At 66.8% G+C, this 54,377-nt stretch carries 54 protein-coding genes and 2 pseudogenes (1 of these 56 running past the window's edge); 25 read left to right on the top strand and 31 right to left on the bottom strand.

Translation table 11 applies throughout. The features are described from left to right. On the bottom strand, positions 1 to 353 hold the start of the coding sequence (locus tag ACFQ4E_RS11615) for a glycosyltransferase family 2 protein (RefSeq protein ID WP_386803685.1). Its footprint begins 871 nt before the window's first position; only the first 353 of its 1,224 coding nucleotides appear in the window; it begins with the start codon at positions 351 to 353; its stop codon lies beyond the left edge, outside the window. 93 nt (positions 354 to 446) lie between these two features. After that, positions 447 to 2,174 carry a hypothetical protein gene (locus ACFQ4E_RS11610; protein WP_386803683.1) on the bottom strand — a complete coding sequence of 576 codons (1,728 nt, stop codon included), beginning with the start codon at positions 2,172 to 2,174 and terminating at the stop codon, positions 447 to 449. A 170-nt stretch (positions 2,175 to 2,344) separates the two neighbouring features. On the opposite strand from ACFQ4E_RS11610, the gene ACFQ4E_RS11605 reads away from it, so the two are divergent. After that, positions 2,345 to 5,482: a putative Ig domain-containing protein gene (locus tag ACFQ4E_RS11605; RefSeq protein ID WP_386803681.1), complete on the top strand. Its 3,138-nt coding sequence runs from the start codon at positions 2,345 to 2,347 to the stop codon at positions 5,480 to 5,482. A gap of 9 nt (positions 5,483 to 5,491) precedes the next feature. On the opposite strand, the gene ACFQ4E_RS11600 is transcribed toward ACFQ4E_RS11605, so the two are convergent. Then, positions 5,492 to 6,553 (bottom strand): glycosyltransferase family 4 protein, encoded by a 1,062-nt coding sequence (locus tag ACFQ4E_RS11600; protein ID WP_386803679.1) that lies wholly within the window; start codon positions 6,551 to 6,553, stop codon positions 5,492 to 5,494. Positions 6,554 to 6,674: 121 nt separating this feature from the next. On the opposite strand from ACFQ4E_RS11600, the gene ACFQ4E_RS11595 reads away from it, so the two are divergent. Genes ACFQ4E_RS11595 through ACFQ4E_RS11585 form a run of 3 tightly spaced genes read left to right on the top strand, consistent with a single transcriptional unit; the run spans position 6,675 to position 9,867 of the window. Then, on the top strand, positions 6,675 to 7,787 hold the full coding sequence (locus tag ACFQ4E_RS11595) for an acyltransferase family protein (protein ID WP_386803677.1): 1,113 nt from the start codon (positions 6,675 to 6,677) through the stop codon (positions 7,785 to 7,787). After that, positions 7,784 to 8,758: an acyltransferase family protein gene (locus tag ACFQ4E_RS11590; RefSeq protein WP_386803675.1), complete on the top strand. Its 975-nt coding sequence runs from the start codon at positions 7,784 to 7,786 to the stop codon at positions 8,756 to 8,758. Before ACFQ4E_RS11595 ends, ACFQ4E_RS11590 begins: the two co-directional genes overlap by 4 nt. Beyond that, positions 8,755 to 9,867, top strand: coding sequence for a glycosyltransferase family 4 protein (locus tag ACFQ4E_RS11585; protein ID WP_386803673.1), 1,113 nt, complete (start codon positions 8,755 to 8,757; stop codon positions 9,865 to 9,867). The genes ACFQ4E_RS11590 and ACFQ4E_RS11585 overlap by 4 nt, the downstream gene beginning before the upstream one ends. Here the strand turns inward: ACFQ4E_RS11585 and ACFQ4E_RS11580 are convergent. Further along, on the bottom strand, positions 9,814 to 11,268 hold the full coding sequence (locus ACFQ4E_RS11580) for an oligosaccharide flippase family protein (RefSeq protein WP_386803671.1): 1,455 nt from the start codon (positions 11,266 to 11,268) through the stop codon (positions 9,814 to 9,816). The two genes, ACFQ4E_RS11585 and ACFQ4E_RS11580, sit on opposite strands and share 54 nt — an antisense overlap. 212 nt (positions 11,269 to 11,480) lie before the next feature. Between ACFQ4E_RS11580 and ACFQ4E_RS11575 the strand changes: the two genes are divergently transcribed. From ACFQ4E_RS11575 to ACFQ4E_RS11565, 3 genes are all read left to right on the top strand, one after another. Then, positions 11,481 to 13,532 (top strand): GumC family protein, encoded by a 2,052-nt coding sequence (locus ACFQ4E_RS11575; RefSeq protein ID WP_386803669.1) that lies wholly within the window; start codon positions 11,481 to 11,483, stop codon positions 13,530 to 13,532. Positions 13,533 to 13,654: 122 nt separating this feature from the next. Continuing rightward, positions 13,655 to 14,332, top strand: a complete 678-nt coding sequence (locus ACFQ4E_RS11570; protein WP_386803668.1) for a sugar transferase — start codon at positions 13,655 to 13,657, stop codon at positions 14,330 to 14,332. A 3-nt stretch (positions 14,333 to 14,335) separates the two neighbouring features. Continuing rightward, positions 14,336 to 15,208, top strand: a complete 873-nt coding sequence (locus ACFQ4E_RS11565; protein ID WP_386803666.1) for a glycosyltransferase family 2 protein — start codon at positions 14,336 to 14,338, stop codon at positions 15,206 to 15,208. Between the two features lie 5 nt (positions 15,209 to 15,213). Here the strand turns inward: ACFQ4E_RS11565 and ACFQ4E_RS11560 are convergent, their stop codons facing one another. Next, positions 15,214 to 16,014: a sulfotransferase family protein gene (locus tag ACFQ4E_RS11560; RefSeq protein ID WP_386803664.1), complete on the bottom strand. Its 801-nt coding sequence runs from the start codon at positions 16,012 to 16,014 to the stop codon at positions 15,214 to 15,216. Positions 16,015 to 16,130: 116 nt separating this feature from the next. Here ACFQ4E_RS11560 and ACFQ4E_RS11555 point away from each other — a divergent pair, with 116 nt between their 5' ends. The 10 genes and pseudogenes from ACFQ4E_RS11555 to ACFQ4E_RS11510 all read left to right on the top strand — a co-directional run bounded on the left by ACFQ4E_RS11555 (position 16,131) and on the right by ACFQ4E_RS11510 (position 25,288). Further along, positions 16,131 to 17,468: a hypothetical protein gene (locus ACFQ4E_RS11555; protein ID WP_386803662.1), complete on the top strand. Its 1,338-nt coding sequence runs from the start codon at positions 16,131 to 16,133 to the stop codon at positions 17,466 to 17,468. A 216-nt stretch (positions 17,469 to 17,684) separates the two neighbouring features. Further along, positions 17,685 to 17,807, top strand: a pseudogene (locus tag ACFQ4E_RS11550) (IS3 family transposase); the annotation flags it as partial. A 251-nt stretch (positions 17,808 to 18,058) separates the two neighbouring features. Further along, positions 18,059 to 19,048 carry a carbon-nitrogen hydrolase family protein gene (locus tag ACFQ4E_RS11545; protein WP_386803660.1) on the top strand — a complete coding sequence of 330 codons (990 nt, stop codon included), beginning with the start codon at positions 18,059 to 18,061 and terminating at the stop codon, positions 19,046 to 19,048. A gap of 3 nt (positions 19,049 to 19,051) precedes the next feature. After that, the gene (locus ACFQ4E_RS11540; RefSeq protein WP_386803658.1) at positions 19,052 to 19,438 is read left to right on the top strand and encodes a hypothetical protein; all 387 of its coding nucleotides are present in this window, start codon (positions 19,052 to 19,054) and stop codon (positions 19,436 to 19,438) included. A gap of 268 nt (positions 19,439 to 19,706) precedes the next feature. Beyond that, the gene (speB, locus tag ACFQ4E_RS11535) at positions 19,707 to 20,651 is read left to right on the top strand and encodes an agmatinase (RefSeq protein ID WP_386803655.1); all 945 of its coding nucleotides are present in this window, start codon (positions 19,707 to 19,709) and stop codon (positions 20,649 to 20,651) included. Positions 20,652 to 20,676: 25 nt separating this feature from the next. Beyond that, a complete protein-coding gene (locus tag ACFQ4E_RS11530) occupies positions 20,677 to 21,762 on the top strand; it encodes an ABC transporter substrate-binding protein (RefSeq protein ID WP_386803653.1) in 1,086 nt (361 codons plus the stop codon). 70 nt (positions 21,763 to 21,832) lie between these two features. Continuing rightward, positions 21,833 to 22,882 carry an ABC transporter ATP-binding protein gene (locus tag ACFQ4E_RS11525; RefSeq protein ID WP_386803652.1) on the top strand — a complete coding sequence of 350 codons (1,050 nt, stop codon included), beginning with the start codon at positions 21,833 to 21,835 and terminating at the stop codon, positions 22,880 to 22,882. A gap of 77 nt (positions 22,883 to 22,959) precedes the next feature. Then, positions 22,960 to 23,718: an ABC transporter permease gene (locus ACFQ4E_RS11520; protein WP_386803650.1), complete on the top strand. Its 759-nt coding sequence runs from the start codon at positions 22,960 to 22,962 to the stop codon at positions 23,716 to 23,718. After that, complete coding sequence (locus tag ACFQ4E_RS11515) at positions 23,715 to 24,512, top strand: ABC transporter permease (RefSeq protein WP_386803649.1); 798 nt, start codon at positions 23,715 to 23,717, stop codon at positions 24,510 to 24,512. The genes ACFQ4E_RS11520 and ACFQ4E_RS11515 overlap by 4 nt, the downstream gene beginning before the upstream one ends. Next, complete coding sequence (locus tag ACFQ4E_RS11510; protein WP_386803647.1) at positions 24,509 to 25,288, top strand: carbon-nitrogen hydrolase family protein; 780 nt, start codon at positions 24,509 to 24,511, stop codon at positions 25,286 to 25,288. The genes ACFQ4E_RS11515 and ACFQ4E_RS11510 overlap by 4 nt, the downstream gene beginning before the upstream one ends. Here the strand turns inward: ACFQ4E_RS11510 and ACFQ4E_RS11505 are convergent. The 8 genes from ACFQ4E_RS11505 to ACFQ4E_RS11470 form a co-directional block, all read right to left on the bottom strand. Then, a complete protein-coding gene (locus tag ACFQ4E_RS11505; protein WP_386803645.1) occupies positions 25,283 to 26,179 on the bottom strand; it encodes a LysR family transcriptional regulator in 897 nt (298 codons plus the stop codon). The genes ACFQ4E_RS11510 and ACFQ4E_RS11505 overlap by 6 nt on opposite strands. A gap of 275 nt (positions 26,180 to 26,454) precedes the next feature. Next, entirely contained in the window at positions 26,455 to 27,489 is a 1,035-nt protein-coding gene (locus ACFQ4E_RS11500; RefSeq protein WP_386803643.1) for an alcohol dehydrogenase catalytic domain-containing protein, read from the bottom strand. Positions 27,490 to 27,628: 139 nt separating this feature from the next. After that, a complete protein-coding gene (locus ACFQ4E_RS11495) occupies positions 27,629 to 29,050 on the bottom strand; it encodes an aldehyde dehydrogenase family protein (protein ID WP_386803641.1) in 1,422 nt (473 codons plus the stop codon). Beyond that, a complete protein-coding gene (locus ACFQ4E_RS11490; protein WP_386803640.1) occupies positions 29,050 to 29,775 on the bottom strand; it encodes an MBL fold metallo-hydrolase in 726 nt (241 codons plus the stop codon). The genes ACFQ4E_RS11495 and ACFQ4E_RS11490 overlap by 1 nt, the downstream gene beginning before the upstream one ends. Further along, the gene (locus tag ACFQ4E_RS11485; protein ID WP_386803638.1) at positions 29,775 to 30,800 is read right to left on the bottom strand and encodes an ABC transporter ATP-binding protein; all 1,026 of its coding nucleotides are present in this window, start codon (positions 30,798 to 30,800) and stop codon (positions 29,775 to 29,777) included. The genes ACFQ4E_RS11490 and ACFQ4E_RS11485 overlap by 1 nt, the downstream gene beginning before the upstream one ends. Next, complete coding sequence (locus ACFQ4E_RS11480; protein ID WP_386803637.1) at positions 30,797 to 31,567, bottom strand: ABC transporter permease; 771 nt, start codon at positions 31,565 to 31,567, stop codon at positions 30,797 to 30,799. The genes ACFQ4E_RS11485 and ACFQ4E_RS11480 overlap by 4 nt, the downstream gene beginning before the upstream one ends. After that, positions 31,567 to 32,421, bottom strand: coding sequence for an ABC transporter permease (locus ACFQ4E_RS11475; protein ID WP_386803636.1), 855 nt, complete (start codon positions 32,419 to 32,421; stop codon positions 31,567 to 31,569). Before ACFQ4E_RS11475 ends, ACFQ4E_RS11480 begins: the two co-directional genes overlap by 1 nt. Before the next feature lie 35 nt (positions 32,422 to 32,456). Further along, positions 32,457 to 33,503, bottom strand: a complete 1,047-nt coding sequence (locus tag ACFQ4E_RS11470) for a polyamine ABC transporter substrate-binding protein (protein WP_386803635.1) — start codon at positions 33,501 to 33,503, stop codon at positions 32,457 to 32,459. A 114-nt stretch (positions 33,504 to 33,617) separates the two neighbouring features. Between ACFQ4E_RS11470 and ACFQ4E_RS11465 the strand changes: the two genes are divergently transcribed. Continuing rightward, positions 33,618 to 34,217, top strand: coding sequence for a TetR/AcrR family transcriptional regulator (locus ACFQ4E_RS11465; RefSeq protein WP_386803633.1), 600 nt, complete (start codon positions 33,618 to 33,620; stop codon positions 34,215 to 34,217). A 197-nt stretch (positions 34,218 to 34,414) separates the two neighbouring features. Here the strand turns inward: ACFQ4E_RS11465 and ACFQ4E_RS11460 are convergent, their stop codons facing one another. The 3 genes from ACFQ4E_RS11460 to ACFQ4E_RS11450 form a co-directional block, all read right to left on the bottom strand. Continuing rightward, positions 34,415 to 35,572, bottom strand: a complete 1,158-nt coding sequence (locus tag ACFQ4E_RS11460; RefSeq protein ID WP_386803631.1) for a glycosyltransferase — start codon at positions 35,570 to 35,572, stop codon at positions 34,415 to 34,417. Then, entirely contained in the window at positions 35,565 to 36,740 is a 1,176-nt protein-coding gene (locus tag ACFQ4E_RS11455; RefSeq protein ID WP_386803733.1) for a polysaccharide biosynthesis/export family protein, read from the bottom strand. The genes ACFQ4E_RS11460 and ACFQ4E_RS11455 overlap by 8 nt, the downstream gene beginning before the upstream one ends. Positions 36,741 to 36,833: 93 nt before the next feature. Continuing rightward, positions 36,834 to 37,661, bottom strand: a complete 828-nt coding sequence (locus ACFQ4E_RS11450) for a sulfite exporter TauE/SafE family protein (RefSeq protein ID WP_386803629.1) — start codon at positions 37,659 to 37,661, stop codon at positions 36,834 to 36,836. 114 nt (positions 37,662 to 37,775) lie between these two features. Between ACFQ4E_RS11450 and ACFQ4E_RS11445 the strand changes: the two genes are divergently transcribed. The 3 genes from ACFQ4E_RS11445 (at position 37,776) to ACFQ4E_RS11435 (ending at position 39,889) form a co-directional block, all read left to right on the top strand. Then, positions 37,776 to 38,129 carry a CidA/LrgA family protein gene (locus tag ACFQ4E_RS11445; RefSeq protein ID WP_386803627.1) on the top strand — a complete coding sequence of 118 codons (354 nt, stop codon included), beginning with the start codon at positions 37,776 to 37,778 and terminating at the stop codon, positions 38,127 to 38,129. Next, positions 38,122 to 38,838 carry an LrgB family protein gene (locus tag ACFQ4E_RS11440; protein ID WP_386803625.1) on the top strand — a complete coding sequence of 239 codons (717 nt, stop codon included), beginning with the start codon at positions 38,122 to 38,124 and terminating at the stop codon, positions 38,836 to 38,838. Before ACFQ4E_RS11445 ends, ACFQ4E_RS11440 begins: the two co-directional genes overlap by 8 nt. A gap of 70 nt (positions 38,839 to 38,908) precedes the next feature. Further along, positions 38,909 to 39,889, top strand: a complete 981-nt coding sequence (locus tag ACFQ4E_RS11435) for a lysylphosphatidylglycerol synthase domain-containing protein (RefSeq protein WP_386803623.1) — start codon at positions 38,909 to 38,911, stop codon at positions 39,887 to 39,889. Here the strand turns inward: ACFQ4E_RS11435 and ACFQ4E_RS11430 are convergent. The 7 genes from ACFQ4E_RS11430 to ACFQ4E_RS11400 form a co-directional block, all read right to left on the bottom strand. Next, complete coding sequence (locus tag ACFQ4E_RS11430; RefSeq protein ID WP_386803621.1) at positions 39,876 to 40,307, bottom strand: hypothetical protein; 432 nt, start codon at positions 40,305 to 40,307, stop codon at positions 39,876 to 39,878. The two genes, ACFQ4E_RS11435 and ACFQ4E_RS11430, sit on opposite strands and share 14 nt — an antisense overlap. After that, positions 40,304 to 40,924, bottom strand: coding sequence for an ABC transporter ATP-binding protein (locus tag ACFQ4E_RS11425; protein WP_386803619.1), 621 nt, complete (start codon positions 40,922 to 40,924; stop codon positions 40,304 to 40,306). Before ACFQ4E_RS11425 ends, ACFQ4E_RS11430 begins: the two co-directional genes overlap by 4 nt. Further along, positions 40,921 to 41,670 (bottom strand): ABC transporter permease, encoded by a 750-nt coding sequence (locus ACFQ4E_RS11420; protein WP_386803617.1) that lies wholly within the window; start codon positions 41,668 to 41,670, stop codon positions 40,921 to 40,923. The genes ACFQ4E_RS11425 and ACFQ4E_RS11420 overlap by 4 nt, the downstream gene beginning before the upstream one ends. A gap of 19 nt (positions 41,671 to 41,689) precedes the next feature. After that, on the bottom strand, positions 41,690 to 42,667 hold the full coding sequence (locus ACFQ4E_RS11415; protein WP_386803731.1) for an ABC transporter substrate-binding protein: 978 nt from the start codon (positions 42,665 to 42,667) through the stop codon (positions 41,690 to 41,692). Positions 42,668 to 42,730: 63 nt separating this feature from the next. Beyond that, positions 42,731 to 42,991, bottom strand: coding sequence for a PepSY domain-containing protein (locus ACFQ4E_RS11410; RefSeq protein WP_386803615.1), 261 nt, complete (start codon positions 42,989 to 42,991; stop codon positions 42,731 to 42,733). A 31-nt stretch (positions 42,992 to 43,022) separates the two neighbouring features. Continuing rightward, the gene (locus ACFQ4E_RS11405; RefSeq protein WP_386803613.1) at positions 43,023 to 43,997 is read right to left on the bottom strand and encodes a YVTN family beta-propeller repeat protein; all 975 of its coding nucleotides are present in this window, start codon (positions 43,995 to 43,997) and stop codon (positions 43,023 to 43,025) included. 8 nt (positions 43,998 to 44,005) lie between these two features. Further along, positions 44,006 to 45,175 (bottom strand): ABC transporter substrate-binding protein, encoded by a 1,170-nt coding sequence (locus tag ACFQ4E_RS11400; protein ID WP_386803729.1) that lies wholly within the window; start codon positions 45,173 to 45,175, stop codon positions 44,006 to 44,008. Positions 45,176 to 45,313: 138 nt separating this feature from the next. On the opposite strand from ACFQ4E_RS11400, the gene ACFQ4E_RS11395 reads away from it, so the two are divergent. Genes ACFQ4E_RS11395 through ACFQ4E_RS11380 form a run of 4 tightly spaced genes read left to right on the top strand, consistent with a single transcriptional unit; the run spans position 45,314 to position 48,110 of the window. Further along, complete coding sequence (locus ACFQ4E_RS11395) at positions 45,314 to 45,823, top strand: DUF3280 domain-containing protein (protein WP_386803611.1); 510 nt, start codon at positions 45,314 to 45,316, stop codon at positions 45,821 to 45,823. A 7-nt stretch (positions 45,824 to 45,830) separates the two neighbouring features. Next, on the top strand, positions 45,831 to 46,376 hold the full coding sequence (locus ACFQ4E_RS11390; protein ID WP_386803609.1) for an SRPBCC family protein: 546 nt from the start codon (positions 45,831 to 45,833) through the stop codon (positions 46,374 to 46,376). 10 nt (positions 46,377 to 46,386) lie between these two features. Further along, positions 46,387 to 47,304 (top strand): YVTN family beta-propeller repeat protein, encoded by a 918-nt coding sequence (locus ACFQ4E_RS11385; protein WP_386803607.1) that lies wholly within the window; start codon positions 46,387 to 46,389, stop codon positions 47,302 to 47,304. Next, positions 47,301 to 48,110, top strand: coding sequence for a quinoprotein dehydrogenase-associated SoxYZ-like carrier (locus ACFQ4E_RS11380; protein ID WP_386803605.1), 810 nt, complete (start codon positions 47,301 to 47,303; stop codon positions 48,108 to 48,110). Before ACFQ4E_RS11385 ends, ACFQ4E_RS11380 begins: the two co-directional genes overlap by 4 nt. 26 nt (positions 48,111 to 48,136) lie before the next feature. On the opposite strand, the gene ACFQ4E_RS11375 is transcribed toward ACFQ4E_RS11380, so the two are convergent. The 8 genes and pseudogenes from ACFQ4E_RS11375 to ACFQ4E_RS11340 form a co-directional block, all read right to left on the bottom strand. Further along, positions 48,137 to 48,829, bottom strand: coding sequence for a hypothetical protein (locus ACFQ4E_RS11375; protein WP_386803603.1), 693 nt, complete (start codon positions 48,827 to 48,829; stop codon positions 48,137 to 48,139). Positions 48,830 to 49,037: 208 nt separating this feature from the next. Next, the gene (locus tag ACFQ4E_RS11370; RefSeq protein ID WP_386803601.1) at positions 49,038 to 49,574 is read right to left on the bottom strand and encodes a PQQ-dependent catabolism-associated CXXCW motif protein; all 537 of its coding nucleotides are present in this window, start codon (positions 49,572 to 49,574) and stop codon (positions 49,038 to 49,040) included. Continuing rightward, positions 49,571 to 50,425 carry a substrate-binding domain-containing protein gene (locus ACFQ4E_RS11365; protein ID WP_386803599.1) on the bottom strand — a complete coding sequence of 285 codons (855 nt, stop codon included), beginning with the start codon at positions 50,423 to 50,425 and terminating at the stop codon, positions 49,571 to 49,573. Before ACFQ4E_RS11365 ends, ACFQ4E_RS11370 begins: the two co-directional genes overlap by 4 nt. Continuing rightward, on the bottom strand, positions 50,409 to 50,948 hold the full coding sequence (locus tag ACFQ4E_RS11360) for a c-type cytochrome, methanol metabolism-related (protein WP_386803597.1): 540 nt from the start codon (positions 50,946 to 50,948) through the stop codon (positions 50,409 to 50,411). Before ACFQ4E_RS11360 ends, ACFQ4E_RS11365 begins: the two co-directional genes overlap by 17 nt. A gap of 81 nt (positions 50,949 to 51,029) precedes the next feature. Beyond that, entirely contained in the window at positions 51,030 to 52,832 is a 1,803-nt protein-coding gene (locus ACFQ4E_RS11355; protein ID WP_386803595.1) for a methanol/ethanol family PQQ-dependent dehydrogenase, read from the bottom strand. A 149-nt stretch (positions 52,833 to 52,981) separates the two neighbouring features. Further along, positions 52,982 to 53,404 (bottom strand): c-type cytochrome, encoded by a 423-nt coding sequence (locus tag ACFQ4E_RS11350; RefSeq protein ID WP_386803593.1) that lies wholly within the window; start codon positions 53,402 to 53,404, stop codon positions 52,982 to 52,984. Positions 53,405 to 53,425: 21 nt separating this feature from the next. After that, positions 53,426 to 54,250 (bottom strand): S-formylglutathione hydrolase, encoded by an 825-nt coding sequence (gene fghA, locus ACFQ4E_RS11345; RefSeq protein WP_386803591.1) that lies wholly within the window; start codon positions 54,248 to 54,250, stop codon positions 53,426 to 53,428. 7 nt (positions 54,251 to 54,257) lie between these two features. Continuing rightward, positions 54,258 to 54,377: pseudogene (locus ACFQ4E_RS11340) on the bottom strand (S-(hydroxymethyl)glutathione dehydrogenase); the annotation flags it as partial.

Raw genomic sequence — 54,377 nt, 5'->3', positions numbered from 1 at the left:
TCGACCGATTCGAGGAAATCGTAGGAACAGTCGCTGTCGCCCATCACCAGATAGGTGGCGCCCGCCTCGGCGGCGGCAGCGAAACCGCCATGAAGCGCCGCGCCATAGCCGCGCTCGGCGACGGGAACGACCCGCGCGCCCGCGGCGGCGGCCAGGTCGCGGCTGCCATCGGTCGAGCCATTGTCGGCGACGATGACCTCACCGGGCAGGCCGTGTCGGCGATCGAGCTCGTCCAGCGCCTTGTGCGCGCGCCTGACGCACCACTCGATGGTCCGCGCCTCGTTGAGGCAGGGCAGCACGATGGCGACGCGTTCACTCACGCCGGTCGAGGCGATGTCTTGCATGGCGTTCATTCTGATCCTGCCCCCGGGTCATTCGTGCCTGCGCATCATCGCTGGAATTGTGACAGTAAGGGGGCGGTTGCGGGGAATGTTTTCGATCAGTGATCAATCGGTGGTCAAGCAGCCGGATGTCCGCAACGCGTCGAAAATCGGAAGCGCGGTGTCGGCGGCCTTCGGATAGGTCTCGAGATATGTCTCCAGGGAATGGGTCGAAAGACCCTGCGCCTCGGCATCCTCCGTCGTGAAGAACCGGGTATCGGAGCGCTCGCACAGCGCCTCGATCTGAGCGGGCTCCAGAGAATGCAGCATCAGGGCAATCGGCTCGGTCGGGGCGACGGCGGAGTTGCGTGCGATGTCGGAGCCGAACCAGATCCGGTAAGTGTCGACGATGACGACACGCGCGTCCATGTCCTTCACCGCCTCCGCTGCCGACCGGAACGGTGCGACGAAACCGTTGATCTGCCATGCTTTCAGCGGCCAGATCAGGAGCGGCGTGGCGATCAGCAGGACGACGACGAAGCGGGACATTCGGACAGGGTTCTTCGAGGCCTGCAACCGGTCCCAGCCGAGCGCCGCCAGAAGCGCGACCGATCCGATCTGCCCGTGCAAGTAGCGATAGCCCCAGCCATGCCCCTGGTCGGGCATGAGAAACGGATGCGGCGCCAGGGTCAGCAGGATCGAGGCGACTAGCAGTGTCGCGTTGCGGGGGAGGGGCCGTGCCGCACGCGCGCAGATCAGGAGCGGGAACACCGCGAGGCTCTGCCAGGCGAGGAAGCGGACGATATTGACCCAGACCGAGGCCCAATCGGCGAGGGCCGGAAGTCGCGCGATCCCGGCCAGATTGTCCAGAAGCGAGCGTGCGTCCTCGGCGCCCTGTTCGGCGGCCTGCTGGATCAGCACCCGGTCCCAGGACAGCACAGCGAGATGCCCGATCAGGTAGATCGCGCCGTAGAGCAGGAAGAGCCCGGGTCGGAACGGCCGCAGCAGCAGCACGAAGAACGGGGCGGCGAAGAACACATGCGGATGGACCTGGTGCAGCGATGCGGTCGCGACGCCCACCAGCGCGGCGGCCACATGCGCCCAGAGACGATCCCGGAAGAAGAGATGCAGCCAGAGCAGGTTGAAGAACAGATGCCCTGTCATCGCGTAGCTCGTCAGCGACATCGCCAGGGCCTGGCTCGAGGTCGCGACCAGGAGTGCGGCCATCAGCGGCGCGCGCGGCGCATCGGGGAACATCTGGCTCGCGACACGCGCGGCGAGCAGCACCGAGCCGGCTTGCAGAACCGCCGAGACGTAAAGACCGAGGCCCGCACGGTCGAAGAGCCAGATCAGGATGGCCATGCCGGGGCGATAGGAGCTGGCGACCTGCCCGGTCTCGCGGTCGACGGTGGCGAAGCCGTGGAACATGGCCCGTGCAGTGCCGTGCCACTCCTCGGGAAGGGTAGCGGTCAGGTGGCCCCAGGCGAAGATCTCCGCCTGCAGACGGGGCATGAATTCATCCATCGACAGAGCGAAGCCGCCGAACACCAGATGGGTGCCGAGGATCGAGACGATCAGGCTGGCGAGCGCCAGGCCCCAGATCGCCGGGCCCGCGCCAGCGCGGTCGAGGGCCCGCGAGAGACCATCGAAGACACCCGCGCGCCCGAGCGGCATCGCGAGCGCCATGATCGCCAGACCCGCGACCATTCCGGGAAATCCGATCGTTAGAAAGATCGCCCGCGATGCGCCGAACGTGCCTCCGAGGACCGCGGCGGCCACGAAGCCGCTGGCACAGATCAGGACCGTGATCAGGAAAACCCGGACGGGACTGGGTGAGGTCGCAGTAATCGGCACGGGGCACACCTTGTGACAAACGCCGCCATCTCGGCCGAGCACCGACCCGGGGTCAACGGTCCGCCGCGGAGACCCCCGCCCGGTGTTGCACCAGCGGCGCGCGGAGCGGTGAGGCAGCCTTTACCGCGCGAGGCGACACTCCCGGCGCTCGCATAGGAAAGGGAATCGCCATGCCGCATCTCGTCCCGGTCACGCTCGGCCTCGACGTGGGTCACCACGATCTGCGCCTCTTCGCCGGGGAGGCGCTGCGCTTCGACATCGCCGACCGGCCCGCGGCAGCCGAGATCGTGGTGACGATGGGCGAGGATCTGCATGCTGTCCCCCTCGTGCAGGTGACGGGCGGCGACACTGTGGCGGTCGCGGATCACGAGCTCGAGCTTCTGCCCGAGGGGCGCAGCTGCGAGTACAATATCTGGCTGCGCGACGGCGGCGACGAGCGCCTCGTGCAGCGCGGCCGGATCACCCTGCGCGCCAGCCTTGCGCCGGTCGATCCCGCGCTGGTGATCGCACCGCGGATCTCGGGCAGCTTCGAGGTCGGCGCGACGCTGACCCTCGATTCGGACGCGCCCGAAGGCAGCCTTCCGGCGATCCGCTGGACCCGCAGCGGCGCGGCCATCGCGGGCGAGACGGGCGGGACGCTTCTCCTGACCGCCGCCGATGAAGGTCACGAGATCGGCGCCGTCGTGACGCTCGAGGGCGAGGACGGCCCGGTCTCGACCGAGGCGACGGGCGGAGGGCGCGTCACCTGGCCCGCGCCGGTGGCCTTGGGTCTTGCCGAGACCATCGTGACCGCCGGGACGCCGGTGTCGGTCGACCTCTCCGCCGGGTTCACCGGCGAGGGTCTGACACTGGCGCTCGCGCCCGGCTCCGACCCGCTGCCAGAGGGCCTCGCCCTTTCCTCCGCAGGCCTCCTTTCGGGCGGTGCCGAGATCGCCTCGGCGCGCCACCTCGTCATACGCGCCGAAAACTCCGGCGGCGCTGCGGAAGCCGGGTTCGATCTGAGGATCGAGGCCGCGCCGATCACCCTCACCCACACCGCGACAAGCCCGCGCCTGATCGTCGATGGCGACAGCGTTCTGGCCAACCGTCCCGGCGCGCGCGACCTGATCGAGGGTCAGATCGGCCATCTCTTCCGCAAGCCGCAGGGCTACATGCAGGCCGCCGGTGGAGAACCCGCCTACAAGATCGCCGAGGGTCTGAGCTCTGTCATCGACCTCGTCGTGCCCGGCGAGACTGTCGTCCTGATGGGACCGGTCGGAGCCAACCAGTCGCTGGTCGACGACACCTTCCCCGAGATCATCGCCTATCTCGACGACATCTATTCGCGGCTCCTTGCGGCGGGCGCGGTCGTGGTGGCGATCCCGACCCTGCCCGACGATCCGTCCTTCGGCCCCATCGACGAGAAGAACGCGCTGCGCGACTGGGTCTATGCCTATGAGACCGGCGGCACCGTCTCCTATGGCGGCGTCAGCCACGCGGTCGCGGCGCATCCCGGGTTCCTCGCGGTCGATATCGGGTCGCGCGATGCGTCCGGGGTCTATGCGCCCGACAGTTTCACCTCGGCCATGAAGCTCGACCAGTCGCACCCGTCGGCCGCCGAGGGCGCGCCCTATCTCGCGCGCAAGGTCCGCGACGCGCTCCTGCCGCTCGTGACCGGAACCGCCTGGGATTTGCCGAACCTGCTCTCGCCCGGGGCCGCGTCCTTTGCGGGCGCCGTGGCGCCGACCGCGGCCGGGGTCACCGGCACCGGCCCCGCGGACTGGGTGGCGACGCGCCCGGTGGGCACGGGCGACTGGGTGCTCTCGCGCGACCCCGACGGCGCGCTCGTGGCCGAGATCGCAAACGCGCCCGACCGGACAATGCTGCAGCTCCTGCACGGCGTCGCTCAGGGCTACGACGCGCTCGCGGGCGATATCCACGACCTTCTCGCTGAAATCGAGGTCGACCCGACCTCGACCGGTTATGGCGGCGTCGAGCTCCTGTTCCAGGGCACCGGCTGCGGCACCTCCGGGCTGGGCTACGGGACGCCCGACGCGCCCGTGCGGATGCGGACCCAGAACGCGCCGCTCGCCCTGGCCGAGACCAGCCGCAACGCGATTATCCGAATCGGCGTCGTTGCGGGTGCGACCGCGCGGTTCCGGATCACCCGCGCGCATCTTCTCTTTGTCGAGAATGTCGCGGGCGCGCTGGCGATCTCGGGCACGCCTGCGACCTCGGTCGAGCTCGGCGCGGCCTACAGCTTCACGCCCCTGGTCGCGGGCGGCCAGCCGCCCTACGCCTTCGCGCTGATCGGCGGCACGTTGCCCGACGGGTTGAGCCTCGATCCCGCGAGCGGCGCGATCTCGGGGGGCGCGACCGAGGCGGGTGTCTTCACCGGTCTCGCGCTCCAGGTCTCGGACCAGGCGGGGGCGGCGGCGGTGCTTCCGGCCTTCGATCTGACCGTGACGCAGGCGGCGGTCCCGGCGATGCTGTCGGCCCCGACCCTCGACGGGACCGCGCCCGCCGTCGGCGACACGCTCACCGCCGATCCGGGCAGCTGGAGCAACGCGCCCACGAGTTTCGCCTATCAGTGGCTGAGCTCCGGCTTCGAGATCCCGGGTGCGACCGCGCAGAGCTACACCGTGGCGAGCGGCGATATCGGCCAGACCCTGTCGGTCGAGGTCATCGCCTCGAACGCAGGCGGCGACAGCGCGCCCGTCCGCTCGGACGAGACCGCTCCGGTGACCGGAGCCAGCGCCGCGGTCATCGCCTGGGAGAGCGCGATCAACAGCCCCGCGCCCGAGGATTTCGCCTATTCCGATCAGGATCGGACCGTGACCGCGACCGCCGGGATCAGCGGCGCGCGCCACACCCGCGGGGCCGAGCCGCTCACCGGCAAGGTCTATGTCGAGATCGAGGCGGTCTCGGGGGTGAACGCGGTCGGTCTGTCCACCGATGCGGTCAACTACATCTCCGGCGGCGCCAATGGCACGGGTCGCGCCTACTGGATCGGCACGCTGCTGATCTGGACCGGCGGCAGCCGGGGCACCGGCAGCGGTAACCTGATCGGGGATGGCGACCGGGTGCAGATCGCCGTCGATGCGGATGCGGGCCTCATGTGGATGCGCCGCAACGACACCGGTCTCTGGAACGCCGATGGCGCTGCCGATCCGGCGAGCGGAACGGGCGGGCTCGACATCTCGGGTCTGAGCGGAGGGCTCTACCCTTACGTGCAGCTCCAGAAGCTCGCGGGCGCGGAGGCGCGGCTTCACGCCAGCGCCGAGCGGCTGGCCTATGCGCCGCCCGCGGGCTTCGCCGCGGCGGGCTGACCGCAGCGGTCAGGAGGGCAGGGCGGCGAGGTGCCGGGCAAGACGCTCGGCGCTCGCCGCCCAGGTGTATCGTCGGGCATGCGCGCGCCCGGCCTCGGACAACGCGGCGGCATGCGAGGGCGCGCGCAGGAGCCGCGTCATCTTGCGGCTCCAGGCCTCCGGCGCGTCGGGATCTAGGAGCACGGCGGCCTCGCCGCAGGTCTCGGGCAATGCGCCTCCGGTCGAGGCCAGGACCGGGCAGCCGCAGAGCATCGCCTCGAGCGCGGGCAGACCGAAGCCTTCGGTCCGCGAAGGCATAAGAAAACCCGCCGCGTGTTCGTAAAGCGCCCGCAACTCCGCGTCGCTGACCCGGCCGATGCGCAGCACGCCCGGCGGGTCTGGGGTCTCGTGCCCGGCAAAGACGCTGCCTCCGCCACCTGCAATGACCAGAGGCAGACGCTCGGGACTGAGCCGATGCGCGTCGATCGCGAGCGCGAGGTTCTTGTGGCGCGCCTGTGCGCCGAGCGTCAGGAAGAACCCGCGTCTCTGCAGATCATGCCGTTCGAGGATACGCGGATCGGCGTCGGTCCTCAGAATGTGATCGGCCCCGTTCGGGATCACCTGCGCGTGCCCCTCGGGCACCACGCCGTGCCGTTCGAGCCGCGCGCGGGAATGCTGCGAGACCGTCAGGACCAAAGCGGCCCGGCGCGCGAGACGCGGCTGCAGCCAGCGATACCAGCGCCGGAACGCCGGTCGGTAGCTCTCGGCGGCGTCCCAGGCTTGCGCGTCGTGCAGCATCACGACCTGCCGACGCAGCGCCAAAGGCCCGGTATTGCAGAGACTGAGACACCAGCGCCCCTCGGTCGCCCGGGCCAGCGCGGCCTGTTCCCAGAGCGCGCCCGATCCCGGACCAGGCACCGCCGTCGCGGAGAGAGCGGCGGGCACGTCCCACGCCTCGGCCTCCGGGTGCAGCGCCCTCAGCGCCGGCGCATCGCGGCGCGCCAGAAGAGCTGCGACAAGCTCCCGCGCCACCCGGTCGACGCCCAGTGTCGGGCGGCACAGGAACCGGCCGTTCACCACCATCTCCATCATCGGCGCCTCCCGCCCCAAGGACCTGCCACATCAGTCTGCGGCGCAATCGCTAATATTTTATTAGTCTTTTCAGGGTTGAACGGAGGCGGGACGGAGAGGGGCCTGACCGGGAGACCCGCGGATGACGGCCAGCACAGAACAGACGCAACCGAGCCTTGGCGCGGCGCTCGACGCAGCCGGGGGACGGCCCGCCGGGTTCGACTACCTGCGCCTGGGGCTGGCGCTCTCGGTGGTGCTTGTCCACAGCTTCACCGCCTCGGTCGCGCCTTCGGACGAAGCGCGCCTCTGGGCCCACCCGCTCTGGGGCTCGGCGGCGATGGCGCTCTTGCCGATGTTCTTCGCGCTCTCGGGTTTTCTCGTGGCGGGCAGCATGGCGCGCACGCCGAGCGTTGGGCGCTTTCTCGGCCTGCGGGCGCTGCGCATCTATCCCGCGCTCGCGGTCGAGGTCTTGCTGACCGCGCTCATTCTCGGGCCGTTCTTCACCACTCTGCCGTTCGACGCCTATCTCTCCGATCCGGGCTTTGCCCGTTATCTCGTGAACGTCACCGGCCATGTCACAATCACGCTTCCCGGCGTGTTCGAGACCAACCCGCGCCCCTTCGAGGCCAACGCCCAGCTCTGGACCGTGCCCTTCGAGCTTTACTGCTACATCGCGCTCGCGCTCCTCATGCTCTGCGGTGCCGCGCGGGACCCCCGCGTGCTTTTCTGGGGCGCGGCGCTGGTCTTTGCTCTGGTGCTCCTGCGGATCGGAGCGCGCACCGACTGGCGCTTCCCGGACTACCGCGCGCCGGTCGCGGGCTGGATGCTGGTGGTCAGTTTCCTTCTGGGCGTCGGCCTCTACCAGCTTCGTCATGCGGTGCCTGCGGGCCGATGGGCAATCCTCGCGGCAGGCGTCGCGACCCTCGCCATCTTCGCGTGGTGCCCCGGTGGCCGGATCCTCGGCTGCCTCCCGGCGAGCTACCTGGCCGTCGCGCTCGGCACCTGCAATCCGGCGCGCGGCTGGGTGGTCGCGGGGGCGGACTATTCCTACGGCATCTTCCTTTACCACTTCGCGATCCTCCAGGCGGTCATCGCGCTGACCGGCGGAGGGCTGGGCTGGCCCGCGCTCTTTGTCCTGTGGCTGGGGCCGACGGCGCTCTGCGCGGCGCTCTCCTGGCATCTCGTCGAACGCCCGATCCTGTCGCGGAAGTCGGCGATCCTGACCTGGCGGCCCCGTTGGAGGCTTCGGGCATGACGCCGGCCACACTCATCGAATCGCCACGCGTCCCGCCGCAGACCCGGGACGCGAGCCTCGACGCTCTGCGCGGCGGCGCGCTCTGCCTCGTGGTTCTGGGCCACGCGCTGATCGGCGCGGGCCACGGCACGGCCTGGCAGCCGGCGGCCGTGGCGATGATCTACGCGGTCCACATGCCCGTCCTCTTCGCCTTGTCGGGCTCTCTCGCGGCACCCCTGTCGACGCGCGCCTGGCCCGAGGTCGCATCGCGGGTGCTGACGCGGATGGTCTGGCCCTACCTCCTCTGGAGCACGATCCTGATCCTCGCCCATGTCGCCGCCTCGGGCGCGACGAACGGCCACGCCGAGCTGTCGCGGATCGCCACGCTCCTGACCGATCCGCACCCGATCATGTGGTATCTCTACGCGCTGGCCTGCGGCACGCTGATCCTCCGCCTCGCGGCCGCATTTGGAGCGGCGCAGACGCTCGCCCTTGCCGCCGTGATCTGGGTCGCGGCTTACGCGTTCGAGGGCGTGCCGTCGCTCGCCCGCTATGTTGCGCTCTTTCTCCTCTTCGCCGTCTCCGGTCCGCAGCTGATGCGCTGGTCCGAGCGCCCCGCCGTTATCGGCGGAGCCGTCGCCGTCATCGCGGCCACAGCGCTCTGGATCGCGACCGCCCCTCCGATCCTGACCGGCGATCCCACCGCCGACCCGGGCTTTGCCGCGGCGGCTCTCGCGGCGCCGCTCGCCGGTTTGGCGCTGAGCCGCATGGCCGCGCCGGTCGTGTTCGTGCAGATAGGCCGGGCGGGCATGGCGGTCTTCACGACGCATGTGCTCTTCACGGCCGGAGCGCGGATCGCGCTTCTGAGGGCAGGTGTCGACTACACCCTGGTTCTCGTGGTCGCGGCGACCCTGGCCGGTCTCGCCGGTCCGCTGATGCTCGACCGCGCGCTCGTGGGCACGCGACCGGCAACGGGGCTCGGGTGGCGATGAGACGGCTTCTGGTCAATGGACGCTTCCTTGCCGCGCCGCAAAGCGCGGTGAACCAGGTCGCACAGTCGCTGACATGTGCCTTGGCCGAGGCCGGGCCGACCCGCGGCTGGAACGTGGTTCTTGCCGTGCCCGCCGATCTGGCCGGGCCCGCCCGTGCGCTCGGCCTCAGGCTTCGGGTCGCGGGGCAGGGGACGGGCGCCCTCTGGGACCAGCGGGTCCTGCCGGGGCTCCGGCGAGAGGGCGTGGTGGCGGGGTTCTTCAACACCGTGCCGCTCACGGGGCGCGGCTACATCACGCTCCTGCATGACGCGCATGTCTTCACGACCCCCGCCTCCTATCCCGCGCCGGTGCGTCTTTGGAGACAGGTGCTGGCGCGGCGCGCGGGCGCGCCCGGCAACCTCCTCCTGACCGTGTCGGAGCACGCGCGAGCCCGGATCGCCGCTGCGGGCATCGCGCCTGCCGAGCGGATCGGCGTGGTGCCGAACGGCCCCGGCCCGGTGGCGACGTCGCGTGCCGCTCCCGATGCCCTCGTCCGACTGGGTCTGAGCGACCGACCCTATTGCGTCGCGCAGGCAAGCCGCCTGCCGCACAAGAACCTCGACCTAATTCTGCGCGCGTTCTCGGACCCGCGCCTCAAAGGGGTCGATCTCGTGCTCACCGGCGGTCCGAGCGCAGGGCGCGACGGCGCGGTTCTGCGCACGGGGTTTCTCGATCTCCCGGACCTCGCGGCGCTCTATGACGGGGCGCTCGCGGTCTGTGTGCCTTCGCGGGAAGAGGGGTTCGGCCTTCCGGCGCTCGAAGCCATGGCGCGCGGCACCGTGCCGCTCGTGGCAAAGGCCGGGGCGCTGCCGGAGGTCGTCGGCCCCGCGGGGCGTGTCCTGCCGGTGGATGATCCGAGCGCCTGGGTCGAGGCGATCCTCGCCCTCCGGAACGCGCCGGAGCTTCGGGCGGCGCTTGTCGAGACAGGACGGCGTCGCGCCGCCGATTTCAGCTGGAGTCGCTCTGCCGAAGCCTGCCTCGATCTGCTCGACGGATGGGTTGTGTCGCCCCGGCGTTCAGGCCGGCTTTCCGGCCGCCTCGGCCGTCTGGGCGCGCTCCCCGGCGTCTGAGAATAGAGCGAGCGTGCCGCTCAGGCCCGCCATCGCGGTGACGCAGACGGCCCAAAGCAGCGTTGCGCCGAGCGAGACGGCCAGCCCCTGCACCAAGAGCACGTCGCGCAGCACACCCGCGCCGAGAGCGTAGAGCCCGAGCCACAGAGCGGCGCCGGAGAGCGTCACCGACAGATCGGCAGCACGCGCCCGGACCTGCCGCGCGCAGAGCCAGAGCCCGAACGCGCCCGCGAGGCACGCCACGCATGCCTGCGCCCAGGCCAGGACTGCACCCCCCGACGCGGCGAAGAGGACGCAGCAGATCAGCATCGCCACGGACTCCCCCACCGCCATCCAGAAATAGAGCCCTGTCCGGCCCGAGGCTGCCGCGACCGGCTCGACCAGCCCCGCGAGCGGCAGCGCGGCGGCGCGCAGCGACAGCGCGGGCAGGGCCAGAGCCGCCGCGGCATAGGCGGGACCGAAAAGCGCCTCTACCAAAGCCTCGCCGAACATCGCCACGGTGATCGCCGCCCCCCCGGCGAGGAACACCGTCGCCGCCGCCGCGTCGGCGAAGCGCAGAGCGGCGCCGCGACCGTTGCGGATCGCCTCTCCAAGACGTGACAGCGCGCTCATCCGCACCGCCTGCGCCATGATCTCGGGTCCGACCTGCGCGAGCCTCTGGGCGATCCGCCAAAGCCCGGTCTCGGCGGTCGAGAAAATGAGCGCCAGCGCGATATCCGCGCCGAAACCCGCGCCATGCTCGGCCATCCGCGCGCCGTAGAGCGGGCGGGCGTAGCGCAGCGCCTCGCGGAAGACGTGCCAGGACGGGCGACGAAGTGGGCCTCGCCGCACCACGCGCATCAGGGTCCAGGCGGTCAGCAGCGCCCGCGACACCCGCCAGACCGCCAGCGCGAGCACGCCCGGCCAGGCGACGAGAGCGGTCAATCCGATCGCGACGGCGACGAGATTGGCGTGCGCAAGACCGCCGTAATAGGTGCCCAGCCGCCCGTGCCGCGTCAGAACCGCCCCGGCCCAGCCGCTCAGCGCAACGAAGGGCTGCGCGAGCGCCAGAACCGGCAGGAGCCACGCAAGCTCGGGCGCGTCGAAGACCCGCGCGAGCAGCGGCGCGGCGAGGGCCAGCACAAGACCGCCCGCATTGCCCAGAGCGAGGAGCGCCCAGAAGAGCGTGGCCTCCAGACAGGCCTCGTCGCTCTCATCCGCGCCGTCGGCGGTGGCGAGGAAATGCCAAAGGCCCGAATGGGTCAGCAGCACGCCGATCTCGACGAAGGCCGCGGCCAGGGCAAACGTGCCGAAGACCTCGGGCGCCATGAGCGCCGCCGCCACAAGCGTCATCGCGATGCCCGAACCCTGCTGGGCGCCGAGCCCGGCCAGCGCCGAGGACAGAAGGGATGTGCCGCGCATGGTAGACCTGCCAGACCGAGTGCGCCTCAGTAATGGGCCGGTGCGCGTTAAGATAATCCTAACCAAGAGCGGGTCTGATCGGCCGGAGGATGTCTCCGGAGCCGGGCGTGGTGCAGGCGATCGAATTCAGAACGTCACGACAGAGCGGTGCGCGGGGCCCGATGCCCCGGCGCGCGCCCGTACACGCTATTGGCCCGCATGTCGCCCGCCCGATGCCGCCGACGCCCTGGCGCGATCTCTGGCGTTGGCGCTGGATGATTACCGGGATCGCGCTTGTCACGGCGATCTTGTTCGGCGGCTGGGCCAGTCTCTGCGCGCCGGTCTTCGAGGCGCAGGCGGTTCTTCTCCTCGACCCGCGGGAAGAACGGGTGATCGACGCGGCGGATCAGCTGATCGGCGACCTCAAGCTCTCTTCCGCCGTGGTGGAAAGCGAGCTTGCGGTACTGCGCGCGCCGCAGCTGATGCGCGACACGGTGGCAAGCATGACGCCCGAGGCGCTCGCCCCGCTTGCCGCGCCGCGCTGGCCCAGTCTTCTGGGAGCGCCGCCCGATACGATCACCGCAGCGGCGGCCGCCGAGCGCCTGTCACGCGGTCTCGTGATCGAGCGGCAGGGCGACGGCTTCGCCATCGCCGTCCGGCTGCGCAGCCCCGATCCCGCGCTCTCGGCCCAGGTCGCGAACCGGCTCGCCGAGACTTATATCGACGCGCAACTCACCGAACGGCAGCGCCGCGCGACGGCGGCGACCCGCTGGCTCGTGGCCCAGGTCGAGGAACGGCGCGCTCAGCTTGTCGCCGCCGAAGGGGCGGTCGAGCGGTTCAAGCGCCGCCAGCTTGCCGCAACCGGAACGTCGGTTTCGCTGCTCGACCAGCAGCTTGTGGAGCTGACCACCGCCCGCGCCGACGCTCAGGCCGCCATCGCCGACGGCGAGGCGCGCCTCGCCGAATTTGCCGAAACTGACGCGGTGTCCTCGGGTCAGGCGCCGGAACTGGCCGCGCTCCGGGCCGAACGCGCGCGTCTGGCGCGCGAGGACGCGGGCCTGGCCACCCGCTTCGGCCCAAGTCACGGTGAGCGGGTCGCGCTCGCCTCCGAGCTGGGCCGGATCGAGACCGAGATCGCCGCCGAACGGGTCCGGCTGCGCGAGAGCGCCGAGACCGATCTCGAGATCGCCCGCCGCCGCGAGGCGCGGCTTGCCACCGAGATCGCGGATCTCGAACGCGCGGTGGCCGACATGTCGGAAAGCGCGCTGCGTCTTCGGGAACTCGAGCGCGTCGCCGAGGCCGAGCGCGTCGGGTTCGAGACCGTGCTCGACCGGCTCGGACGCTCGCGCGCGCAGGTCGAGATGCAGCGCGCCGAAGCGCGGCTGATCAGCCCGGCCGTTCCCGAGCCATCGCCGACCGGTCCGGGCGCGGGGGTCCTGACCGGGGTCGGCGCCGCGCTCGGCCTGTCCCTGGGACTTCTCGCAGCCCTTGCCCGCGAGGCGCTGAGGTCGGGATTCGCCCGGGCCTCCGACCTTGAAGAGGCGACCGGGCAGCGCGTGCTTGCGGTGCTCCCGCGCCTGCCCCTCACGCGCCCCGGCGCCATCACAGCCGCTCTGGCTGGTCGCGGCGCCGGGCTCTTCGGCGAACGGATGCGCCAGCTGCGCGCGATGATGCCCGCCGGACCGCGTGGCCGGGGACAGGTTTTCCTCGTGACCTCGGCGCGGGAGGGGGAGGGCAAGACGACGCTGGCGCTCGCCTTGGCAGACGTGCAGGCGCGGACCGGCGCGCGGGTTCTCGCCGTCGATCTCGATACCCGCCGCGCCGCGCTGATCTCCGAGACGCTCGGGCCGGGCGCGCCGGACCTCGCCTTGCATCTGCGCGACACCGGTCCCCTGGAGGCCGCGCTCACGCGACCGCGGAGCGCCGTGTTCGACGTCACGGGACTGCCCTTCGACGAGGGGCTCCTGTCCGACCGGCTTCTCCGCGACCGCATCGCGATGCTCCTCGACCGTCTGCGGGCGCGCTACGATGTCGTCGTGCTCGACGCGCCGCCGATCCTGTCGGTGGCGGACGGCCTGACACTGGCGCCGCTCTGCGACGAGACGCTGTTTCTCGTGCGGGCCGAGGTCACGCCGCGCGCTTCGGTCCTGGCCGCGCTCGACGCGCTTGCGGGGGTCGGAGTGACGCCCGCCGGCCTGATCCTCGGCAGTGCCGATCCCGCGGCGGAGCCCGGTCGCTATCCTTCGGACGGGGTCGAGGCCGAGCGATGGGAAAACGTCGCCTGACGGGCCGAAAATCAAGAAATATTTAATGTTTACATAAAATTATCTCTAACCGGGGCGGCGCTTTGCGGCCTCTCCCGGTGCCGCTCGCGCCGGGTCTTCATGCGATCCCGGGGGAGACTGACATGACCCATTTCACCGAACCAGGCGCGGTTCTTCGCGCGCCCGGTCGCGCGCGCGGCCTGCCGCTTCTAAGTTACCGGCAGGGCGGCAAACGCCTCTCTGACCTCGTGCTGTCCATTCTTCTCGCGCCTCTAGTTGCGCCGCTCGTGGCCCTGTTCTGGCTCGCAGCTAAGGCGGATGGAGGCCCTGGATTTTTCGCACAAGACCGCGTCGGTCTCGACGGGCAGCGGTTCCGCTGCTGGAAGATCCGCAGCATGCATCCCGACGCCGAGCGCCGTCTGGCAGAGCTCTGCGCCACCGATCCGCACGCGGCGCGCGACTGGGACGAGAACATGAAACTGGCGCGGGATCCGAGAGTGACTCGCCTCGGTCGGGTTCTTCGCGCGACCGGCCTCGACGAGCTGCCGCAGCTCTGGTGCGTGCTTCGTGGGGACATGAGCCTTGTCGGACCGCGCCCGATCACCGCTCCGGAACTGGCGCGCTACGGGTCGGCGCGCGGGGCCTATCTGTCGCTTCGGCCGGGCATCACGGGGCCGTGGCAGGTCTCCGGGCGCAATCGCGTGGCCTACGGGACGCGCGTCGAGCTGGACGCGCGATATGCCCAGGACCTTTCGCTGGCGCGGGATCTCGTGATCCTCTGGCGCACCATCGGCACGGTCCTGCGCCGGACCGGGTGCTAGGCGATGCGGCTCGGTCTCGTCATCTGCTCCGCCGGTCGGCCCGAGGCGCTCGGCGCGCTGCTGATGCGCCTACGATCTCAAAGCGCACCGGCCGATCTGCTGGTCCTCTCGGTGACCGGGCCGGCGGATTTGCCCGAGGGATTGGTGCCGCCGGACGCTATCATCTGCACCGGCCCTCCGGGACTGGCGGCGCAGCGCAACCGGGCGCTCGACGCGCTGCGCGGGCAGGTCGAGATCGTGGCCTTTTTCGATGACGATTACCTGCCCGCGCATGACGCTTTGGACGGCATCCGCCGCGGGTTTCGCGCCTTTCCCGAGGCGTCGGGTCTGACCGGCCGCCTTCTTGCGGATGGCATCGGCTCGGGTGGTCTCGATCGCGCCAAAGCGGAGGCGCTCCTCGACCGTGACGCCTCTCCGCGCAACCGGCCCCGCGCGCTCGCGCGGCGGTTGGTGGGGCTCTATGGCTGCAATATGGCGTTCCGCATGGACGCGGTCGGGACGACCCGGTTCGACGAAGCGCTGCCGCTTTACGGATGGCAGGAGGACGTCGATTTCGCCGCCCGCGTCCCCGGCGAAAAGCTCGCGACGGACGCGTTCAGCGGCGTGCATCTGGGCTTGCGATCCGGGCGCGAGACCAGGGGGCTGGCGCTCGGCTACAGCCAGCTTGCCAATCCGGCCTATCTCTGGCGCAAGGGCTCGCTGCCCCTCGGGTTCGCGCTGCGGCTGATGCTGCGCTCTGTGCTGGCGAACCATCTGCGCGCGCTCCGCCCCGAGCCGTGGATCGACCGCGTGGCGCGCGCGCGAGGCAACAGGCGGGCCCTCGTCGATCTTCTGCGCGGCACCGCTGCGCCCGGGCGGATCCTCGATCTGCGATGATCCTCTCAGCCGCGCTGGAACCGGTCGAGCAGAGCGTCATGGGCGGCCTGACAGCGGGCGGCAAGACCGGGCGGCACAACGGTCATGTCGCCGCAGGGCTCGTCCTGCCCGGGCTCGATCCTCGAGAAGCGACCGCTTTTCAACGGATCGCCGCCGCCCGCGCGACGGCTGGCGGCGCTGCTGCGGTAATGGTTGCCGAGCGGCGGCGAGAGCGAAAGCCCCGCGCCGATCCGGCCGACAACCGCGTCGGGATCGCGGCGCAGCTCGGCCGTGCTCACGCCCATGCGCGCCTCTCGCGGGAAGCGGTCCCAATGCGTGCAGAGCCGTGTCACGCGCGCCGCGTAATAGCGCGCTGCGGTCTCGGGCGTAGCCCCTTCGCGCAACCCGGTCGCCGCGGCGAGTTTCAGGATCGAGGCGATGCTCGGTCCCGGAGCCCGCAAGAGCATGAGCGCGCGCGCCGTGTAGAAATCGTCCGAGACCGCGTCGTCCAGCCGGTCGTGCAGGACCTTGTCGAAGAGGTACGGCGCTCCGAGCGACAGACAGCCTCGTCGCGCCAGGTTGACCGCGAGAGCCGCCGGCGCCCCGGCACAGTCATGGCGCACATGGCTTTCGCCGTAGCCCGAGATCGCCGGATGCGACCCCAGCACATTGCCGAGCGCGGTCGTCGTCGCGCGCATATGGGACAGCAGGAGGATGCAGCGCGAATAGCGCGCCTGCGGCAGAACCTGCCGCGCCACCGTCGCGGCGGCACTCTTGGCGAGGGGGCGCAGCCGGGAGGGCTGAGCCGGGGAGAGCGAAGCGGGCATCGGCGGGCTCGAAGCGGTGTGTCGCAGGACATGGTAGCGAAGAAACAACCTATGCGAGATTTTTTGTCACATGGGTCGCGGAAAATCGCCGATAGGCCGCGCCAGGGGTCTGGGCAGTGACGCCGACGACACCTCTGGCGCTCCTGATCATGGTCCTTGCGCTCTGGCTCGGACCGCGGCGCGGGTTCTGGTTGGTGGCGGTCGCCTTGCCGTTCGGCAGCGCCGCGGCGCTGTCGGTCGGCGGTACCGGGACGTTGTCGCTGGCCGACGCCGCGCTGATCTCTCTGTGGCTCGCCTGGGGCCTGCGCGACCCGCGCCTGACCGGATTGAGCGCGGCGCTCACACCGGGGGCGCCGGGAACCGCGCTGATCGCGCTTCTTCTCTGGGCGGGGCTCGGGGCGATGATCCTGCCCGAGCTCCTTTCCGCCCGCACCGAGGTCTATGTCGCGGTCCAGCGGGAGGGCGCGGCGGTCTGGCAGCGCGTGCCGCTCGCGCCTGGGCCCGGCGCTCTCGGGCAATGCCTGCGGCTGGCCTTGTCGGTCTCGGCACTCCTGTTGGCGCAGCATGTGCTGCGGCAGGGCGGGGCTGCGCGCGGACCGCCCGTCGTGCTTGCCGCCGCGACGCTGATGCATGCCGCGCTGGCCGGCGCCGATCTTGCGAGCCACACGATGGGGATGCCGCATCTTCTCGATCCGCTCCGAAGCATGCGGGCGATGATGCTCGACAACCAGGTCGTCGGCGGGGTCAAACGGCTGGTCGGAGGCTTCCCCGAACCGGCGGGTTTCGCCTATTTCACCATCGGGCTCTACGCGTTCTGGCTGCGGCTCTGGCTGTCGGATCACGCGCCCCGCGGCGCCGGAGCGCTGACGCTTCTCTGCGGCGCGCTGCTCCTGCGCTCGACCTCGAGCGCGGCCTGGGCCTGCGGAGCGGTGGTCACCCTCTGGATCCTCGCACGCCATGGCCGCCCGGGCGTCGAGCGCGGACAGGCGGTCGTTCTGGCCTGTCTGCCGGGCGCGCTTGGTCTTCTGGTCATCGCCTGGCTCACGGTGCCGTGGCTTCAGGGGCTGACGGATCAGCTCCTGGTCCAGAAGCTCGCGTCGGTCTCGGGCGCGGAACGGCAGAGCTGGGCCCTGCAATCGCTGCGCAATCTCGTCGAGACAGGCGGTCTGGGCACGGGATTGGGCATGAGCCGCAGTTCTGGCTGGCTCTTTGCCTGTCTCGGCAGTCTCGGCGTCATCGGGACCGGTCTCTATCTGAAGGCACTGGCGCCGGTTCTGTTCGGAAGCCCCGATCCGTCACGGCCCATGACGGATGTCGTGATCCTGCGCGCGGCCCAAAGCGGCGCGGGCGCGATCCTATTACAAGCGCTGCTGACGCGGCCGCATCCGGATCTCGGGCTTTTCTTCGCAGTTCTGGCAGGAAGCGTGCTGGGTCTGCGGCAGCGCTCTATATAACATAACTCTCATTATCGGATTTTGCGTGTACGCGAGAGCGCGTTACCCCGAAGGGCGACTCATTTTAGAAAAAACGGTTAACTCAAGGGAGATCATGGCATGGGAGCCGTCCAAACGTAACTGAGCTTGAGAGCGCGCCGTAGAACTGAGGATTGGTGGCACGCAAAGGCGCCCGTCCGGGAGATGGTGCTGCTTTTGAAGCGCTCGAAATCTCACATCCTGCGCGGTCCGCCGGACTGCATTCGGTCCGACATCGGTCCTCAGTCCTTTGCCCGAAACGTCCGGGACTGGATGGTTGTTGTCGGCGCGAAGACGGCACGCATCGAGCCGGGATCGCCATGAGATGTCCCTGGTTCGGTAGACGCTTCGCCCCCTACCTGTAAACCAAGCGCCGGCACAAATTTAGCGGCAAACACTGAATACTTTGACAAACCTCAATCCAAGATCGGGTAGGTTTGCATTTACTCAATGCATTCGCTGCGTGATCGTGAGGCGACAGGGATGTTGCGAACGGCTTTGCGAGCACATCGAGGATGTGAGCGCTGATCTGTCGAACATCTTGACCAAGAACATGTTCGGGGGATGTCCCATTGAGCGTCACACGCGTCGCAATCGTTCAGAAACCCACTGCCGTCCTGGACCTCGCCGAGGGCGTTCGCCGGGCAGTCGGGCATATTGAGGACTGCGCGGCTCAGGGTGCGCAACTGGTTGTTTTCCCCGAGTCCTGGCTCACAGGGTACCCATCGTGGGTTTTCGGGATGGCGGGGTGGGACGACGCGAATGCGCGGCTTTGGTATCGGCGTTTTGTGGACCAGTGCCCGACCCAGGACAGCACGGAGCTGCAGCCCATTCGCGAAGCCGCCAATGCCGCCGGTGTCCTCGTGTCGCTCGGCTTCAACGAGAGGGCGGACGCGCGCGCCGGCAGCGTGTTCAACAGCATTCTGCTGATCGGTGACACGGGGCAAACCCTCAACCTTCACAGGAAACTCACGCCGACCCATACAGAGCGCAACATCTGGGCGCAGGGCGATGCGGCGGGCCTCAGGGTGGTCTCCACGAATATCGGAGAGATTGGCGGGCTGGTCTGCTGGGAGCACTGGCACCCTCTGGCCCGCCAGGCGCTGCATGCGCAGAACGAACAGATACACCTGGCCCTCTGGCCCGACATGCCCGAGGCACATGCCCTCGCCGCGCGGCACTACGCCTTCGAGGGCCGGTGTTTCGTGGCCGCAGCGGCGCATTACCTGACCGTCGACGACGTGCCGGAGGAATTGCTTGAGGGCTACGCCACGGGGCTCGACCCGAACTGCCGCGCGTCAAATGTGCTCTTCCGGGGGGGAAGCGGTTTCGTGGGGCCGAACGGGGAATGGCTCAAGCCGCAACTGTTTGATGAGCCCGGTCTGATCATCGCGGATCTCGATCTTGGCGAAACCGTTGGCTACAAGCACGATCTCGACGTTGCCGGCCATTACTCCCGAAACGATATCTTCCAGCTCTCGGTCGATCGCGCGCCGCGCCGGTCGGTCAATCTGAGTGATGGGGCCGAGACACGGCCGGGTTCCAGCGAACGGGCGTCCTGAGAGATGGCGCAGATTCTTGAAGCCGCGGGCATGATCTCTCTCGCTCTGGGCGGCTTGTCGGGCTTCGTGATGCTGGCCGTTGTCGATTATCCCGACCTGATCCGGAAGCTCGGCATCGTGGATACGAGGCGGGTGCGTCAGGTGCATCTCGACTGGATCATCATGGGCCTGGTGATGGTGGCAGTTGCATTGGCCGCACCCGACCTGCCCGCCCCCGCCGTCTACGCGACGCTGTTCGGCGGTGTGGTGAATCCCGCCACCTTCATCCCGATGGCCTTCTCGAGGACGGCATCCGAGCATCCGGCCTTTCGCGCGATCTCCATGATCTCGTTCATAAGCCTGAACGTGGGCCTGGTCTGGGCTGCCTGCCACGTCGTTCTTGCGTCCTGACAGCGGGTCGCACCGACGCGACCTGAGGAGCCGATGTCAGGGCTTCGGGCACCGAAACACGGCTCCTGCCAAACCGTTTGAGATTTCGTCCCACACCCGGAGGCACCTCTGGGCGGACCTGCATGCGTTTCCGGGATTGGCCCGTGGCCGCGGCGCAGGTCAGGTTTTTCACCTTGAGATCAGTCAAAGTGATGCCGGTGTGGTTCGCTATTTTATCAAACCCTCTGCACCGTAGCATGACCTTGAACGAGCGAAGTGACTGAGAAGGATGTTGGAGTTGACGTTCAATCAACCCTTGGGTGGAAACACGATGCCGCGATTTGGCGGCCCGGCCACCATGATGCGGCTGCCAAGCCAGGACACCGCGAGCGGACTGGACGCCTGCTTCGTCGGCATCCCAATCGACATCGGCGCCTCCAATCGACCGGGAACCCGGTTCGGGCCGCGCCAGATCCGTGCGGAGTCGGCCATGATCCGGCCCTACAACATGGCGACTCGGGCAGCGCCCTTCGACAAGCTCCAGGTGGCCGATGTCGGTGACATACCGATCAACACCTACAATCTCGAGGCCAGCCTCGAGATCATCACCAACGCATACATCGACATTCTGGCGCATGATTGCATTCCGTTGACCCTTGGAGGCGACCATACGCTCACCCTGCCGGTGCTGCGCGCGATGGCGCGAAAGCACGGACCCGTCGCGCTGATCCATGTCGATGCGCACTCCGATACGAACGAGCACATGTTCGGCGAGAAGATCGCGCATGGAACGCCGTTCCGGCGGGCCTTCGAGGACGGGCTGCTTCAGAACGACAAGGTGTTCCAGATCGGTCTGCGCGGCACGGGCTACTCTCCGGACGATTTCGACTGGGGGCGGTCGAAGGGCTGGACAGTGATGCAGGCCGAAGAGTGCTGGGGCAAGTCCATGAGCCCGGTGATGGACGATATCCGACGCCGGATCGGCGACCACCCGGTTTACCTGAGCTTCGACATCGACAGCCTGGACCCGGCCTTCGCTCCAGGCACCGGCACGGTCGAGATCGGCGGCCTGACGATCTGGCAGGCCATGGAAATCATCCGTGGAACCCGCGGGCTCAACCTCGTGGGCGGAGATCTTGTCGAGGTCTCACCTCAATACGATCCAAGCGGAAACACCGCGTTGATAGCAGCAAACCTGCTTTTCGAGATGCTGTGCGCCCTTCCAGGTGTCTGATCACATCCAACAGGAGAGAAAGACAATGACGTTCAAGACCTTCAATCGCCGCACCATCCTCAAAAGCGGGGCCGTGCTGGGTTCGCTGGCGGCTCTCGGCGCGCCGTCCATCGTCAGGGCGCAGGACCGCAGCCTCAAAGTCGGCACCTACGGGGGATATTTTCAGGAGTCCTTCGACACCCATATCTACCCGGATTTCACCGCCGCGACCGGCATCGCAGTCGAGTCCATCGGCGAGCCCACGGGCGAGTCGTGGCTGGTGCAGTTGCAAGCCGCAGCACGGGCCAACCAGGCACCGGCCGACGTGTCGATGATGGCGCAAGTCGTGCGGCTCAAGGGGGCCAGCTCGAAACTTTGGGCGGGGCTCGACCCCAAGGCGATGCCGAATATCTCGAACCTGCCGGACCATTTCGTTTCGACCTACGAGGACGGCACGGTGAGCGGCGTCGGCGCGGTGGCCTGGTATATCACTCTCGTGACCAACACCGATGCCTACCCCGAGGCGCCCAGCTCCTGGAACGAGCTGTGGAACCCGGCGAACGAGGACAGGCTCGGGCTCATCTCGCTGATCACGACGTCCTTCCTTCTGGAGATCAGCGCGAAGACCCATTTCGGAGGCACCGACATCCTCGACACCGAGGAGGGCATCTTGCAGGTGATGGACAAGCTCGGTGAGGTGCGCCGCAACGTGCGCCTGTGGTACCGGGACGAAGGGCAATTCCAGCAGGCGCTGGAGACCGGTGAGATCCCGATGGGCCAGTACTATCACGATGTTGCCGGTCTGGCCGCCGCCGATGGCAAGCCCGTCCGCTCGACCTTCCCGTCCGAAGGCGGCGTGCTCGATTCCGGCTCCTGGTGCGTTTCGAAGGCCTCGACAAAGATCGAAGAGGCGCAGGTCTTCATCGACTACATGTGCCAGCCCGAAATCCAGGCAAAGCTGGCGCGGAACGTGGGAACCGCGCCGACCGTCAATCGGGAGCTGACCGACCTGACCGACGAAGAGTTTGCTGCGGTCTCCAGCGATACCCCGCCGATCCTTCCCCGCTACGACATCTACGAGGAGCGTGGCGATTGGCTGAACCAGAAATGGGCCGAGATGATCGCCGGCTGACCCACCCCGAAACGGGCCTCCGCACCGGCTTTACGCGCCGGTGCGGACACAGACCGATGCAGGAACGCACATGACCCAGGTAAGCCTTCGCAATGTCACCAAGAGGTTCGGGACGTTCACCGCCGTGGACGGCGTGAGTGTCGACATCCCCGATGGCAGTTTCGTCTGCCTGCTCGGGCCATCGGGCTGCGGAAAAACCACGCTGCTGCGCATGATCGCCGGGTTGGAAGACCTCAGCGAGGGCGAGTTGATGGTGGGCGGCCAGTCTTACGGCGAGGTCCCGGCGCACGAGCGCAATTTCGGGATGGTATTTCAGTCCCTGGCCTTGTTCCCGCATCTGAGCGTTGCAGACAACATCAGTTATCCCCTGAGGATCCGCGGCATATCCAAGGGCGAGTGCCGGGCCAAAGCGAAGGAGTTGCTGGAGCTTGTCCAGTTGTCCGGGATCGAGGATCGCCGGATCCACCAGCTTTCGGGAGGTCAGCGGCAGCGGGTCGCGATCGCGCGCGGCCTCGCCATCGACCCGCAGGTGTTTCTCTTGGACGAGCCTCTTTCTGCGCTCGATGCCAACCTGCGCGAGCACATGCAGATCGAGCTGCGCAACCTGCAACGCAAGCTGGGCGTGACGACCATCGTCGTCACCCACGACCAGCGCGAGGCGATGTCGATGGCCGATGTCGTCATCGTCATGCGGGACGGGAAGTTGCAACAGATCGGGACACCGATGGAGATTTACCGCAACCCCGCCAACGCATTCGTCGCCGGGTTCATCGGGGTGTCCAATCTGCTGAAAGGCATACTGGACGGGCGCAGATTTTCCCTGTCGGGTGCTCAGCTGGACCTGACCCCGGAGGATATCATCCCTGACGGCGTGGCGGGCCCGGCCGTGCTGTCGGTGCGGCCCGAGGATATCACCCTTTTCGCGGGTGCCGACGGCGCGGGTCCGCATGGCAGGGTGACCTTCATCCGGGATCTCGGGGCCAGCGTGGAAATCCTAGTCGACTTGGGCGGTGCCGAGGTGACGTCGATCTGCAGCCCCAAAAGTCGGCCCGACGTGGACATCGGCGACGAGGTCACGCTGGAAATTCATCCCGGACGCTCGAAGGTGCTGGCAGCATGACATTGCGCGGCAGAAATCTCTGGGCGCTTTATCCGGCGCTCGCGCTGGTCGTCTTCTTCCTCGTCCCCTTTGCGATCATGCTGGCGATCAGCTTCTTCAGGCAATCGTCGGGCGGTTTCTACGAGCCGGTTTTCACGCTCGACAATTTCGGTCGGTTCCTGTCGCCGTTTTTCGCCAAGGTCTTGACGGTCTCGGTCAGTTTCAGCGCCGGCGCCGCCGCGATCGCCGTGGCCATCGCATTTCCGTTCACCTACCTGCTCGTGCAGATGTCGGGGCGCGCGCAGGCGGTGGCGCTGGTGTTCCTGCTTTCGGTCCTGTCGCTCTCCGAAGTCATCATCGGCTTTTCCTGGTCGACGATCCTGTCGCAGACTGCGGGCATCGGCAACATACTCGCCGGTCTCGGTTTGATCTCTGAATCCCGCAGCTTTTCGCCCTCGTCCGGGGCCTTGCTGACCGCATTGGTCTATCTTGGGTTCCCCTACTCTGTCCTTGTGATCTATCCGGCCATGTCGCGCCTGGATCCGGAAATCCCGGAGGCCGCCCGGATGTGCGGGGCGTCACCGGTCCGTACCTTCTTCACCACGGTCGTTCCGATGATGCGCAACACGATCACCGGCGCGCTCATCCTCGTCTTCGTCTTCACCCTGGGCGCCTACATCCTGCCGCAAACCCTTGGTCGCCCGCAGGACTGGACCCTTTCGGTGCACATCACCGATCAGGCGGTGTTCCAGTCCAACCTGCCATTCGCATCGGCCATGTCGATCTTCCTGCTGCTCGTCTCGCTTGCGCTGGTCGGCCTTTCGATGCTGCTCGGACAGACGGAGACGAAACGATGACCCGCGTGCTGAAATCGATCTTCGTGGCCCTAGTCTTCTCTTTCCTCGCGGCCCCGATCATCGTCGTGTTGGGCGTGTCGCTGAACCAGCCGAAACGGCTGCTGTTCCCGCCCGAGGGGCTGTCGCTCAGATGGTACGGCGCGCTCTTTCGCGAAAGCGACTGGCTGGGCGCCTTGCAGAACTCGCTCATCATCGCGACCTGCGCGGCCCTTCTGGCGGTTTCCCTCGCGCTGCCGCTGGCCCTCCACGTCTGGAAGCGCAAAGGCTGGATGGCGCGTGCCCTCTATTCGCTTGGCGTCGCGCCCTTCATCCTGCCGCCGGTGATTTCCGCGCTCGGCTTCATGATCTTCTGGATTTCCACGGGCTTTTACGGGCGGATCGAGGCGACGATCATTTCGCACGCGATCTTCTTGGTCACGCTGCCGCTGGTGACGATTTCGCTGGGGCTTCAATCCGTAAACGAAGAGCTGCTCGAGGCGGCGCGATCCATGGGAGCGGATGCGCGCACGACGTTCCGAACCGTCACCTTTCCGCTTGTTCGGCCCTATCTCGTCTCCGGCTTTGCCTTCGCATTCGTGCTGAGCCTGAACGAGTACATCATCTCCTACATGGTCTCCGGCTTCACCGTAGAAACGCTGCCGATCAAGATCTTCAACTCGCTGCGCTACGGCTACACTCCGATCATGGCGGCCGTTGCCGTCAGCTTCGTGGCCCTCGCGGCCATCGTCTTCGGCCTGATCGCACGGTTCGGCGACCTGCCCCGCCTGCTCGGCGCGGAAAGGGCTTCGCGATGACCGTCGACGGGCTGAGGATTGCGCTCTGGCAAGGCGGCGGCACCAGCGGTGCCGTTCGGGACAATCTCGACGAGATCGCCATCCGGGCCGGTCAGGCCTCACAGGAGGGCGCGGGCCTCTTGGTATTCCCCGAATGCTTTCTGACCGGCTACGTCACCAAATCCCCTCATGACATCGTCGAGGATGTCACCGAAAACGTGACCGCGCGGCTCGCTCGGATATCGCGCGAGACCGGCCTTGCCCTCGTCGTTGGCAGCTATGCCAAATGCAATGGGCGGCTTTCGAACGCGGCTTTCGTTTTCGATCCGCAAAAAGGGCTGATCGGCACCTACCGCAAGCAGATGCTTTACGGGGACTGGGAAAAGGGCATCTTCCAGCGTGGCACCGCGCCTTTGACCTTTACCTTCCGGAAATGGCGGATCGGCCTCCTGATCTGTTTCGATGTCGAGTTTCCCGAGACCGTGCGCCATCTCGCCCGCCAGCAGTGCGACCTGATTGTTGTGCCCACCGCCCTCATGAAGCCCTTCGAACCCGTGGCGCAACACCTGATCGCCACGCGCGCGCTGGAAAACCAAGTGTTCGTAGCCTACGCCAATCGGACGGGAACCGAGGGCAGTCAAACCTATCTGGGGCAAAGTACCGTTGCGGGGCCGGATGGAAAGACGATTGTCGCGGCGGAAGGCGCGGAGGAGTGCCTTCTGCTCGCCGACCTGTACCCTGGAGGCATCGCCCTAGCGCGTGCGGACTTCGTTTATCTTGACGAAATCGGCCTATGACCGGTGCATTTCGAGAACGGTGTCGATGAACTTGCGCACGGCGCGGCCCTGGCGGGGTGCCTTCTTGTAAACAAGCTCGAAGGAGCAGCCATACCCTGCTTCTGACAGCGGCAGCCTGCCCAAAACGCCTTGTTTCACCCAGTGATCCGCAAAGTGATCGGGCAGAAACCCTATGAACTTCCCGCTCCGGATCAGGATCAGCTGCGGTTCGATCTCATAGACGATCGCCTTGACGTTGCGCAGACCCAGCTGCCCATGCATCCGGTCGCGCCAATAGCCGCGCCCGACCACGTCGAACCCGGCCAGATCCTCGACACTGACGCTTTCGATGTCTCGTCTGGCCAGAGGATGTGACATCGCGAAGTAGAGGGAGTGCGTCTCGTGATAGAGTTCCTCGTAGGTCAGGCCCGCAAGCTTGTTTGGAAAACTTCCGACACCGACGTCGATCAGGCCGTCGTAGATTCTCTGAAGCAGGTCTTGCGGTGACAACTGCCTCACTTCCAGATGGATGCCGTTTGGTGTGCCGAAGTAATGTCCAAACGTCTCGGAGAGGCGCGAGCTTCCATCCGTTGCGATGGCATCCACGATACCCACGCGAAGCGTGCCCACGAGTTTGCCGCGCAGCGTGCTGACAGATTCCGAAAAGCCGTCGATGCTTGCCAGAAGCTTTTGCGCTTCGGCATGTACGATCTGGCCCTTTTCGGTCACCCGGAAGCCACCGCGCCCCCGCTGACACAGGGTGCAGCCGAGGCGTTCTTCGAGGGCGGATATGTGATTGCTGATCGTGGACGGGCCGATGTTCAACTCTGTCTGCGCCGCCGCAAAGCCACCATGGCGCACGACCGCGTCAAAGACGCTCAGGAGTCGAAGATCAGATCCGGCCAATCGCATGATAGTTTGATAAATCCCAACATAAACTCTGGTCAATCCGAGAAGAATGGAACGAACCGGCCAGGCTGTGGGACGAACCGAACAAGTTCACTGCCGGATGGGACCGGCATTGTAATCGGGCGCGTTTACGGACCCCGCGAGCTTGGCCAAGTGATGCCGATTATTTCGACAGGCGCTCACCGCATCGCTTTCGGCAGGTCGGACCCAAGAAATGCGAGCTGATCAGCGCGTGCACGCAGCCGACTTTTTTTGCGCATCGTAACCACGGATTGCGCCTACTCCTCGCTCAGGCCGCCAGAGGACGGCTCTACCGAAACCTCGAACCGCAAGACAAGTCGCCCGGTGACGTCACCGGCGGCGAGCCGCTCCAGCCCCTGGTTGACCTGCGCGAAGGGAAGGACGTCGATGGCCACTGAGGGAGGATGTTCGGCGGCGAAGTGCAGATAGTCCCGCAGGTCCGCCCGGGTGCCGACGGAAGAGCCCATCACCCGGTGACCTCCGTTGATGAGCCACATTGCCGAAAGCGGCACGGGCTCTTGAACAAGCGCGACAAGGACGATCTGGCTCAGCGGGTTGACGACGCCGGTGATCAGCTCCCAGACCGTCGCGGTCGGAGCGAAGTTGACAACCACATCCGCGCCGCCCCACGCCCGGATCGCTGCCGGGTCGTCGGGGCCGATGGCGATGCCCGCGCCCTGGCGCAACGCCTCGCGCCGCTTGCGGGGGTCCGGATCGACCACGGCCACCGCCAGCCCCCGGGCCAGCCCGATCGAAATCGCATATTGGCCCAGCCCGCCCGCACCGACGATCAGCAGGCGCTGGCCAGGCTGGATGTCGCAGCGGCCCAGGGCCGACCACGCGGTCAGTCCCGCGCAAAGAAGCGGCCCGGCAGCGTCGGTTGCAATGGCATCGGGGATCTCGACCGCAAATTCCGTTTCGAGCAACGCATATTCCGCAAAGGCTCCGGGCGCATCTATGCCACGGGCCTTCTGATGTGGGCAATAGTTCTCCTTGCCGCGCAGCGTCGGATCGCTGGCCGGGTCGGCGGAATAAAGCCATGGCAGCGCAACCCGCGTGCCTATCGGAAGAGGCCCGCCCCCCGCAACGATGCGCCCCACGCCTTCGTGCCCGAGGCAGAGCGGGAACACATCATCGGGCAGGGGCTCTTCGCCCAGTTGCAGATGCAGGTCGGAATGGCAGATTCCGCAGGCCTCGACCCGCACAAGGTATTGCCCCGCGGACGGGCTGGGCACAGGCACCTCGCGGATGTCCAGCGCCGCGCCGGGGCGGTCGCAGAAAGCCGCTTTCATCTTGGCGGGAAGACCAGTCATCGTGTGGGGGTTTCCGGATTCATCCGCATTACTCCTCATGTCGAGCGAACGACGCCCTCAGCCCCTTGGAGGCGCGGACATGGTCCAAGTCCGTGCTGGAAAGCACGGGCCGCGGCGGTCACAGGCCGTGCACCGCCTTGACCTCGGTGAAATCCTCAAGCCCCAGCAACCCGCCTTCGCGCCCGTTGCCCGACTGGCCATAGCCACCAAAGGGGCTGCCGTAATTGTGCGGGGCCCCGTTGACATGCACCATGCCCGCGCGCAGCTGCCGGGCCACCCTGCGCGCACGCGCGCTGTCGCCGGTCTGCACATAGGCCGCTAGTCCATAGGTCGTGTCATTGGCCAGCCGGATCGCCTCGGCCTCGTCTTCGAACGGGGTGATGGTCAGCACCGGGCCGAACACCTCCTGGTGCCAGAGGCGCATGTCGGGCGTCAAATCCGCAAAGACGGTCGGGCGGGCATAGTGCCCGGTGTCGAAGCCCTCGGGCTTGCCAAGGCCGCCCGAGATCAGACGACCGGTATCCTCGATGCCTGCCTGGATCAGCGCCTGGACACGGTCCCATTGCAGACCCGACACCAGCGGGCCGATATGCGGCCCCTCCTGCCCCGGGTCGCCGACCTCTGTCGCCTCTGCCGCCGCGCGAACCAGATCGACCACTTGGTCATAGACCGACCGCTCGACGATGAGCCGGGTCGGCGCATCGCAGCTTTGGCCGCTGTTGTTCATGCACTCGGCCACCGCTCCCGCCACGCGCTCGGCCAAGTTGCAATCGGCGAAGACGATGTTGGGATTCTTGCCGCCCAGTTCCAGCGTCACGCGCTTGACGGTGTCTGCGGCATCTCGGGACACTGCCGCCCCCGCGCGGGTCGAGCCGGTGAAGGACATCATCGCGATATCCGGGTGCCGGGACAGGGCGGCGCCGACCTCTGGACCGGTGCCGTTCACCAGATTGAAGACGCCGGCCAGCAGCCCTGCGGCATCGAGCATCCGCGCGAAGATCATCGCCGAAAGCGGCGCGATCTCGGACGGTTTCAGCACGCAGGGGCATCCGGTGAGCAGCGCCGGGATGACCTTGAGCGCGATCTGGTTCACCGGCCAGTTCCAGGGCGTGATCAGTCCGACGACGCCGATGGGGTCTCGCATGAGAGTATCGCCATTCGGCAGGTGCCATTCCCAGTCCAGCGCACCGAGCGCGTCGAGAAACCCCTGGGTGTGGCCGATGCCGGTGTCGGCCTGCTGCTCTCGGGCCATGGTGATCGGTGCGCCCATCTCGGTCGAGATCGCACGGGCCATCTCCTCGTAGCCGTTCTTGTAGATCTGCAAGAACCGCTCGACCGTTGCGCGGCGCTCCGACAGGGGCGTGGCCGCCCAGCCGGGAAAGGCGGCGCGCGCTGCGGCCACCGCACGATCGACATCCGCCGCGCTGCCGAGCGAAATATGGGTCACCGTTTCCTCGGTCGCCGGGTTCTCGACGGCAAAAGGATTTGCGGCAAGTGGCGGCACCCAGGAGCCGCCGATATAGAACAGCGAATGGTCCATCAGAGGTCCTTGTCCCTGAGCCAGGTTGTGATCAGTTCGGTCAGCCGCGCGCCCGAGAAGGACGGGAAATGCCCGCCATGCACGATGCGCACGGGTAGCCTGAGCAGCCGCCGCATCGAAGCGACGTAATCGGCGGCATCCGAGTGGTAGGTGTCTTCGATGAGCGGGCCGTCATAGACGATGTCGCCCGAGATCAGGATGCCGGTCTGTGCTTCCCACAGTGCAATGCCACCCGGGCTATGGCCGGGGGTGTGGATCACTTCGAACCTGCGATCGCCAAGGTCGATCACGTCGCCGTCCGCCAGGAGCCGCGTCGCCGGCGCTGACGTCACGGCGTAGGTCGTCGATTGGTAGGCCACGTCCGGAAGCGCGTCGAAGATGTCGTCCGTCACATAAGGGTCGGCAAGCGTCGCCCTCCGCGACGGAGTGGCAAGGATGTCCGCCTCCGCCTCGTGACACAGGCGGCAGGGAAATTCGTGGTGACAGCCGATATGGTCGAAATGCGTGTGGCTGGCCACCGCGTCAAGCGGGCGTTCGCTGACCAGAGGCACCCATTCGCGCAGCGACACCACGCCCATGCCACTGTCCACCATCAAGTCCCGATCCCGCCCCCGCACATGCCAGATATTGCAGCGGTAGAACTCCTGGATATGCGGCTCGTCGATCCAGGTGATGCCATCTCCAACCGAGCGCTGGCGATACCAGTCTTTCGGAGGGATCCGCATTACGCGGCCTCTTTGGGAAAGATCACCGGATGGCTGCCGAAAAGCTCGACCTCGTCGCCGGGGCGCAGGGCAATGCGCTGCGGCAGATGGGCAACCAGTTCCAGGTCCGGCGCACCGAGCGGGCGAAAATGGCAGCGTTGGTGCGCCCCCAGGAACGACGCCTGCGCCAACCGTGCGCGGCCGAGGCTGAAGTCTCCCTCAAGACCGATATTCTCGGGCCTGAGGCAGAGCGTTCCACTGCCTCCGACCACGGCGATAGGCCCCAGGGCCGAGTTGGCCGCCCCCTCCCCCGCCTTTATGTCGATGCGGTTCATTTCCCCCATGAAATCGGCGGCAAACGGGGTGCGCGGGCTCAGATATACCTCTTCCGGCGTGCCGCAATGCTCGATCCGCCCTTGGTTCATCACGACGATGCGGTCGGCGATGGCCATGGCCTCTTCCTGGTCGTGGGTTACGTGCACGAAGGTGGTTCCGACGCGGCGCTGGATCTCCTTCAGCTCGTCCTGCATCTGTCGGCGCAGCTTGAGGTCCAGCGCGCCGAGCGGCTCGTCCAGCAGCAAAACGTCAGGATCCACCGCCAGCGCGCGCGCCAAGGCCACGCGTTGCCGCTGCCCGCCCGAGAGCTCATGCGGGCGGCGGTTCCCCTTGTCGGCCAGCCCGACCATCTCCAGCATCTCTTTGGCCTTCTCGCGCCGGGCGGACTTGCCGAAACCGCGCGTCCTCAGGCCGAAAGCAACGTTGTCGAGCAGACTCATGTGGGGAAACAGGGCGTAATCCTGGAACATCGTCGTTGTCGGGCGCTCGCGCGGGCCGACATGTGTCATGTCCTTGCCGCCGATCCCGACCCGCCCTTTCGTGGGCGTGAAGAAGCCGCCGATGATCGACAGAAGCGTGGTCTTGCCGCAACCCGACGGCCCGAGCAGGACGATGAATTCGCCGGCCTTTATGTCCAGGTCGATGCGGTGCAGCGCGATGAAGGAGTTGAAGCGGTGCTCGACACCGGTGATAGAGACATCGGCGGTCATTTGGCCCTCTTTCGGAACAACGTGAGTTCCAGCGCGACGACGGTGACGATGGAAACGAGAAAGACGAGAGAGCCCACCGCGTTGGTCTGTGGCGAAAGGCCCGAGCGCAGCATCGACCAGATTTCGACCGGAAGGGTCACGTCGAAGCGCGTCAGAAGAAAGGCGATGATGAACTCGTCCCAGGAGAAGGTGAACGCCAGGAAGAAGGCGGCGGCGAGCGAGGGCAGCAACATCGGCGCCGAAATCAACCAAAGCACCTGCCACTCCCGCGCGCCAAGATCGCGCGCCGCTTTCAGCGCGCTCTTCTGGTGCTCTCCGATCGACGCATAGACGATGGCAAAGCAAAGGGGCAGGTTGATGACCACATGGCCGATACCTGTTGCGACGAGAGAGGGGCGAACGCCGATCTCGCCGAACATCTGAAGCAGGCCAAGCGCCACGATCAGGTAGCTCACGGTCATCGGCGCGATGAGGGCCCCACGCATCAGCGCCGATCCCGGCAGCACGGCACGGGCGAGACCCGATGCCGCGAGAAAGCCCAGGACGAGCGAAACAGCGGCCGAGACCAGCGCCACCAGCAGCGAGTTCAGCAGCGCCTCCATCAGCGCACGGTCCGACAGAACCTTGCCGTACCATTCGAGCGTTGCGCCCTTGAACGGCGGCACTGGCAGGCGGCCGTCCTGGAACGAAAAGACGACCAGGACCACCACCGGCAAGAGGATGAAGGCGAAGAGCGCGATCAGGTAGAGCCAAGACAGAAGGCGCATCACATCCGCTCCATCTTCAGCCAGCGTGCCGAGGCGGCGTAGGCGAGCGTGACAAGGGCCATCAGAACGACCGAAAGGGCGGACGCCATGGGAAAGTCGCCGCGTCGGCCCAGTTGCAGCATGATCAGTTGCGGCAAGCTGAGCTCGTTGTTGCCGCCAAGAATTTGCGGAGTGATGTAGTCGCCGATGCAGAGCACGAAGGTCAGAAAGGCCCCGGTCATCACCCCAGGCAGCGTCAGCGGCAGGATGACCAACCGGATGACCTGCCAGCGCGACGCGCCCAGATCGGTCGCCGCCCTGGCGTAGTTCGGCGACAGCTGGATCAGGTTGGAATAGATCGTGAGCGTCAGCAGCATCACGAAGAAATGGACAAACCCCGTCACGGTCGCCGCACGCGTGGCCATGATCTGAACCGGCTCGGTCAGCACTCCGATCCCGAGCAGCGCCCTGTTCACGACCCCGTTCTCTCCCAACACCAGCGCCCAGGAATAGGACCGCACAACGTAGGAAGTCCAGAACGGCAGCACCGCGATCAAGAGAGCCATGCGCTGCCATCGCGCCGGCACGCGGGTGGCGATGATCCAGGCCAGCGGCCATGCCAGCAACACGGACAGCACGGTCACCGTTGCGGTGATCTCGAGCGATACGAGGATTCCTCGCCGCAGGGACGGATCGGTGAAGATGCGGACATAATTGCCCAGATCGTAGCTTTGTACGATCTCTCGCCCCTCAAGATGCGCAAGGCTCAGAACCGCCATGCCCAGAAAGGGCACGGCGAAGAACACCAGCGTCCACAAGAGTGCCGGGGCGACAAGCGCCGCCCCCTCACGTTTTTCGCGTCGTTCGCTGGTCATCTTGCGAGTCTCTGATCCGGAATTTTCTGGGCGCCTCAGTTCTGAAGCATCTCCGTCCAGAGGTCCTGCATCGCCGCATCGGTATCGGCATCCGGAACCGGGTAGAGTTGGGCCCGCGTCAGGTAGTCGGCCTGGTCATCCCAACGCAGGACGGCCTTCTGCTCGGCAGTCAGAACATCGCCTGCGGCCTTGTTCGCAGGCATGCCCCAATAACACGAAGAGGTCGCAAGGCGCGCCTGCCCTTCCGGCGAAAGCACATATTTCACGAATTCCGCGGCGAGCTCCGGCTTCTCGGTCCCCTCCACGATCGCGAGTGACTGGGCCCAGAGCAGCCCACCCTCTTCAGGGATTGCCCAGTCGAGATCGGGGTTTTCTGCGTTCAGCACGGCTGTCAGCCATTCGCCGCCCCCAATGAGAATGTCGACTTCCCCGGTCGCAAGCGCCGTCTGGCTGCCCACCACATCCGACACCTGCCTGGACACGGCCTTCAGGCTCATCAGCGGATCACGCAGGCCGTCGAGCGCGGCGGCGTCAAGATCGGCAGTATTCACGCCAGACTGAAGCCCGACAAGGCCAAGCACCGGCAGGTAATAGTCATAGATGGCGATGCGCCCGTCGTATTTGCCAGACCACAACGCCGAGAGAGAGCCCATCTCGGCCGGATCGACCGCGGCCTTGTTGTAAGCGATGGTGTTGTAGCCGAACTTTTCCACGGCCGCATAGACTGTGTTGTCGACCGTGACGTGATCCTCGAGCCTGACTTCGGGGAAATAGCTGTCCAGCGGGGCGACGCCCTCCGGCAGCGGCGCCAACAGACCCCGCTCGACCGCGCGGCCGACGTCGACGGCGTCGATCACCATGACATCCCAATCGCCGGGCCGCGATTGTTCTAGCAAGGTCAGGCCCGCGGCAGTGCCCTCGTATTCCTTGACGTTGACGCGCACGCCATGGGCGTCCTCGAAGGGCTGCAGAAGCTCAGCGTCGGCGTGGTCGCACCAGATCAGCGCGTTAAGATCCTCGGCTTGCACCGCCGGAGCAACACCGACAACCAACGCAGCGGCAGCACAACTATGCTTGAACATATGACCTCTCCTGATGGATTCTTCGGCGCTTTCATACGCCGTGCAGAAAAAAGTTGAACGCAGTCATTTTTATAGTCAATGATAATTTTACACTCGACTATGGAGTTTTCAGGCATGGGTTTAAGAGAACGGCAGAAAGCGTCGCGAAAACGGGCAATCGTCGAGGCGGCCAGCAAGCTGTTCAAGGATGTCGGTTACGAGGCGGCGCGAATCGACGCCATTGCGGAACTCGCAGAGGTCTCGGTTGGGACGCTTTACAACTACTTCCGAAGCAAGGCTGACCTGCTCTTGGCGATCGTCTCGCTCGAGGTCGAAGAGGTATTGCATCAGGGTCAGGCCGTGCTGGAGGAGGAGGCGCGCGACGCCTCGGATGCGGTGTTCCGGCTGGCGGCCATCTACTACGATCACTCGCTGGTCTATCTGACAAAGGAGATGTGGCGTACCGCCATGGCTCTGGCGATCCAGCATCCCGACACGCCGTTCTCCGACCGTTACCGGATGCTCGACGCGGCACTGGCGCAACAGGTGAAAGACCTCTGTGCTGCGTTGCGCGCGAGAGGTTACCTGAGTTCAAAGGTGGACACGGACGCTTTGGGTGACGTCCTGTTTCTCAGCATCAACGGACTGTTCACGGCGTTTACAGTGTCGTCAGAGATGTCGCTCGACGAATTGAAGGACACCGTTGCGGTGCATATACGCGCCGTCTGCCATTGAAGGCCGTTATCATGTAATACGGGTGCCGACAGCCAGCTGCGCCGCGCACCGTATGCGTCGCTGAGCCAGACCCTTTGAATTTGTCCCCGCGCGCCGCCTGAACTCCGATAGGATTTCAGATTTCGCGCGTGGACCAATTCAAAGGGGCCGACGCAACTTAGATGTTTTACATAAACCTCGATATCGTAGACGTGCTTTCAGATCCCAAGCTCGCTCAAGGCCCGCTCCAGCCCTGCGTTGAACCGCGAGGGTGCGAAGAGCGCGGCGCGCGCGATGCACGCGTCGGGATCGAGATCCCATGCGGCCTCTCGTTCGCAGCGCGCGACGAGATCTGCGAGTGCCTCGGCCCCGGGGCGGTCGAAGAACCAGCCGGTCTCGCCCTCGATCACGCTGTCGCGCACGCCGCCGCGCCCGTAGGCGATGACGGGACGTCCCGAAGCCATGACCTCGACCGGGACGATGCCGAAATCCTCTTCGCCGGGAAAGATCAGGGCGCGGCAACGGGCCATGAGCGCACGCAGCCGCGCGAACCCCACTGGCCCGAGCACCTGTGTCCTGGCGCCGGCGGTCCGGGCCAGCGTGCGCGCGGTGTGCTCGGGGCCGCCGGTCACGATGAGCGGCAGGTCGAGTTGTCGGAACGCCTCGATGGCGATGTCGGGCCGCTTGTAGGGGACCAGTTCCCCGGCCCAGAGATAATAGGCACCGAGATCCCGGCGCGGCACCGGCGCGAAGGCGGCGGTGTCGACCGGCGGGTGCAGGACTTGGGCGTCGCGGCGCCAGTATTTCCCGATCCGTTGCGCGACATGGGAGGAGTTGGCCAGGAACCGGTCGACCCGGGCCGCGCTCGTGACGTCCCAGCGGCGCAGGCCCGGGGCGAAGCCGTCATAGGCCGCGCGGGTCAGCGGGCCGGCATCGCGGCGATAGGCCGGGGCCTGGTCCCAGAGATAGCGCATGGGCGAGTGGCAATAGCACAGATGCGGCGCGTCGGGGCGCGGGATCACGCCCTTCGCAGGTCCGGCCTCGGACGAGATCACCAGGTTGTAGGCCGAGAGATCGAGCGCCTCGAGAGCGGCGGGCATGAGCGGCAGGTATTTCTGGTACAGCCGCCTTGCGAAGGGCAGCCGCGCGATGCGCGTCTCGGTGATCCGGTGCGCGCGCAGCGTCTGGCTGAGCCGCTCTGGTGCTGCGACATGGGTGAAGAGGTCGGCCTCGGGAAACCGGCGACAGAGCGCTTCGAGCACCCGTTCACCGCCCCGCATGCCGGTCAGCCAGTAATGCACGATCGCAACGCGCGGCGCGCGACCGGTGACGAGCGCCGGGGCTGCGGGCGCAAAAATCCGAGAGCCGTCAGCCATCGGGGCGCTCGCCGGAGAGCGTCCGGATCTCGAGAAGATCGCCGGGCAGGAGCGGCGTCTCGGGCGTCACATGGCGCGGTGTCTCGCGGCCCCTGCGCGGACCGGAGAGGAGAAACACAAGCGCGGATACGTCCTCCGCGGCGTAGAGAGACGCGCGCGCCTGCGCCTCGGCGTGGCGCAGGATCAGCTCTGCCAATGCGGCCCGAGCCTCGCCCAGCTCTGTCTCGCGTCTCAGGCGCTGATCGGCGCGGAAGCGCAGGCGGTCGCGGCGGATCTGCTCCACTGCGCGCTCGGCCCGGGCGCGCGCCTCGTCGATGTCGAGCATCCGGGCGGCGGCTTCCGTGGCGCGGGTCTCCGCCAGGACCAGCGCCGCTTCGGTGGTCAGACCCTGGTCCCGAAGCGCGCGGGCGCTGTCCCTCGCGGTCTCGGCGCGGAGGAGCAGCGCATCGAGGCCGGAGCGGTCCTGGTCGAGGCGGGTAATCCGGTCGGTCAGGGCTGCGCTTTCGGCGGCCCAGGAGGCCTCGAGCCGCGAAGCGAGGTCACGCTCGGTCGCCAGCTGCTCCGTTGCAGCGCGCAGAAGCGCTGGCAGACCGGCCCGTGCGGAGACCGGGATCTGCGCCCGCGCCTCGTGGGTGAGGGTCAGGTCACTCGCACCCGACAGTGCGGCCTCGAGCCGCACGGATCGGACAGTGTCCGTCGCGATGCGATAGCCGATCTCCGTGGCCCGCGCCCGCGCCTCATTGGCCGCAACAGCCAATTCCACGCGATCGACCGCGCGTCGCGGACCGCCCGCGAGCGCAAGTGCGGCGGCCACGGTGAGACCGGGGCGGAAGGCGATCGCGCCCGGCTCCTGCACCGCGCCCGCGACCACGACGGGGGCCGCGAGGTCGAGACCGAGCGTGGCCTGCGGTGACACGAAGAGGCCCGAGGTGGCGGCTGCCTCTTCGATCCGCGCTTCGGCGGCGTCGAGCGTCAGCCCCGCCAGCGCCACGCCACCGAGCCCTGGGATCCGGATCGCGCCGTCGAGATCGAGGGTCACGCTCTGCGGCGCGTCATGGCCGGTGAAGACCAGCGAGACCCGGTCGCCCGCGACGAGCCGATAGGCGTCGGCGACAGCGGGCGAGGCCAGAAGCGACAGGCAGAGACAGAGGATCGAGCGACAGTGCATGCGGGCCACGAAGCTCCTGCAACAGGACGGGTTCGTGGTGACGGTTGCATCAGGATGCTTAAGGGCCCGTTAACGCGCGCCCTGCCCCGCGGCTCAGCCGAGCGCGGAATTCAGCATCCGCACCGCGGTGATCGCGAGGAAGAGCGCGAAGACCCGCTTGATCCAGACCGTGTTGACGCTGTGGGCGATCTTGGCGCCGAGGGGCGCGAAGCCCACCGTGAAGGGCAGGATCACGGCGGCAGCGACGAGGTTGACGTAGCCCAGCGACAGGGGCGGCCGCCCCTCGACGCCCCAGCCGGCCCAGATGAAGCCCAGGACGGCCGGGACCGCGATCAGGATGCCGAAGCCCGAGGCGGTGCCGACCGCGCGGCGCATCTCGATTGAGAACGCCACGAGGATCGGCACCGAGAGCGTGCCGCCTCCGATCCCCATCAGCGCCGAGAACAGCCCGGTGACGTAGGAGATCGCGCCATTGACCAGGCGGCTTTCGGGCAGCCGGTCGCGCAGGACGAGGGTCTTCGGCAAGGCCATGTTCACCGCGACGATCAGCGCGAGAATACCGAAGACCAGCTTCAGCCCGCTGGCGTCGATATGGCGGGAGGCCAGACCGCCCGTCGCCGCGCCGAGGATGATGCCGGGCGCCCAGAGCTTCAGGAGGTCGCGGTCGAGCCCGCCGCGCCGGTCATGGGCGCGGGCCGAGGAGATCGAGGTGAATATGATCGTCGCCAGAGACGTGGCGACCGCCATGTGCATCGCGTTCTCGGGCGGAAAATCGGTCAGGGACAGGAGCCAGAAGAACATCGGCACCAGTACGATGCCGCCGCCCACGCCCAGAAGACCCGCGAGGATCCCGGCGATGATCGCGGTCAGAACGACGCCCGCGAGGATGATCAAGAGCTCTGGCGTGGTGAACTCGGCCATGTCGGTCCCTTCCTGTGCCGCTGCACAAAGAGCGCCCGCGCCGCCCGCGTCAAGCGCCGCTTGCTCTGCGCCGGTTCCTCTCTAGCCTTAGGGGCAGCGTCAAGGAGGCCATGGATGATCCGGAATATCTCGATTTTACTGTTGTTCCAGCTCGGAGGCGAAAGCCTCGCGCGGCTCTTCCAGCTCTCGGTTCCGGGGCCGGTGATCGGTCTTGCGGCGCTGTTTCTCACGTTTCTGGCGCGACCGGCGCTGGCCGAGCGGATGCGGGAGACGACGCAGGGGCTGTTGTCGCATCTGTCGCTGATGTTCGTGCCCGCGGGCGTCGGCGTGATCGCGCATCTCGACACGTTCGGGCGCGACGGTCTCGCGCTCGGCCTGGCGCTTCTGGCGAGCACGACGCTGGCCATTCTCGCGGGCGTCTTCGCCTTCCTCGCGGTCGCGAATTGGGTGGGGGCCGAGGATGCGTGATCCGATCCAGCTCTGGTCCTATCTCGCGCAGGAGCCGCTTCTTTGGCTGACGACCACGCTCGTCGCCTATGTCATCGCCGATTGGCTGGCCGACCGCGCGAGGCGCCACGCGCTGGCAAACCCGGTGCTCCTCGCGGTGATCCTGATCGGCACCGTCCTGACCCTGACCGGTACGCCCTACGCCACCTATTTCGAGGGCGCGCAATTCGTGCATTTCATGCTCGGCCCGGCGACCGTGGCGCTGGCGTTGCCGCTCTACGACAACCTCGCGCGGGTGCGCGCCTCGCTTCTGCCGATGGCGGCGGCGCTGTTCGCGGGCTCGCTGGTGGCGATCCTCTCGGCGCTCGGGATCGCGGCGGCGCTCGGGGTCGACGGGCGCACGCTTCTGTCCATCGCGCCGAAATCGGCCACCGCGCCAGTGGCACTCGGCGTTTCCGAGGCGATCGGCGGCCAACCGACGCTCACCGCCGTTCTGGTCATCCTGACCGGGATCGTGGGCGCGGTGATCGCCACGCCGATGCTGAACGCGCTCAAGATCACCGACTGGCGCGCCCGCGGCTTCGCCGTCGGCGTCGCGGCCCACGGGATCGGGACCGCGCATGCGTTCCGGGTCAACTCGACCGCGGGCGCGTTTTCCGGGATCGGCATGGGGCTGAACGCGGTCCTGACCGCGATCCTCGTGCCGCTTCTGGTGCGGGTTCTGATGTGACCGGACGCGGAGAGGCCTTGATCGCGCCCTGCCCGTGCCGCCATCGCGTGGTGCAAGCGAGCGCGCCCTGATGCGCAAGACAGAGGAGACCGAGCTGAGCACCACCGCCGATATCGACGCGCCCCCTGAGCGCCGCCGCCCGCGCCGTCTGCGCGCGCTGCTCGGCGCCGCGGTCGGACTGCTTCTTCTCGTCGGGCTCTTCGTCGCGACCGGGGCCGAGCTGTCGGGTCTGGTCGCCCCGCTGGCGCGCGTGCCGCTCTGGGGATACGGGGCGCTGGCGCTGGCCAATCTCGCCGCCGTGGCACTTTCGGCCAAGGGCTGGCAGCTGGTTCTGGCGCGCCTGTCGTCCGGCCCGACCCTCAGCGGGCGCGATGCGCTTGCCGCAACAGGCGGCGCGACGGTTCTGGGGCAGGTTCTGCCGCTCCAGGTGGCGATCCCGCTGATCCGAACGCTCTTGGCCCGCAGGCGCGGGATCGACGCGCGGCTGGGCGCGGGCAGTTCGCTGATCAACCAGACCTTCGATCTTCTGGGGCTCGGCGCGGTGGTGGCGGCGGTTCTGGCCTATGGCGCGACGCTCAGCGTCGCCGCCGCGGGGGCCGTCCTGATCGCCGCGCCGCTGGCTGTGCTCGCGCTTGTCGGCCCGATTGCCGCGACGCTCGGACGGCTGCCACGGCTTGGCGGTCTCCGGGCGCTCGGGCGGCTCGATTGGGCGCTCCGGGTGCAGCTCATGACGTTGAGCGTGCTGCGCATGGCCGCGATCGCCGTGATCTATGTGCTGCCCTTCCTGCTCTTCCGGCCGGGGCTCGATCCGCTGCCTCTGCTCGCGCTCTTCCCCTTGGTGCTGGCGCTGACCTCGCTGCCGATCCTGCCCGCGGGGCTCGGCGCCTTCGAGCTGAGCTGGGCGGGCGCGTTGGTGCTGCAGGGCGTCTCCGGCGCCGAGGCGGCGGAGCTGGCGCTCGCCGCACGGATCGCCGGGGTGATCGGGCTGATGCTGGTCAGCCCGGTCTTTCTCTGGGCGCTGGCCGCGCCGCGCCGGTCTACTGGATCGTGATCTCGACCCGCTGGCTTTCGCCGGTGGAGCCGGGGATCTTCAGCTCGTAGCGGCCGGGCTTGATCGCGAGGAACTCGATCTCCATCTCCCCCGCCTCGTCGAACTCGACGGATTCAAGCCCGAAGGGCCGGACCTCGAGGCCGTTGATGACCACCTCGTTGATCCAGATCGCCCGGAAGAAGCCCGCGCCTTCGAGCGCGAGCTCGCCCGAGCCGTCGGCCTCGATCTCGAGCTCGTACATCTTGCCCGATTCAAGCGTGATCGGACCGTCCGAGATCGGCTGGCCGACCGCGAGCAGCAGGCCCGGCATCTCGCCAGAATTGGTGTTCGAGAGGACGCCCGCGAAACCGTAGTCATGCGCCCAGGCGGCGGGAGCGAGAAGCGCGGCGAGCGCGGCGGCGAGGGGGAGACGGGTCATGGAGTCTGTCCTTCCTTGATGAGGTGGGGGGCGAGCGTCGCGGGGGTGCCGCGCAGCTCGAGGATGCGGTCGGCGAGGCGGGTCGCCTCGGGCCGGGCATGGGTGACGAAGAGCGTGGCGGGGCGCTGCTCGGCGATGAGGGTCTCGGTCAGGGTCAGCATCGTCTCGGCGGTCGCGGGATCGAGCGAGACGAAGGGCTCGTCCATGATCAGGAACTCCGGCCGCCCCGCGAAGGCGCGCGCGAGCGCCAGCCGGCGCTGCTGGCCGAGCGAGAGCTGACCGGGGAAGAGCGCGTCCTTGCCGCCGAGGCCCACCTTGTCGAGCATCGCGCGGGCGGAGGTCTCGTCGAGACCGGGATGGACCAGCGTCAGGTTCTGCATTACCGACCGCCAGGGCAGAAGCGTCGGTTCCTGAAAGACGATGGCCATCGCCTCGGGCCGCTCCACGCGACCCTCGAACCGGCGGTCGATCCCGGCGATGATCCGCAAAAGCGTCGATTTGCCGATGCCCGAAGGGCCAAGGATGGCGACGGTCTCGCCCGGCGCGATCTCGAAACTCAGACGTCCCAGGACCGGACTGTCGCCGAAGCGCTTCTCGCGGATGTCGACGCGGATCATGCCACCCTCCAGCGCCGGACGCGGCGTTCCCAGGGTTGCAGGATCAGCCATTCGACGGCGAGCATCACGAGGATGAACGAGAAGGCGTAGACCAGCACCATCGTCACGTCGAAGAGCTGGAAATAGAGATGGATCTTGAAGCCGATCCCCGAGGAGCGGCCCAGGAACTCGACCACCAGCACGATCTTCCAGATCACCGCGATCCCGCCCCGGGCAGCGCCCGCGATGAAGGGCGCAAGCTGCGGCAGCGTGACATGGCGCAGCTTGGTCAGGCGCGACATGCGGAACACCTGCGCCATGGCGTCGAGATCGGGAGACGTGGCGCGCGCGCCCTCGCGTATCACCGTGGTGACGTTCGGCACCTTGTTGAGCGTAACGGCGACGATGGCAGCGGTCTCGTTCAGGCCGATCCAGAGATAGCAGAGCACGATCAGCACCAGCGCGGGCAGGTTCAGGAACACCACGAGCCAAGGATCGAGCCATTTGTTCACCGTCTCGGACCGACCCATCGCCAGGCCGAGCGCGATGCCGAGGCCCATCGCCAGGGCGAAGGCCCAGAGCACCCGGATGAGCGTTGCGGAGAGATGCCGCCAGAGCTCGCCCGACAGGAGTTCGGACCAGAACGGCCCGATCAGCGCGTAGGGCTGCGGCAGGATCGTCGCGTCCGCGGTCAGCGCCGCCGCGACGATCCAGAGCCCCAGCAGCGCCGCGAGCGACAGGGCCGTGACGGTGCCCTTGGCGGTCATGCGTCACCGGCCCTTGGGGTCACTCGACCTCGGCAAAGAGCCCGTCGGGCAGGCTCGTGGCCTTGCCGACCAGTTCTTCGCCGCCGAGCTCGTTCATGAGCTGGAGGAACCTGTCGGCATTGGCGGTGTCCACCGGCCCGCGCTGGGGCTGGCCAGCGATGAAATCGGCCTTGAGCTGCTCGAACTGCGCGTCGTTATTGGCGTTCATTCGCGGGCGGATGGTTTCCCAGACCGCCTGATCCGAGGCCAGCATCGCCTTGGCGTCCTGGCTGGCATTGTAGAAGGCCTGCGCGAGATCGGGATGCTCGGCGAGGAAGCTTTCCTTGAAGTAGTAGCCGAGGAGCGGGATGTTGGTGTCGAGCCCGAGCGCCTCGGCGGCGGTGTCGACCGAGATCAGCTCTTTCATGCCCGAGGCCTTCATCTTGGCCAGGAAGTGCCAGAAGTTGATGGCGCCATCGAGCTCTCCTCCGAGACCGGATTTGAAGATCAGGGGCGGCGCGCCGAAGACCTGCTCGGTCTCGGCTGCGAGGTCCATGCCGTATTCCTGGTTGGCATAGGCGCGCAGGATCAGCCACGACTTGTCGAGCGGACCGCCCGCGATCCCGATCTTGCCGCCCGCGAGATCTTGCAACGTGGTCGCGTCGCTGCCCTCGGGCACCAGAACCCCGCCCACGGCGCGGCTGTAGGGGATGAAGACGTAATCCTTCCCCTCGGCCCGCTGGCGCGCGACCCAGATCCAGTCGGCCACCGCCATGTCGGCCTCGCCGCCCTCGACCGCGACGCGGGTGCCGCCATTGTCGGCGTAGCCCTGCACGTCCAGCTCGAAGCCGTATTTCTCGTCGAGCCCGTTCTCGGTGATCGTCGCGAGCTCCCAGTTCACGGTGCCGATCTCGAGCACCGCGGCGCGGATCGTCGGCATGTCCTGCGCAAGCGCCGGGCCCGCCGCAAGGCCGAGGCCCAGGGCGCAAATGTACAGATGTTTCGCTGCGAAACGCATCATGGTTCAGTCCTCCCTTCAGGGGTTACGCCGCCCGTCATGCGGCAGCGCGCCCTGCCCGGCTTATTCGAGGCGCCGGCTGACCTCGTTGAACTCGGAATCGAGCTTGATGTCCATTTGACCTTGGTCGCGGCAGATGACGTCGTCGAGATCGTAGCCCTCCTCTTCGAGCTCGATATCGTCCGGCGCCATTTCGCATTCCATTTCGGTCAGCATCGCCATGATCTTGTCGATCGCCTCTTGCGACGGGACCTCTTCATGGCTCTCCGCGAAGGCCGGTGCGGCGAGGCAGGCGAGAAGGATGGCAGTGACGGTGAATTTCATGGTCGTCTCCTTCAGTGCAAAAGAGCGGCGCTCAGTCGGGCGTGATCGCCACGCCCCAGGGCTGCTGGCCGACCTGGACCGACTTGATCGCCTTCTCGGCGGCCACGTCGATCACCGTCACGTCGTTGGAATTGCCGTTGGTGGTGACGAGGTATTTCTCGTCCGGGGTGAAGGCCATCTGCCAGACCCGCTGGCCGACGATGATGTAATCGATCACCTCGAGGCTCTCGCCGTCGATCACCGCGACGCGGTTTGCCGGGCCGAGCGCGACGAAGACGCGGCTGCCGTCCTTGGTCGCCTTGACGCCGACGGGCTGGAGCCATTCCGGCAGCACGCCCGGCACCTCGAACCCGATCTTCTTGACGAGCGTCGGCGCGCCGTCCTCGGCGATATCCATCACCGAAACGGTCCCGCCGATCTCGGAGGACACGTAGAGCCGCGCGCCGTCGCTCACGTATTCGGCGTAGCGCGGGCGCTGATCGACCAACACGTTGTGCTTGATCTTGTAATCCTCGGTCGAGATGAAATGCGCCATGTTGGTCGTCTCGGAGGTGTTCACCACAAAGGCGGTGTCCGGCGAGATCGCCATGCCTTCGGGCTCCACGCCCACCGGCACTTCGGCCAGGATGCGGTGCTCGACCGTGTCGGTCACGGTCACGAGGTTGTCGTCCTCGTTGGCAATGAACAGCGGGTTGCCCGAGGGGTGGATGACGAAGAGCTCGGGGTCCGGACCCGATGGCAGGGTGTAGAGCTCTTCGTAGGTTTCGGTGTCGAAGACCCGCACCGTGTCGTCATCGGACGCGCAGACGTAAAGGAGCGAGCCGTCGGGCGAGAGCGTGATGCCGCGCGGGCGGTTGCCGCCGTCGAACTCGGTGATCACTTCCCAGCTGTCGGTGTCGATCACGGTGATGGTGTTGCCCTTCTCGTTCGAGACGAAGGCCTTGCCCGCGACGGCGGGCGCGGCGGCGAGGGCGGCAAGGGCGGCGGACAGGATCAATGTGCGCATGGATGTCCTCAGTCGAAGGCGGAGCAGGAGGATTCGGGGGCGTCGAGCCCCAGCGTATCGAGCGGCGAGACCTGGTGCAGGAACCCGTCCTGCGGGCTGACGCTCACGGTGATGCGGCCGTCATAGAGAAGGATCGGCTGGCGCAGCTGACCGTTCCACGGCCGGAAGGTGACGGGCACTCCCTTGAAGGCGGCCAGTTCGAACTCGTCGGAGAGCGCGTAATCGAGGATGGCCTGCGGCTCGATGGTCGAGGCGCGGGTGACGGCCTCGCCCAGCACCCGGAGCGCCAGCCAGACCTGGTAGTCGCTCTCGCGGATGTAGCGTCCCGTCAGTTCCTCGAACCGGCGCTGGAACTGGGTCGCGCCCCAGGCTTCATGCGCGCCGTGAAAGCTCACCGGACGGAGGCCAGCCGAGCCCATCGTCGGGCGCGGCGTCCAGAGGTTGAACGGCAGATACGGCGCGAAGACGTCCGAGTTGTCGGCGGCGATCACCACCTCGTGCTCCTCGGGGTCCTGCGTGAAGACCGGAAGCTGCCGCTGGACGAGGACATAGCCGGTATCGGTGCGGCGCGAGCCGCCGGTATCCTCGAACTCGCGCTCCTCGACGATCCGGCCGCCGAACTTGGTGGCGGCGCGGCGGTAGGCCTCGGCGAGCTTCCGATCCTCGGGGTTCGAGCCGTGCACCATGAACCAACGCGGCCAGCGCTTCCAGAGTGCGAACTGCGCGACGGCGTCGGCGGTCATCGCGTTCGACGGCGCGATATGGAGCATGTTGGCGCGGCACTCACCATCGCGAAGCTCGGTGCCGCGGGCCAGCGCGTTCAGCACCACCGCGCCTTCGGCGGCGGCGGCATCGGCGAGGCGCGGGACATCCTCGTCCGCGGCCATCAGCACGATGAAACGGGTGCCGCCTGCGAGGATCTCGGCCAGCGCCGCGTCGGCCTCTTCAGGCGGCACGGCCACGGTCGCGGTCTCGTAGGTATGGCCCAGGAAGGTGCCGGTCGTCCCGTTATCCTCGTCGGCAAGCTGCGCTCCGGCGAAACCGTCATCCTCGGGCACCCGCTCGTAGCGGCTGTTCGGCGCGAGACGCGGATAATCGATGCGCAGCACCGCGGCGCGGACATCGAGCGCGGATGCGTCATTGGCGAGCGCGCCGAGACAGAGCGCGGCGGCGAGCATCGTCAGGATGCGGTGCAAATTGTCCTCCCAGCCCCCGCTGATCGGGGGTCTATCCGGCAGAGTGCCAGAGCTGCCCGCACGCGAAACCGAGACCTTTGGATCATTGCTGAGACGGCAGCCTGCCCACAACTTGGGACCATGCTGCGCGCGCTTCTACTCTTAATTTCTATGAGCGCTCCCGCCTTCGCGGGCGGGCACGCGATGGAGCCGGTCGCCCCGGGCACCAAGGTGGCTTTCTTCGGGATCACCTATCTCGACGAGAGCCTGCAGCGCGAAACCGCCGGCGCCGAGGACGAAGAGGCGCGCGTCGCGATGCTCGAAGAGATGGTGCGGACGCGCTTTGCCGAGGAAGGCATCGAATTTCTCGACACCGCCCCCGTGGCCGAAGAGATCGACCGGATCGTGAACCCCGCCAAGTGCTACGGCTGCGATGCCCGCGCCGCGGCGAAGCTCGGGGCCGAATACAGTCTGGTCGGCGAGGTGCAGAAGGTCTCGAACCTCATCCTGTCGATGAACCTGCAGATGCGCGACGCGACCACCGGTGAAACGGTGCGCGGCCGCGTCGTCGACATTCGCGACAATTCCGATGAGGCCTGGGCGCGCGGCATGCGCTACATACTCAAGACGACATTCTTCAGGGAGGAGTGACACAGTCGTGAAACGCAGAATCTTCAACCTGCTGGCCGTGGGCGCGGTGCTGATCCCGTCCATCGCGCTGGCACACGGGCCGACGCGGCAAAAGCTGACGCTCACCGCCGATGTGGCGGCCGAACCCGCCGAGGTCTGGGAGGTGATCGGCAACTTCCAGGACATGTCCTGGCATCCGGCCGTCTATTCCACCACCGGAGAGGGCGGCAACGAGATCGACGCGACCCGTCTTCTGACGCTGGGCGAAGAAGGTGGGCCGACCATCGACGAGGTGCTCTACAAATACGACGCCGAGAAGATGACCTACTCCTACCGGATCAACGAGGTCGCGGTCGAAGTGCTGCCGGTCACCAACTATTCCTCGCACCTGACGGTGAAGCCGCGCGATGGCGGCGGCTCGACGGTCGAGTGGCGTGGCGCGTTCTATCGCGGCTATCCCAACAACGATCCGCCGCCCGAACTGTCGGACGAGGCCGCGATCGCGGGTGTGACCGGCGTCTACAAGGCGGGACTCGACGCGCTGGTCGAGCGCTTCGGTGCGCCGTCGAGCTGATCTTTACGCTTTGATCCTGTCCCTCGCGGCGCTGCCCGCCGCGGGGGACATGGCCTATGTGACCAACCAGAACGGCGAGACGCTCAGCGTCCTAGACCTCGGAAGCGGCGCGCTCATCGAAAGCGTGCCCGTGCCCGGCCAACCCGCCGGGATCCATGCCGATCCCTCCGGCATCTACACCGTCAGCCCCGACAGCAAGACCGTGCGCCGGTTCGATCCGGAAAGCCTCGAGGTGCTGGCCGAGGTCACGCTCGATGGCGGGCCGACGGGCGTGGCGCTCGATCCCGAGCGCCGGCGGCTTTTCGTGTCGGACTGGTACAACGCGCGGCTCTTCGTGCTCGATGCGGAGACGCTCGCACTGACCCGCACGCTCGAAACCGGCGCGGCCCCTGCGGGGATCGCCCTGTCGCCCGACGGCCGAACTCTGGCCAGCGCGGATCGCGATGCCGACCGCGTGTCGCTCTATGATGCGGAGACGCTGGAGCTGCAGTCAGCCGTCACCGTCGGCACCCGCCCCTTCGGGCTCAGGTTCGCGCCGGACGGGCGGCTCTTCGTCGGCAATGTCGGCACCAACGATGTGAGCGTCGTGGACACCGCCAGCGCTTCCGTGACCGCGACCGTCGCGGTCGGCGACCGGCCCTACGGCGTGGCCTTCGCGCAAGGGCGGGCTTTCGTCACCAACCAATATGCCAATACCGTAAGCGTGATCGACCTGGAGAGCCTCGATGTGATAGAGACGCTCGATGTCGGCGAGTACCCCGAAGGAATCGACGCCAGCGCGGATGGCAGCTTGATCGTCACCGCCAACTGGTTCGAGAACACCGTCACGCTGATCGACGCCGCGCGCCTTGAGGTCACCGGCGAGATCGAGACCGGCGACGGACCCCGTGCCTTCGGCGTGTTCGTGATGGGAGGAGACACCCCATGAAGCCTATTCTTCTGGCCGCGCTGCTGGCCGCGACCGCCCTGCCCGCCTATGCCGCCGGTGAAAGCTGGGAGGCGATCCGGGCGCAGCTTTTCGGCGAGAGGGCGCTTCTCGATGGCGCCGAGGTGATCGCGCTCGACGCGCCCTATCGCACGCCCGACGACACCCGCACACAGATCGCCGCGCAGGTGGCCGCGCCCGAGGGCAAGCTCCTGGGCGAGGTGACGCTGGTTCTCGACGAGAACCCGATGCCGGTCTCGGCGGTCTTCGCGATGGATCAACCGCAGGAGCGGTTCTTCTTCGACGTCACCATGCGGGTGAACGGCCCGACGCCGCTCCATGTCATCGCCGAGACCACCGACGGCGCGCTCTACGTGATCGAGGGCTTCGTGAAGACCTCGGGCACCGGCGCCTGCGCCGCGCCTCCGGGCACCGATGTCGAAGAGGCGCTCGCCAGCCTCGGCGAGATGAGCCTTGCGGTCGACGCCACCATTCCCGCGCGCCCGGGCGAGGCGCTCGCCGCTCTCGCCTCGCGTCAGCGGCGGCTCGATGTCGACATCTCGCACCCCTCGCATTCCGGCATGCAGATGGATCAGATCTCGCTGCTCTTCATCCCGATGCGCTATGTCGAGAATGTCGAGATCGACCTCGACGGGGCCGGGTATGTGGACATGACCGGCTCGATCTCGCTCTCGGAGAACCCGACGGTCAGCCTGTCGGTGCCGTCACGCACGCAATCGGTGGACGTCACCATGACCGACACCGACGGGACGGTCACGACGGCGCATAAGGACCTCGCCGGGTTCTGATCTTTCAGAGCCGATGACGATGGGTCTCAGACCTCCGCCCATTCGCTTTGCGCGAGCATACCGCTGACACCGGCATCCGTCAGGTTCTGCCACACCGCGTCCGAGACGAAGGGCTGGGTGTGGCGCATGTCGAACCAGGCCGGGTGTCCGTCGATCGCCGCGGCGCGCACCGCGCAGCGGCTGCGGCTGCCAGAACCATCCCCGGTGGCCAGAGCCAGGTTTTCCGAGCCGCGGGCGACAGGTTTGACGCCACCGGCCCAGGCCCCCTCAGTGCAGACCGCGTCGAGAACGGTGTCGATGACCCAGAAGTAATAGGCATAGGGCGGGCGCGCCTCGCGGGGCCGCACCTCTCCCGAGAAGCGCGGCTCGAGCGTGAGGGGGTGGAAGTTCTGCCCTGCCCCGCCCGCGGCGTCGACGCAGGCCTTGAAGCGTTCGCTGACGATAAAGATGTTCCGGCGCGTGTATTCGCGGAAATCCGGCGGCGGCGCCGGCGTGACGAGGTCGATCGATTTCGGCAGAAGGTCCGAGGGGATCTCCGGCGCCAGGGTGTAGAGCCCGCGTTCCGAGATCGAGCGCTCTTCGCGGGCAAGACGCAGAAGCACCGTGCGGTCGAGATCGTCGAGATATTCGTAGAGACGCTGATGCGCGATCAGTGCCGCTTCGGGCATGCTCAGCTTGAAACTGGGGATATCGTGGGACTGCGCGAAAACCACCGCCATTCGTTCGCTCCAACGTAAACCTCAGAGCATGACCGACCTGTCATCACGCGGTCGCAACGCGCGATGTGGCACACCCTGATCTTCTTTTTCGGTCCGGATTTTCGTAGGTGTCAGCCGCCCGGATTCCACTTTTGTTAGAAATGTGGCGGCGAATTTCAACCAAATTAAGGCGGGCGCGATCTAAATTTTCGCGGCCTGCAATTCCTTGTCAGGGTTGGGGTTCCTGCGGCAGGACGCGGTCGAGCGGATAGTCCCAGAGCGCCCAGCCGTCGGTGCCTTCGGGGAACCAGTAGACCTCGGTGTAGCCCCATTCAATGGCGCGTTTCGCGGCGTTCCAGCTCATCCAGCATTCCTCGAGACAGAAGAACAGGACGGGATGATCGGGGTCGCCCTCGGTCACGGTGTCGAGTCCGGTGCGGAAATACTCTGCCGTCACATCGGCGATGGCGCCGTATCCGACATTGGGCAACCAGATCGCCCCGGGGATCGAGTCGCGCGGCTTGTCGCGCCAGATCGTGCCCTCGGGGAGGTTCTTGGGTTTCGGGGCCTGCGGGAGCACGTCGACAAAGGCGGTCTCGCCCGCCTCCCAGAGGTCATGGGCGGCCTCGGGCCCGACCACGGTGGCGCCCTGCAAGGTCGCGGGCACCGGTCCGCGGTAATGATCCATCCGGTAATCGGCGGGCTCGTCCTCGGCCGAGGCCGCGAGCGGCAGCGCAAAGATCAGCGCTGCCGCGAGAGACTTCATTGGTCGGCGGAGAGCACTTCCGTGCCCATGTCGTTGACCAGAGGCACGCCCGCATCGATGAGCACGGCGTTGATCTCGTCCTGGTGGCGGCGGATCAGAGAGTTCAGGCGACGCTCCCAGACCTTCTCACCCTGACGGACACCCATGGTGATGCGGAAGAAGAGCCGCGGCGGCAGGGTTTCCTTGACCAGCGGCACGACCTTGAGACCGGGATAGCCTTCCTTGACCAGAGGACCGGCAAGCGGACCCCAGAGGATCGCGGCATCGGTCTCGCCCTCGGCCACGTCGTTCAGAAGCTGCTCCACAGGGTTCTCGTACCGGCGGTCGACCACGAGGTTGTAGGGCCGCGCTTTCCCGAGAAGACCGTTCCGGGCCATGTGATCGGCAGGCGGGCTGCCCGCGATGATGCCGATCCGTTTCCCCTTGAGCGCCTCGTCAGACAGCGTGTCGACCGCAGAGAGGTCGCCATCCGCCGGCACCACAAGCGTGAAGACCGAGGTCATGTAATGGTTGGTGTTGAGCACGAGCTCGTGGCCCTGCGCATAGCCCATGATGACGTCGCACTTGGCCGCCTTGAGCGTGTTGCGCACGAAGCCGGTCGCCATCGGGTACCATTCATACTGGACCGGCAGCTCGAGCTTCGAGGCGATCAGGTCGGCGAGCTTGTTCTCGTAGCCCGTCTCCTCCCGCGTCGACATCGGATAGTTCGCGGGATCGGCGCAAACCCTGAACGCGTTCTTAGAGACGAGATCAGAGGTCTGCGCCGCGCCCGGTCCTGCCTGGGAGAGAAGCAGGGCCGTGCCCAGAAGACCCGCAAGGAGCGCGAACCGCGCCTTAGCCCATGCAGGCATCTTCCATCTCTTGAATCATGTCGGACTTGGCGTCCTTCTTGGCCGGACGGCCCCGCGGGATCGCGTCCATGCCGCGCGCCTTGAGATAGACGTAGATGTCGTCGAGGTAGCACATGACGTTCTGGTTATCGCCGAAATGCGGCATCACGGAGTTGCCGTTCGCGCGACCGTTCACGACGGTGTCGTAGAAGCTGTAGTAATCCATGTGCACGGCCGAGTTCTTGATCTTCGGCGCGTAGGTGGATCCTTCGCCATCCGGACCATGACAGACATGGCATTCGGAATGGTAGCGGCGGAAGCCCGAGAATGTGAGCCAGTCGACGGTGCCGTCCTCGGCGATGTTGTAGGTCGGGATGTCGTCTTCGGTATAGTACCGGCCGCCATCTTCGTAGGCGACGGGAACGTTCGGATGATCGGCAGAGGGGTCCACCGGCTGGTCGCTCCAGGACTGGGCGAACGCGCCTCCGGGCAGACCAACGGCGAGAGCCGCGGCTAGGAACAGGGGGGATGCGGGTCGCATCATTGGGCGAGCCTTTCGAATGTCTGGAAGATGTGGGGCCGGCACCCCGGTCTGGCGTGCCGGCCCCGTGATCGTGCGAGTGCCTTAGTTCGGCAGGCTGAAGACGGTCAGCTGGCCACCCAGAGCGGTGTAGTCGCTGAGAGCAGCGTAGCCGCCCACGGCGCCGAGACCGTCATTGGGGTTGGTCAGACCGGCCGCGAGACCGATGCCGGCCCAGCCGCCGACGCCCGACAGGATGCCGACATACTGCTTGTCGCCATGCATGTAGGTCATCACGTTGCCGATGATGCCCGACGGGGTCTTGAAGCGGTAGAGCTCGTCGCCGCTGTCTGCGGACACGGCCTTGAGGTAGCCCTCGAGCGTGCCGTAGAACACGACGTCGCCCGCGGTTGCCAGAGCGCCCGACCAGACCGAGAACTGCTCGGGGATCGACCACTTGATCTCGCCGTTGACGTTGTCCCAGGCGATGAAGTTACCCATGCCGCCATGGCTGTCGGGTGCCGGGTACATCGCCAGCGTCGCACCCACATAGGGCTGACCTGCGGTGTAGCTCACGCGGAACGGCTCGTAGTCCATGCAGACGTGGTTCGTCGGCACGTAGAAGAGCTCGGTCTTGGGCGAGTAGGCCGCCGGCTGCTGGTCCTTGGTTCCGAGAGCGGCCGGGCAGATGCCGGTCGAGTTCACGTCCTCGCCGTTCTGCTCGGTCGAGTACTGCGCCACCACGGCCGGACGGCCATAGGTGTCGGACTCGGGGTCCATGTCGACGCCGGTGGTCCAGTTCACCGCCGGATCGTACTTCTCGGCGACGAGAAGCTCGCCCGAGACACGGTCCATGGTGTAGGCCAGACCGTTGCGGTCGAAGTGGGTCAGAAGCTTGCGCTCCTCGCCATCAATTTCCTGCTCCGTGAGGATCATTTCGTTGATGCCGTCGTAATCCCACTCGTCATGCGGGGTCATCTGGTAGAACCACTTGGCCATGCCGGTGTCGATGTCACGCGCCATGACGGTCATCGACCAGCGGTTGTCGCCCGGGCGCTGTGCCGGGTTCCAGGTCGAGGGGTTACCGGTGCCGTAGTAGAACAGGTTCTCGTCGAGATCCGCCGAGTACCAGCCCCAGGTCGTGCCGCCACCGATCATCCACTGGTCGCCTTCCCAGGTGTTGGTGCCGGAATCGGCGCCCACGGGCTCGCCCAGATGCGTGGTGTTCTCGGGATCGGCGAGGATGTCCTCGTCAGGGCCCATCGAATAGGCGCGCCAGACCTGCTCGCCGGAGTTGATGTCATAGGCGGTCACGGAACCGCGGACACCGAACTCGCCGCCGGAGATGCCGACGATGATCTTGTCCTTCACCGGGAGCACGGTCGCGGTGTTGGTCTCGCCCTTGGACGGGTCGCCGTTCACGGCCGACCACTCGACCTCACCGGTGTCGGCATTGAGCGCGACGACGGTGGTGTCTGCCTGGTGGAGGAAGATCTTGCCTTCGGCATAGGCCACACCGCGGTTCACGGTGTCACAGCACATCACCGGAATGACGTCCGGATCCTGCTTGGGCTCGTACTTCCACTTGATCTTGCCTTCATTGGCGAGATCCAGCGCGTACACGATGTTCGGGAACGGCGTGTGCAGATACATCGTGTCGCCGATCACGAGGGGCGAGCCCTCATGGCCGCGCAGAACACCGGTCGAGAAGGTCCAGGCCACCTGAAGGTCGCCCACGTTCTCGGCGTTGATCTGGTCCAGCTCCGAATAACGCTGGTTCTTGTAGTCGCCGGTCTGGATCACCCACTGGTTGGGGTTGTCCATTTCCGTGACCAGACCGTCGTTCGCAGCCGCCATGGTGGCGGTGCAAAGCGCGAGGCCTGAGGTCAGAAGCGCTAGCTTTTTCATCTTCAACTCCCTTGTTGAGACTTTGCTCTCTTTGTGCGGAACCGGGTTTCAGCGAAAGGACCGGTCCCGTGGTTGCGTACGCCCGACCTCTTGGGTCTCCCTCCCATCGGGCGTACACATCTCTTGCGTTCAGCTAACCCGCGCGGGGATCACTCGAACGTGGCGAGGTACGCGATCACGTTGTCGCGTTCCTCTTCCTTGCGAAGTCCGGCAAAGGACATCTTGGTGCCCGGTGCCCAGTCGCGCGGATTCTCGAGGAAGGCCGCCAGGTGCTCCGGCGTCCAGGTCTCGGCCTCTGCAGCCTTCTCGGTCAGGCCATCCGAATACTGGAAGCCCTCGTAGGCGGCGACCTCGCGGCCCACGACGCCGTTCAGCACCGGGCCGACCTTGTTCTGTGCGTCCTCGCCCACCGCGTGGCAGGCCATGCACTTGCGGAACACCTTCTCGCCGGCTTCGGCGTCTCCGGTGATCTCGAACTCCATCTTTTCGCCGTTCTCATGGCTCTCGGCCATCGCGAAGGTCGCCGGAAGGGCGATCAGGGCGGCAGCGGCAACAAGTAGTGTGGTCTTCATTCTTTCGTCTCCCATGGGATCTCAATTCAGCCTGTCGGCATGCCATACGACATGATCCGAGGCGAACGTGTTCACGAAGTAGTAGGAATGGTCGTATCCCTTCTGCATTCGTACCTGACCGGGCTGACGCCTGCGCGCCATCGCGGCCGCAAGACTTTCGGGCTTCAGAAGCTCGAGGAACTGGTCGCTCGCGCCCTGATCGACAAGGATGTCACCTTTCCAGCCATGCTCTTCCAACAATAGCGTCGAGTCATGATTGGACCATGCCGTTTCGTCGTCGCCGAGATAGGCGGAAAGCTGTTTGCGACCCCAATCCGAGTTGGTGGGGTGCGCAATCGGCGCGAAAGCCGAGACGCTCTCGAACATCTCTGCGTTGCGAAGCGCGATGGTGATCGCGCCGTGCCCGCCCATCGAGTGCCCGGTGATGCCGTGGCAATCCTCGAGCGGCAGGTGATCGAGCACCAGGCTCCGAAGCTCGGAGGTGATGTAGTCGTACATCCGGTAATGCGGTTTCCAGGGATCGCGCGTGGCGTTCACGTAGAACCCCGCACCCTGCCCCAGGTCATAGGCCTCGTCATCCGCGACGCCCTCGCCCCGGGGGCTGGTGTCGGGATAGATCACCGCGAGCCCCTCGCGCGAGGCGTGCTCCTGAAAGCCACCCTTCGTCATGGCGTTCTCATGGGTGCAGGTCAGACCCGAGAGATACCACAGCACGGGCACCTTGCGCTCTTCCGCCTGCGGCGGCAGGTAGACCGCAAAGGTCATCTCGCATCCGCAGGTGTTGGAGGGATGCGTGTAGACGGCCTGGCGTCCGCCGAAGCTCCGGTTTTCCGATACCAGTTCCATCTCTGCCTCAGAACTCGACGACGGCGCGGATGGACTTGCCTTCGTGCATGAGGTCGAAGCCGTGGTTGATCTCGTCGAGGCTCAGGGTGTGGGTGATCATCGGGTCGATCTCGATCTTGCCCTGCAT

Origin of the sequence: Litorisediminicola beolgyonensis, from assembly GCF_042679605.1 — a bacterium.
Classification (GTDB): Bacteria; Pseudomonadota; Alphaproteobacteria; order Rhodobacterales; family Rhodobacteraceae; genus Litorisediminicola; species Litorisediminicola beolgyonensis.
Note: the sequence above shows the minus strand (reverse complement) of the source record. Positions and strands in the feature narration are given on the sequence as shown.

Excerpts from the sequence above, each read along its gene's own strand:
- ACFQ4E_RS11605 (WP_386803681.1), top strand. The coding sequence starts at position 2,345 with ATGCCGCATCTCGTCCCGGTCACGCTCGGCCTCGACGTGGGTCACCAC.
- ACFQ4E_RS11600 (WP_386803679.1), bottom strand. The coding sequence starts at position 6,553 with ATGATGGAGATGGTGGTGAACGGCCGGTTCCTGTGCCGCCCGACACTG.
- ACFQ4E_RS11595 (WP_386803677.1), top strand. The coding sequence starts at position 6,675 with ATGACGGCCAGCACAGAACAGACGCAACCGAGCCTTGGCGCGGCGCTC.
- ACFQ4E_RS11590 (WP_386803675.1), top strand. The coding sequence starts at position 7,784 with ATGACGCCGGCCACACTCATCGAATCGCCACGCGTCCCGCCGCAGACC.
- ACFQ4E_RS11585 (WP_386803673.1), top strand. The coding sequence starts at position 8,755 with ATGAGACGGCTTCTGGTCAATGGACGCTTCCTTGCCGCGCCGCAAAGC.
- ACFQ4E_RS11580 (WP_386803671.1), bottom strand. The coding sequence starts at position 11,268 with ATGCGCGGCACATCCCTTCTGTCCTCGGCGCTGGCCGGGCTCGGCGCC.
- ACFQ4E_RS11575 (WP_386803669.1), top strand. The coding sequence starts at position 11,481 with ATGCCGCCGACGCCCTGGCGCGATCTCTGGCGTTGGCGCTGGATGATT.
- ACFQ4E_RS11570 (WP_386803668.1), top strand. The coding sequence starts at position 13,655 with ATGACCCATTTCACCGAACCAGGCGCGGTTCTTCGCGCGCCCGGTCGC.
- ACFQ4E_RS11565 (WP_386803666.1), top strand. The coding sequence starts at position 14,336 with ATGCGGCTCGGTCTCGTCATCTGCTCCGCCGGTCGGCCCGAGGCGCTC.
- ACFQ4E_RS11560 (WP_386803664.1), bottom strand. The coding sequence starts at position 16,014 with ATGCCCGCTTCGCTCTCCCCGGCTCAGCCCTCCCGGCTGCGCCCCCTC.
- ACFQ4E_RS11540 (WP_386803658.1), top strand. The coding sequence starts at position 19,052 with ATGGCGCAGATTCTTGAAGCCGCGGGCATGATCTCTCTCGCTCTGGGC.
- speB (WP_386803655.1), top strand. The coding sequence starts at position 19,707 with ATGTTGGAGTTGACGTTCAATCAACCCTTGGGTGGAAACACGATGCCG.
- ACFQ4E_RS11530 (WP_386803653.1), top strand. The coding sequence starts at position 20,677 with ATGACGTTCAAGACCTTCAATCGCCGCACCATCCTCAAAAGCGGGGCC.
- ACFQ4E_RS11525 (WP_386803652.1), top strand. The coding sequence starts at position 21,833 with ATGACCCAGGTAAGCCTTCGCAATGTCACCAAGAGGTTCGGGACGTTC.
- ACFQ4E_RS11520 (WP_386803650.1), top strand. The coding sequence starts at position 22,960 with ATGCTGGCGATCAGCTTCTTCAGGCAATCGTCGGGCGGTTTCTACGAG.
- ACFQ4E_RS11515 (WP_386803649.1), top strand. The coding sequence starts at position 23,715 with ATGACCCGCGTGCTGAAATCGATCTTCGTGGCCCTAGTCTTCTCTTTC.
- ACFQ4E_RS11510 (WP_386803647.1), top strand. The coding sequence starts at position 24,509 with ATGACCGTCGACGGGCTGAGGATTGCGCTCTGGCAAGGCGGCGGCACC.
- ACFQ4E_RS11505 (WP_386803645.1), bottom strand. The coding sequence starts at position 26,179 with ATGCGATTGGCCGGATCTGATCTTCGACTCCTGAGCGTCTTTGACGCG.
- ACFQ4E_RS11500 (WP_386803643.1), bottom strand. The coding sequence starts at position 27,489 with ATGAAAGCGGCTTTCTGCGACCGCCCCGGCGCGGCGCTGGACATCCGC.
- ACFQ4E_RS11495 (WP_386803641.1), bottom strand. The coding sequence starts at position 29,050 with ATGGACCATTCGCTGTTCTATATCGGCGGCTCCTGGGTGCCGCCACTT.
- ACFQ4E_RS11490 (WP_386803640.1), bottom strand. The coding sequence starts at position 29,775 with ATGCGGATCCCTCCGAAAGACTGGTATCGCCAGCGCTCGGTTGGAGAT.
- ACFQ4E_RS11485 (WP_386803638.1), bottom strand. The coding sequence starts at position 30,800 with ATGACCGCCGATGTCTCTATCACCGGTGTCGAGCACCGCTTCAACTCC.
- ACFQ4E_RS11480 (WP_386803637.1), bottom strand. The coding sequence starts at position 31,567 with ATGCGCCTTCTGTCTTGGCTCTACCTGATCGCGCTCTTCGCCTTCATC.
- ACFQ4E_RS11475 (WP_386803636.1), bottom strand. The coding sequence starts at position 32,421 with ATGACCAGCGAACGACGCGAAAAACGTGAGGGGGCGGCGCTTGTCGCC.
- ACFQ4E_RS11470 (WP_386803635.1), bottom strand. The coding sequence starts at position 33,503 with ATGTTCAAGCATAGTTGTGCTGCCGCTGCGTTGGTTGTCGGTGTTGCT.
- ACFQ4E_RS11465 (WP_386803633.1), top strand. The coding sequence starts at position 33,618 with ATGGGTTTAAGAGAACGGCAGAAAGCGTCGCGAAAACGGGCAATCGTC.
- ACFQ4E_RS11460 (WP_386803631.1), bottom strand. The coding sequence starts at position 35,572 with ATGGCTGACGGCTCTCGGATTTTTGCGCCCGCAGCCCCGGCGCTCGTC.
- ACFQ4E_RS11455 (WP_386803733.1), bottom strand. The coding sequence starts at position 36,740 with ATGCACTGTCGCTCGATCCTCTGTCTCTGCCTGTCGCTTCTGGCCTCG.
- ACFQ4E_RS11450 (WP_386803629.1), bottom strand. The coding sequence starts at position 37,661 with ATGGCCGAGTTCACCACGCCAGAGCTCTTGATCATCCTCGCGGGCGTC.
- ACFQ4E_RS11445 (WP_386803627.1), top strand. The coding sequence starts at position 37,776 with ATGATCCGGAATATCTCGATTTTACTGTTGTTCCAGCTCGGAGGCGAA.
- ACFQ4E_RS11440 (WP_386803625.1), top strand. The coding sequence starts at position 38,122 with ATGCGTGATCCGATCCAGCTCTGGTCCTATCTCGCGCAGGAGCCGCTT.
- ACFQ4E_RS11435 (WP_386803623.1), top strand. The coding sequence starts at position 38,909 with ATGCGCAAGACAGAGGAGACCGAGCTGAGCACCACCGCCGATATCGAC.
- ACFQ4E_RS11430 (WP_386803621.1), bottom strand. The coding sequence starts at position 40,307 with ATGACCCGTCTCCCCCTCGCCGCCGCGCTCGCCGCGCTTCTCGCTCCC.
- ACFQ4E_RS11425 (WP_386803619.1), bottom strand. The coding sequence starts at position 40,924 with ATGATCCGCGTCGACATCCGCGAGAAGCGCTTCGGCGACAGTCCGGTC.
- ACFQ4E_RS11420 (WP_386803617.1), bottom strand. The coding sequence starts at position 41,670 with ATGACCGCCAAGGGCACCGTCACGGCCCTGTCGCTCGCGGCGCTGCTG.
- ACFQ4E_RS11415 (WP_386803731.1), bottom strand. The coding sequence starts at position 42,667 with ATGCGTTTCGCAGCGAAACATCTGTACATTTGCGCCCTGGGCCTCGGC.
- ACFQ4E_RS11410 (WP_386803615.1), bottom strand. The coding sequence starts at position 42,991 with ATGAAATTCACCGTCACTGCCATCCTTCTCGCCTGCCTCGCCGCACCG.
- ACFQ4E_RS11405 (WP_386803613.1), bottom strand. The coding sequence starts at position 43,997 with ATGCGCACATTGATCCTGTCCGCCGCCCTTGCCGCCCTCGCCGCCGCG.
- ACFQ4E_RS11400 (WP_386803729.1), bottom strand. The coding sequence starts at position 45,175 with ATGCTCGCCGCCGCGCTCTGTCTCGGCGCGCTCGCCAATGACGCATCC.
- ACFQ4E_RS11395 (WP_386803611.1), top strand. The coding sequence starts at position 45,314 with ATGCTGCGCGCGCTTCTACTCTTAATTTCTATGAGCGCTCCCGCCTTC.
- ACFQ4E_RS11380 (WP_386803605.1), top strand. The coding sequence starts at position 47,301 with ATGAAGCCTATTCTTCTGGCCGCGCTGCTGGCCGCGACCGCCCTGCCC.
- ACFQ4E_RS11375 (WP_386803603.1), bottom strand. The coding sequence starts at position 48,829 with ATGGCGGTGGTTTTCGCGCAGTCCCACGATATCCCCAGTTTCAAGCTG.
- ACFQ4E_RS11370 (WP_386803601.1), bottom strand. The coding sequence starts at position 49,574 with ATGAAGTCTCTCGCGGCAGCGCTGATCTTTGCGCTGCCGCTCGCGGCC.
- ACFQ4E_RS11365 (WP_386803599.1), bottom strand. The coding sequence starts at position 50,425 with ATGCCTGCATGGGCTAAGGCGCGGTTCGCGCTCCTTGCGGGTCTTCTG.
- ACFQ4E_RS11360 (WP_386803597.1), bottom strand. The coding sequence starts at position 50,948 with ATGATGCGACCCGCATCCCCCCTGTTCCTAGCCGCGGCTCTCGCCGTT.
- ACFQ4E_RS11355 (WP_386803595.1), bottom strand. The coding sequence starts at position 52,832 with ATGAAAAAGCTAGCGCTTCTGACCTCAGGCCTCGCGCTTTGCACCGCC.
- ACFQ4E_RS11350 (WP_386803593.1), bottom strand. The coding sequence starts at position 53,404 with ATGAAGACCACACTACTTGTTGCCGCTGCCGCCCTGATCGCCCTTCCG.
- fghA (WP_386803591.1), bottom strand. The coding sequence starts at position 54,250 with ATGGAACTGGTATCGGAAAACCGGAGCTTCGGCGGACGCCAGGCCGTC.